The following is a 55,411-nucleotide window of genomic DNA, read 5'->3' as shown; positions in this document are numbered from 1 at the left end:
GGGCGATCACCGGCTTGAGGCCCGGGCGCACCACCTTGACCACGACCTCTTCGCCGCTCTTGAGGCGCGCAGCATGTACCTGGGCCACCGAGGCCGAAGCCAGCGGTTCGACGTCGAAACGGCTGAACACCTCGCCGACCTTGGCGCCAAGCTGCTCTTCGATCAGTTCCACAGCCTTCTTCGGGTCGAAGGGCGGCACCCGGTCCTGCAGCAGCATCAGCTCATCGGCAATGTCGGTGGGCAGCAGGTCGCGGCGGGTGGACAGCAGTTGGCCGAACTTGATGAAGATCGGCCCCAGGTCCTGCAGGGCCATGCGCAGTCGCGCGCCCCGGCTGAGCGCGGACGGCTTGCGCGGCAGCCAGCGCCAGGGCAGCAGCAGGCGCAGGCTCATCAGCCACCAGGGCAGGGGAAGGTCGAACAGCAGGTCATCGAGGCGGTAGCGGATCACGACGCGCTGGATGCGCAACAGACGGCGGACGGCGAGCAGCTTCATGCGTTATCGCTGGTATCAAGGGATCGGGCGAGGCGACGGATGCGTGCCTCGAGGCGTTCAATGTCGACCTTCAGGGCATCGAGCTCGCTGAAAGCCGCTTCGGCTTCGCGCCGGCCGACCAGGGTGCGGGATTCTTCGGCCAGGTATTCGGAGAGGTTCTGGCTGAAGCGTGACAGGCCCTGGCGGGTCCAGCGGGCGCGCAGGCGGATATGCCCGGCGACCAGTGCAGTGGCCACGGGGCCCAGCCAGCGCGACAGCTCGTACTCCCAGTCCAGCTCCAGGTCCTGGAGCACGCCGACCAGGTCGAGCAGCACAGCGCTGTCACCGTGCAGCTCGACCTGCGGGCTGTGCAGCACGGCGGTCTTGTCCTTGGCCAAGGCCAGTTGCGCCAGGCTGCCGGCCGGGGCGCGCAGGGTGCAATCGACCTCGCCCTCCCAGTGGGCGGCGAGCATCAGGCCTTCGTCGTCTGGCAGGATGAACAGCTGCAGGGCCGGTTGCAGGCAGTCGATCTCGACCACCTTGCCCTCGAGCGCGGCCAGGCGCGGCAGGGCCGTGCTGTCCATGCGCAGCACGCGGTTGAGCCCGTGCTCGACGCTGGCGAGCAGCCCGGCCAGGAGCATCAGGGCTTGATCCCCCGGTGCACGGCGACGATGCCGCTGGTCATGTTGTGGTAGGTGACGCGGTCGAAGCCGGCGTCGACCATCATGGCCTTGAGGGTTTCCTGGTCTGGGTGCATGCGGATCGATTCGGCCAGGTAGCGGTAGCTTTCCGAGTCGTTGGTGATCAGCTTGCCGGCCAGGGGCATGAAGGCGAACGAGTAGGCGTCGTAGGCCTTGGACATGAATTTGTTGGTCGGCTTGGAGAACTCCAGCACCAGCAGGCGGCCACCGGGCTTGAGCACGCGCAGCATGGAGCGGATGGCGTCTTCCTTGTGGGTGACGTTGCGCAGGCCGAAGGCGATGGTCACGCAGTCGAAGTGGTTGTCCGGGAACGGCAGCTTCTCGGCGTCGGCCTGGACGAACTCGATGTTGCCGGCCACACCACGGTCGAGCAGGCGGTCGCGGCCGACCTTGAGCATCGACTCGTTGATGTCGGCCAGCACCACCTGGCCGGTAGGGCCGACCAGGCGCGAGAACTTGGCGGCCAGGTCGCCCGTGCCGCCGGCGATATCCAGCACCCGGTTACCGCTGCGCACGCCGGACAGCTCGATGGTGAAGCGCTTCCACAACCGGTGCATGCCACCGGAAAGGACGTCGTTCATCAGGTCGTACTTGGCCGCTACGGAGTGGAACACCTCGGCGACTTTCTTCGCCTTCTGGCTCTCGGGTACGTTCTGGTAGCCGAAATGGGTGGTGGGTTCGGCGTGGTCGCCTTTGCGCTGGTCGTTCATATCGCTTCACCGGAAAAAATTACCGCCATTCTAGGGGCATCGGGCCAATTTGTCTTGGCGGGGTGCTCCGTTGGATGGGCACGGGCATAATGCGTTCATTGTGTTGATATCCAGGATTACCCGCATGACCCAGATCAGCGTTGAACGCAAGCACTCTCTCGGCCGTGAAGCCGCGCGCGCCAAGGCCGAGGCGCTGGTGGAGCGCCTGACCCGCGAATACGACCTCAAGGCCACCTGGCAGGGCGACCGCGTCGATGTGGCGCGCAGCGGCGCCAACGGCAGCGTGCATATCGGCGAGGACACCATCCGTGTGGAGCTCAAGCTCGGCATGATGCTGTCGATGATGAGCGGCACCATCAAGGGCGAGATCGAGCGGGCGCTGGACAAGGCGCTGGCCTGATCGTCGACTGCCGGCCCAAACAGGGCCGCTACGCGCCCCATCGCCGGCAAGCCGGCTCCCACCTGGCCTGCGCTGTTGGTGTAGGCAACCGCTGAACCTGTGGGAGCCGGCTTGCCGGCGATAGGGCCGGGGCAGGCAACCCAAGACAGTCGCTCCCAGCACTACAGCGTTGTGTGGAGCGGTCCTTGCTGCATCCTGCGGGGCATCTAGCCTGAGCCTTCCTTGTTGCTTAGGGTGAGCATTCTAATTTTTCGCCCTACCTTATGCTCGAGCCCGCATTCAATGGGCACATGTCCCTTCATGAGCATGAGGTGCCGAACATGGCCAACGTGAACGTTAGGAAAAAGGACGACGCCCCGGGCAGCACCCTGGGCGAGGTGCGCGGCTATGCGCGCAGGATCTGGCTGGCAGGCCTGGGTGCCTATGCCCGCGTTGGCCAGGAAGGTTCGGATTACTTCAAGGAGCTGGTCAAGGCCGGCGAAAGCATCGAGAAACGTGGCAAGAAACGCCTGGGTCAACAACTCGATGCGGCCAACCACCCGATCGACGAAGCGACCCTTGAAGCAAGCCGCGTACGCGGCAGGGTCGAAGTTCAACTGGACAAGATCGAAAAAGCTTTCGATGCACGGGTCGCTCGCGCCTTGAATCGCTTCGGCATTGCGTCTAAACATGACGTTGAGGCGTTGTCCATCAAACTCGAACAGCTGACCGAGTTGCTCGAGCGTGTCGCGCGCAAACCATAAGGAGAGCAGGATGGCTGGCAAGAAGAACACCGAGAAAGAAGGCGGCTCGTGGGTCGGCGGTATCGAAAAGTACTCGCGCAAGATCTGGCTGGCTGGCCTGGGCATCTATTCCAAGATCGACCAGGACGGCCCCAAGCTGTTCGATTCGTTGGTCAAGGACGGCGAGAAGGCTGAAAGGCAGGCGAAGAAAAGCGCAGGCTCGGCTGCCGACACCGCCAAGTCCGCGACGTCCTCGCGGGTGTCGGATGTGAAGGAGCGTGCGCTGGGCAAATGGAGCGAGCTGGAGGAAGCTTTCGACAAGCGTCTGAACAGCGCCATTTCGCGCCTGGGTGTGCCGAGCCGCAACGAGATCAAGGCCCTGCACCAGCAGGTCGATAGCCTGACCAAGCAGATCGAGAAACTGACCGGCGCTTCGGTGGCCCCGGTTTCGAAGGCGGCAGCCAGCAAGACCACCGCCAAGCCCTTGGCCAAGGCTGCGGCCAAACCGGCGACGAAGGCTGCGGCGGCTAAGCCTGCGGCCAAGGCTGCCGCGAGCAAACCGGCTGCCACCAAGCCGGCGGCAAAAACCGCTGCTGCCAAGCCTGCGGCCAAAACGACCGCAGCCAAGGCTAAGGCTACAGCCGCCAAACCCGCTGCAAAGAAACCTGCAGTGAAGAAGGCTCCGGCAAAACCTGCCGCGGCGAAGGCTGCACCGGCAGTCAATGCAGCACCGGCAGCGGCACCGGCACCGGCCAGCAACGTCCCGGCGGCACCGGCCACTCCGGCTTCCCAGGCCTGACCGCGTCGCCTATATCGCGGGACAAGCCCGCTCCCACAGGCTCAGCGCAAACCTTCAGGAGGGCGTTGCATCTGTGGGAGCGGGCTTGCCCCGCGATTGAGCCCGCGCAGGCGGTCCTACCCTTCCAGGTATTTTCCCGCCAGTTGCTCCGCCGCTTCCCGCGCCGGCCCCACCAGGTGCGGCGCCACCAGCATCATCACCTGGTACACCACTACCCCCACATCCCCCTGCCGCCCCAGCACGCGCTGATAATCCAGCGAGAACATCAACGTCAGGGTGATCTGCTCCACCAGTTGCCCCAGCGCCTGTGTCTCACTGGTCACCTGCCCGTGTGCCTTCAGGCTGGCCAGCAGGGCGGCGAGGGTACGTTTGAGGGCGTTGATCAGGCTGCGCATGTTCCGGGCCAGCTTCGGCAGCCGACCGGTCAGGTTGGAGAGGTCCTGGAACAGGAACCGGTAGTGAGCCATCTGCTCGACGATCAGGTGCAGGAACAGCCAGTAGTCCTCGGCACCCAAGCGCACCCCGATGGGGGGATCGAGCAGCGGCATGAGCCCTTCCTCGAAGCGTTCGAACAAGCCCAGTACCAACGGCTCCTTGCCGTGGAAGTGGTAGTACAGGTTGCCTGGGCTGATCCCCAGTTCGTTGGCGATTTCCAACGTCGAGACGTTCGGCTCACCCTGTTGGTTGAACAACTGCAGGGCGCATTCGAGGATCCGGTCGCGGGTCTTCATCCGCTCAACGTGTCCGTACGTAGCTGCCCGGCGCCGGGCCCAGCGCTGGGTAGGTGGCGTTGCCCAGCTCGCTGCGCGGCGCCTTCAGCCGGCCGGAGCGCTGGGCGATCCAGGCCTGCCATTGCGGCCACCAACTGCCTTCGTGGCGCGTGGCATCGTGCACCCAGGCACGTGGGTCGCTGGAAAGCGTCGGGTTCTCCAGGAAGAAGGCCTTGGGGTTGCCGGGCGGGTTGATGATGCTCTGGATATGGCCGCTGTTGGCCAGCACGAAGCGGCGATCGCCTCCGAGCAGTAGGGCCGAGCGATAGACGGCGTCCCACGGGGTGATGTGGTCGTTGCTGCCGGCGACGGTGAAACTGTCGAGGTCGACCTCGCTCAGGTCGATAGGCGTGCCGCACACTTGCAGCCCTTGTGGTTGGGTCAGCGGGTTGAGCTTGAAGAAGTCCAGCAGCTCGCCGTGGAAGGCAGCGGGCAGGCGGGTGTTGTCGGCGTTCCAGTAGAGGATGTCGAACGCCGGGGGCGTGCGGCCAAGCAGGTAGTTGTTGACCCAGTAGTTCCAGATCAGGTCGTTGGGCCGCATCCAGGCGAAGATCCGCGCCACCTCGCCGCCGTCCAGCACGCCACGCTGGTAGGAGCGCCGTTTGGAGGCCTCGATGGTCTGTTCGTCGGCGAACAGGCTGGCGGGGCTGTCGAACTGGCTGTCCAGCAGGCTCACCAGGTAGGTGGCGCTGCGCACCCGACGCAGCTGACGCTTGGCCTGCAGGTGGCCCAGCAATGCGGCCATGGTCAACCCGCCGGCACAGGCGCCCATCAGGTTCGGGTCGCGGCTGCCGGTGATGCTGCGGCAGGCCGCGAGCGCCTCCTCCAGCGCCTGGACATAGCTGGACAGGCCCCACTCGCGATGACGCGGGTCCGGGTTGCGCCAGCTGACCATGAACACCTGCAGGCCACTCTTGAGCATGTACTGGACGAAGCTGTTGGTCGGGCCCAGGTCGAAGATATAGAACTTGTTGATCTGGGGCGGGATGATCAGCAGCGGCCGAGCGTACTGTTTCTCGCTCATCGGCCGGTACTGGATAAGCTCGAGCAATTCGTTGCGAAACACCACCGCGCCGGGTGTGGTTGCCAGGTTGACGCCAACCTCGAAGGCGCGTTCATCCACCTGGCGTGGCAGGCCATCGTTGTGGCGCAGGTCGTCGACCAGGTGGGCCAGGCCGCGCACCAGGCTTTGCCCGCCGGTATTGAACAGTTCCTTGACCGCCAACGGGTTGAGCAACGAATTGCTCGGTGCCAGGGCATCGTTGAGCAAGTTGAACAGGAAGTGCACCCGGGCGCGCTCGTCGTCGTCCAGCGAGCTTTCCTCGATCCATTGGCGGGTCTGCTTCTGCCAGGCGAGGTAGGCTTGCAGGCCACGGCGGTAGAACGGGTTCTGGCTCCAGGTCGGGTCGCTGAAGCGCTTGTCGCGCGGGTGTGGCTGGTGCGGCGTATCGCCGAGCATCACCCGCCCCAGCTGGCTGCCCAGGGCCAATAGATGGTGTGCGGTGTGCAACGGGTTGCCCAGGCTCAGGCGACCGACGTTGCGCAGCGTGGAGAACAGGTCACGACCGCGCAATCCGGTGATCGCGTTCTGTACATTGATGCTCGCAGCGGGGACCGGTCTCGTCCCTTTTGCCGGTTTGTCTTTCATCCCTCACTCCGTCGTCAGCGATCATCCAGGTTCGTATCGGGGTGTCATGGGTTGTCAGCCTCCGGGGCGAGGGTGCATCACCGCGCGTTGGCGTTCCTGCTGGAGGAATTTCATGATGATCGGCGCGACCGCCTCGGCCCGGGTGATCAGGAACAGGTGCCCATCGTCGATAATGTGTAGCTGGGCATTGGGAATTCGCCAGGCCAGCAGGCGCATGTTGATCAGCGGGATCAACGGGTCGTCGTCGCCGGCCAGCACCAGGGTCGGTTGGTGGAGCTTGTGCAGCCAGTGGATGCTGGTCCAGCCCAGGCCTGCAAACAGTTGCCAGTAGTAGCCGGTCTTGCCGCTGGAGCGCACCTTGGCCGCGTGATGCAGGGCCAGGTCCGGATCGCGACGGAAACCGCCACCGTAGACCTGCGCCGCGATGCGCAGCACGTGAGAGGGCTGTACATAACGTCGGGGGCTGGCCATCGCCCACAGCACCTTGGGCTTGCCGGGCACCATGAAGGCACCGGCGGCGGTGGCGGCGAGGATCAGCTTCTTGCAGCGCTCGGGGTAGTCATGGGCGAATTGCTGGGCCAGGCCCCCGCCCCAGGAAACCCCGATGACATTGACCTGGCCGTAGTCCAGGTAGTCGAGCATGCGTGCGGTGAGCTTGGCCAGGCCGGAGAACCGATACGGACGGCTGGGCGTGGAAGAGCCCCCGACGCCGGGCACATCGAAGGCGATGACTTCGATGTCCGGGTCCAGCGCCTCGATGAGCGGGAAGATCAGCTCCATGTTGGCGCCGATGCCGTTGAAGATCAGCAGCGGCGTCAGCTCTGGCTTGCCTGGGCGGACCGCGGTGCGGATGGACTGGTTGTCCAACTCGACGGTCCTGAAGATGTACGGTTGCGCCATGCACGAAACTCTAGGTGGATAAGTCGCTCTGTCATCGTATCAAATGGCCATGGTCGCGGTGGCCTATCGTTCGTGCACATAAGTGCCCGGTGCTGACTCGCCAGCGCTATAGGTACGATTACCCAGGCGTGCGGGGGCTTTCTTCAGGTCGCCCGCGCGCTCGCCCAGCCAGGCTTGCCAGTGCAGCCACCAGGAATCGGCATGCTTGACCGCGTTGTCCTGCCAGGCCAGCGGGTCGTCCGGGCGGTCCTCGCCGGTCATGAAGCGTGCCTTGGGGTTGCCGGGCGGGTTGAGGATGCTCTGGATATGCCCGCTGTTGGACAGCACGAACTCGATCTTGCCGCCGAACAGGTGGGCCGAGCGATAGCAGGACTGCCACGGCGTGATGTGGTCGGCGGTGCCGGCGACGCTGTAGATATCGCACTGGACCTTCTTCAGGTCGATTGACGTGCCGCACACTTCCAGGGCATCGGCGCGGGTCAGGGGGTTGTTCTTGAACATCTCGATCAGGTCGCCGTGGAAGGCGGCCGGCAGGCGCGTGGTGTCGTTGTTCCAGAACAGGATGTCGAACACCGGCGGCTCGTTGCCGAGCAGGTAATTGTTGACCCAGTAGTTCCAGATCAGGTCGTTGGGGCGCATCCAGGCGAACACCTTGGCCATGTCGCTGCCCTCGAGCACACCGGCCTGGTAGGAGTGGCGCTTGGCGGCCTCGAGGGTCTGTTCGTCGACGAACAGCGCGACCTGGTTGTCCAGGGTGGTATCGAGCACGCTGACCAGCAGGGTCAGGGCATTGACCTTGTTCTCGCCCAATGCGGCGTAATGGCCGACCAGGGCGGTGCAGGTGATGCCTCCGGAGCAGGCGCCCAGCATGTTCAGGTCCGTGCTGCCGGTGATCGCCAGCACGGCGTCCACCGCTTCCTTGAGCGCGTCGATATAGGTCGACAGGCCCCATTCGCGCTGGGCCTTGGTCGGGTTGCGCCAACTGATGATGAAGGTCTGCTGGCTGGAGCGCAGGCAGAAGCGTGCCAGGCTCTTCTCCGGGCTGAGGTCGAAGACGTAGAACTTGTTGATCTGCGGCGGCACGATCAGCAGCGGGCGGGCATGCACCTGCTCGGTGATGGGGCTGTACTGGATCAATTCCAGCACATCGTTGCGATACACCACCACCCCTTCGCTGGTGGCCAGGTTCTTGCCCACCTCGAAGGCATCCATGTTCACCTGGCTCGGCATGCCGCCGTTGTTGACCATGTCCTTGGCCAGGTTGGACAGGCCGTCGAGCAGGCTCTTGCCGCCGGTTTCGAAGAAGCGCTTGACCGCTGCCGGGTTGGCCAGGGTATTGGTGGGTGCCATCGCCTCGGTCATCAGGTTGATGACGAACTGCCCGCGGCTGACGTCCTGGGGTGACAGGTCGCTGTTGCCGATCCACTCCTGCAGCTCCTTGCGCCAGGCCAGGTAGGTCTGCAGGTAGCGGCGGTACAGCGGGTTGTGGCTCCAGGCGGGGTCGCTGAAGCGGCGGTCGTCGCTGCCGGGCTGCAGGTTGGACTTGCCCAGCAGCACGTTCTTGAGCTCCAGGCCGAAATGCGCCACGTGCTTGGCGCTGTGCAATGGCTGGCGAACCGCCTGGCGCAATACGGTGCGCGCCGAACTCAGCAGGTCCTTGCGGCGAATGCCGATGACCGGGTTCAGGCCCAGGGTGTTTGCCGAGGCCTGCCGCTGCAACTCATCGTTGTTCTTACTCATCTACGACGCTCCGTTGTCCTGAGACGAGTACCGGTTGGCTGTGGCGGGTACACAGACGACTGCCCGGTACTGCTGCTCGGGTGACCAAGTGATAAGAAACAGCGGTTGCGGACCGGATGCGTGTGGCGACGAGCGGCGGGTTTTCCTGCGGTTGAAGACAGCCTGCTTTCGCTCGCGACCTCTACATGCCGGCCCGGCCCTGATCGCGCGATGAACGATGCAGGGAACTTGCCAGCTCCATTGGTTACCCGACTTTCATGTAATGCGCAAGACAGCCTGTGATTGGCAGGTGCAGGGGCATTCAAGCAGATGACTTTAGAAAATGCGCTCTAAAACCTGCAGGCCTCGCGCTAGAGCATCAGCTTGACCACGGCCTCCGACGGGTCGCGGGACTTGCCGGCCTTGTGCAGGTCATCGAGATACTCGGCCCACAGTGCCTCTTGGCGCAGGCACAGCTGCTCGAGGTATTCCCAGGTGAACAGGCCGCTGTCATGGCCGTCGTCGAAGGTCAGTTTCAGTGCGTACTGGCCGGCAGGCTCGAGGTCGACGAGGCCGACGTTGAGCTTGCCGAATTGCAGGATAGGGTTGCCGTGGCCCTGGACTTCGGCGGAAGGGGAGTGCACCCGCAGGAACTCGGCGGGCAGATGGTAGACCTCGTTTGGCCCGTAGGTGAGGGTGAGGGTCTTGGAGGCTTTGTGCAGGTTGATGGCGGTGGGGAGGCGGGCCATGGGCTGGATCTCTCGTGAGCTGATGCTGCAAGCTTCCAGAGATTCGGGCCATTGTGCAATGGGGCTGCTGCGCAGCCCAATCGCCGGCAAGCCGACTCCCACAGGTATGGCAGTGTCTCTGAAAACAGCGCAAGACAGGTGGGAGCCGGCTTGCCGGCGATTGGGCCGCGCAGCGGCCCCGTACGGGCTTACAGGATGTAGCGCGACAGGTCTTCGTTCTGCGCCAGTTCGCCCAGGTGGCTGTTCACGTACGCCGCGTCGATCTTGATCGGTGCTTCGTCGTGGGCACTGGCCAGGTCGCCGGCACTGAACGATACCTCTTCGAGCAGGCGCTCGAGCAGGGTGTGCAGGCGACGGGCACCGATGTTCTCGGTTTTCTCGTTGACCTGGTAGGCGATCTCGGCCAGGCGCTTGATGCCTTCGGCGGCGAATTCGATGTTCAGGCCTTCGGTCTTGAGCAGCTCACGGTACTGTTCGGTCAGCGAAGCATGCGGCTCCTGCAGGATGCGCTCGAAGTCTTCCGGGGTCAGGGCCTTGAGCTCGACGCGGATCGGCAGGCGGCCTTGCAGCTCGGGCACCAGGTCGCTCGGCTTGCTCAGGTGGAACGCGCCGGAGGCGATGAACAGGATGTGGTCGGTCTTGACCATGCCCAGCTTGGTATTGACGGTGCAACCCTCGATCAGCGGCAACAGGTCGCGCTGCACACCTTCGCGGGACACATCGGCACCGCCGACGTTGCCGCGCTTGGCCACCTTGTCGATCTCGTCGATGAACACGATGCCGTGCTGCTCGACCGCTTCCAGGGCCTTGGCCTTGAGTTCTTCCTCGTTGACCAGGCGGCTGGCTTCCTCGTCGCGGACCATCTTCAGCGCTTCCTTGACCTTGAGCTTGCGCGCCTTGCGCTTGCCCTTGCCCATGTTGGCGAACAGGCTCTGCAGCTGGTTGGTCATCTCTTCCATGCCGGGCGGCGCGGCGATCTCGACGCCCATGGACTCGGCCACTTCGATCTCGATTTCCTTGTCGTCCAGCTGGCCTTCGCGCAGGCGCTTGCGGAACAGTTGGCGGGTGTTGGAGTCGGTGCTCGACTGCGACGCTTCCTCAGAGAAGCTGCTGACCCGGGCCTGGGGCAACAGGGCGTCGAGGATGCGGTCCTCGGCAGCGTCTTCGGCGCGGTGGCGTACGCGGATGATTTCCTGCTCGCGCAGCATCTTCAGCGCAGCATCGGCCAGGTCGCGGATGATCGACTCGACGTCACGGCCGACATAGCCGACTTCGGTGAACTTGGTCGCTTCGACCTTGATGAACGGCGCGTTGGCCAGCTTGGCCAGGCGGCGGGCGATTTCGGTCTTGCCCACACCGGTCGGGCCGATCATCAGGATGTTCTTGGGCGTGACTTCGGCGCGTAGCTCGGCCGGCAGTTGCATGCGCCGCCAGCGGTTGCGCAGGGCGATGGCCACGGCGCGCTTGGCGTCGTCCTGGCCGATGATGTGGCGGTTGAGTTCGTGGACGATCTCGCGGGGGGTCATGGACATGGTGAATAAGGTCCTCGAGCAGAATGAGTCAGCGTGGAAAAGCCCCGTCACCGGGAAGGGGCGCCAGAACAGCTGATCACTCGGCCAGGTCCTGCTCCTCGATGGTCAGGTTGTGATTGGTGAACACGCAGATGTCACCGGCGATGTTCAGGGCGGTCTCGGCGATTTCGCGGGCCGAGAGGTCGGTCTTGTTCAGCAGGGCGCGGGCCGCGGCCTGGGCGTAGGCGCCGCCGGAGCCCATGGCGATCAGCCCGTCTTCGGGCTCGACCACGTCACCGTTGCCGGTGATGATCAGCGAGGCGTCCTTGTTGGCCACGGCGAGCATGGCTTCCAGGCGGCTCAGGGAACGGTCGGTACGCCATTCCTTGGCCAGTTCCACTGCGGCACGAATCAGGTGGCCCTGGTGTTTTTCCAGCTGGCCTTCGAAGCGCTCGAACAGGGTGAAGGCGTCGGCGGTGGCACCGGCGAAGCCGGCGATGACCTGGCCGTGGTACAGGCGGCGGACTTTCTTCGCATTGCCTTTCATCACGGTGTTGCCGAGGGAAACCTGGCCGTCGCCGCCCATGACGACTTTGCCGTGGCGGCGGACTGAAACGATGGTAGTCAAGGGGAGAGTCTCCACGCAGCGGGGCGAAAATGCCTGTTGCAGACTCATATGGGGGTGGGGGGAAGGATTTCAACCGTGGGGGATGAACGGTTGCGATGGATTTCAGGTGATGCACCACCTGCGTAGGAGCGGCCTCGTGCCGCGAAAGGGCTGCGTAGCAGCCCCGGGATCTTTGCCTGATGCATGCATTGCCGGGGCCGCTTTGCGGCCCTTTCGCGGCACAAGGGCGCTCCTACAAAGTCGCCGCTCAGGCCTCGTGGCAAACGTGCCCGTCGACCAAGGTATAACGCACCGCGCCTGGCAGGCAGTGGCCAATGAACGGGCAGTTCTCGCCACGCGAATACCATTGCTCGCCAGCCACCGTGGAGGCCTGTGGGTCGAACAGCACCAGGTCCGCCGCCGCACCGACCTTCAGCTCGCCCGCCGGCAGGCGCATGGCCTTGGCCGGGCCGCAGGTCAGGCGGGCCAGCAGGGTCGGCAGGTCGAGCAGGCCGTCCTGCACCAGGGTCATGGCCAGCGGCAGCAGCAGCTCGACGCTGCTGATGCCAGGCTCGGTGGCGCCGAACGGGGCCAGTTTGGCGTCGCGCTCGTGGGGCTGGTGATGGCTGGAGATCGCCTGGATCACCCCGGCCTTCACCGCTTCGCGCAGGCCATCGCGGTCGGCGGCGGTGCGCAGCGGAGGCTGTACGTGGTAGAGGCTGGAGAAGTCGCGCAGGGCTTCGTCCGTGAGGATCAGCTGGTACAGCGCCACGTCGGCGGTGACCGGCAGGCCCAGCTGCTGGGCCTGGGCGATCAGCCGCGCGCCACGGGCGCTGGTGATCTGAGTGAAGTGGGCACGTACGCCGGTCTGTTCGACCAGCAGCAGGTTGCGCGCCAGTGCCACGGTTTCCGCGGTTTCCGGGATGCCCGCCAGGCCGAGGAAACTGGCCATGGCACCTTCATGGGCCAGGCCGCCTTGGGCCAGGTCGCCGTCCTGGGAGTGGAACACCACCGTCAGGTCGAAGGTGGCGGCGTATTCCAGGGCGCGGACCAGGGTGCGGTTGTTGGGAATGTCCTTCAGGCCATTGCCGAACGCAACGCAGCCGGTGTCACGCAGGGCGACCAACTCGGCCAGTTGCTCGCCTTCCAGGCCCTTGGTCAGCGCGCCGACCGGGTAGACCTTGCTGTTGCCGGCTTCGCGGGCGCGATCGAGGATCAGCTCGGCCACGGCCGAGGTGTCGAGAATCGGTCGGGTCTGGGGTGGGCAGCACAGGCTGGTGACGCCGCCGGCCACTGCGGCGCGGGTCTCGCTGGCGATGTTGCCCTTGCGGCTGTAGCCCGGCTCGCGCAGGGCGACGTCGAGGTCCACCAGACCGGGTGCTGCGACCAGGCCGTCGGCCTGCAGGGTGCGGCTGGCGCTGAAGCCTGCCGGTGCAGCGCCGATGGCGACGATGCGACCGCCGTCCAGGTGCAGGTCGGTGATTTGGTCCAGGCCGCTGCTAGGGTCGATGACCCGGGCGCCAAGAATACTGATGCTCACAGGGCGTTCTCCTGGTCGAGTTGACGTTGCGCGGCCTGGCCGCTCATGGCCATGGACAGCACCGCCATGCGCACGGCGATGCCGTAGGTGACCTGGTTGAGAATCACCGAATGGGCGCCGTCGGCCACCGCCGACTCGATCTCCACGCCGCGGTTGATCGGCCCCGGGTGCATGACGATGGCGTCGGGCTTGGCCCCGGCCAGGCGTGCGGTGGTCAGGCCGAACAGGCGGTAGAACTCGCCTTCGCTGGGCAGCAGGCCGCCGGCCATGCGCTCACGTTGCAGGCGCAGCATGATCACCACGTCGACGTCCTTCAGGCCTTGGGCCAGGTCGGTATAGACCTTCACGCCATACTGCTCGATACCCACGGGAATCAAGGTCTTCGGGCCGACCACGCGGATATCCGGGCAGCCCAGCGCCTTGAGCGCGAGCATGTCGGAGCGGGCCACGCGCGAGTGCAGGATGTCACCGACGATGGCCACCGAGAGGTTCTCGAAGCTGCCCTTGTGGCGACGGATGGTCAGCATGTCGAGCATGCCCTGGGTCGGGTGCGCATGGCGGCCGTCGCCGCCGTTGATCACCGCCACGTCCGGGCAGACGTGCTCGGCGATGAAGTGCGCGGCGCCGGAGTCGGAATGGCGCACGACGAACATGTCGGCGGCCATGGCCTCCAGGTTGCGCAGGGTGTCGAACAGGGTCTCGCCCTTGCTGGTCGAGGAGGTCGACACGTTCAGGCTGATCACATCGGCCGACAGGCGCTGGGCGGCCAGTTCGAAGGTGGTGCGGGTGCGGGTCGAGTTCTCGAAGAACACGTTGCACACGGTCTTGCCGCGCAGCAACGGGACTTTTTTCACGGCCCGGGCACCGACTTCCAGGAAGGAGTCGGCGGTGTCGAGGATCTCGGTCAGCAGTTCGCGGGGCAAACCGTCGAGCGAGAGAAAGTGGCGCAGCTGGCCCTGGTCATTGAGCTGCAGCGGGCGCTTGGCGTCGAATGGCGTCATCGCGGGGGACTCTTAAAGGGCGGAAGCGGTGGCGAGGTCCTGGCGCTCGAGGGCGAGCGGTGCGGGTCCGGTCAATTTTACCCGTTCAGTGGGCGCCAGTTGCAAGGTGGCACCGAGCACGTTGGGGCGGATCGGCAGTTCGCCGGCGTCCAGGTCCAGCAGGCAGACCAGGGTGACGCTGGCCGGGCGGCCATAGTCGAACAGTTCGTTGAGTGCGGCGCGGATGGTGCGCCCGCTCATCAGCACGTCGTCCACCAGTACCAGGTGCTGGCCTTCGACCTCGAAGGGCAGTTCCGAAGGGCGCACCTGCGGATGCAGGCCGTTCTGGCTGAAGTCGTCGCGGTAGAAGGAGACGTCCAGGGTGCCCAGTGCGCTGCTGTCGCCCAGCGCCTGCTGCAAGGCCTGGGCTACCCACACACCGCCGGTGCGGATGCCGATGAAGCGTGGCTCGGTGATGGCACGGCGGGCCAGGTGGGCGCGAAGGTCGACGGCCATCTGCCGGATCAGGTCGGCGGGGTTGGGTAGGCTCATTGCGTGCTCCTCGGGAGGGGGCGCCGGGTGGGCCGGCGGCAAAGCGGATTTAAGTGTTGGCCTCCAGCCAGCCTTGCAGGAGCAGGGCGGCGGCGATGGCATCGACCGGGTTGTCGCGGTAGCTGCCGTGGCGCAGGCCACGGGCCATCTGCTCGCCCTTGGCTTCGAAGGTGGTCAGGCGTTCGTCGTGGGTGTGCACGGGCAGGTTGTAGCGGCCATGCAGGCGCCGGGCGAATTTCTCGGCGCGCTCGCTCATCTCGCTGGGCGTACCGTCCATGTTCAGTGGCAGGCCGACGACGATGGCATCGGGCTTCCATTCCTTGATGAGTCTTTCCACCTGGGCCCAGTCCGGCACGCCGTTCTGGGCCTTGAGCGTGCACAGCTCGCGGGCCTGGCCGGTGATCACCTGGCCGACGGCCACGCCGATCTGTTTGCTGCCGTAGTCGAAGCCCAGCAGCAGGCGCAATTCGGCCATCAGGCGTGGCCCGCCTGGCTGGTCAGCAGGCTGAGGTTGATGCCCAGGCTCGCGGCGGCGGCTTCCAGGCGTTGGTCGCTGGCCAGGCCGAAGATGATCTCGGGGTCGAACGGGCAGTTGAGCCAGGCGTTGTCGGCAAGCTCGGCTTCCAGCTGGCCTGCCTCCCAGCCGGCGTAGCCCAGGGTGATCAGGCTCTGTTTCGGCCCTACGCCATCGGCGATGGCGAACAGCACGTCCTGGGAGGTGGAAAGCGACAGGCCCTGCAGCTCGACGGTGGCCTGGTAGCTGCATTCGCTTGTGTGCAATACGAAACCGCGATCGGTCTGCACCGGGCCACCCTGGTAGATCGGCACCTGCAGGGTGCTGGCCGGCGGCTCTTCGTCCGGGCGCAGCTGCTCCAGGATGTCCGCCAGGTTCAGCTCCTGAGGCCGATTGACCACCAGGCCCATGGCGCCATTGGCGTTGTGCTCGACGATATAGGTGAGGGTCTGGGCAAAGTTCGGGTCGGCCATGTGCGGCATGGCGATGAGGAACTGGTGCTTGAGGTAGCTCGGGCTGAGGGTTTTCATGGGTGATAGTGTGGCGTCAGGTGGCGAGGCTGACAAGGTGCCAGTGTGTTGCTGGGCGTTGTGCAGGTCGGTGGTTTTGGGGCGCCTGATGACGCGTGCGCCACCGCACACTCAAGCCCTACGGATCAACCATCATTCAATTACTGGACAGGCGGTCACCGCGGGCAAAACGCCAGGTGCGGATGATCTCCAGCCGGTCGAACTCGGCCAGGTCGCCGGTGAACGGTGCGAACGGTGCCGACAGGCGGACGATGCGCTGGGCTGCCTGGTCGAGCACCGGCTGGCCGGAGGACTCCAGCACCAGCACCTCGTACAGCGAACCGTCGCGGTTGATCGACACCAGCATCCGCAGGCTGCCGTAGATCTGTTGGCGACGCGCCTGCTCGGGGTAGTTGAGGTTGCCGACCCGCTCGACCTTCTTGCGCCACTCTTCCTTGTACCAGGCGCCCTTGTCGCGCATGGTCGAGGCGGCGTTGAGGCGGTGGATGCGCGGGCGCTTGGCGTACAGCTGCTGTTCGTTGGAAAGCTCCGCCTCAAGGCTGGCGATCTGGCTGGACAATTGCGAGCTGTCGAAGTCCGGCACCGCCTGGGGCTTGGGCTGGGGCTTGCTTTCCTTGGGCTTGGGCTCGACCTTCTGCGGCTTGGGCGCCTTGGTAGCCACGGCGGACTTCTGCGGGGCCGGCGGGCTCTCCCGCTTGGCGGCCGGGGGCGGGGTGACCTTGTTGATCTTGCTGTCCTGGAACGGCGCGACCTCGGTGGTCTTGGGCACCGCCTTCTTCTCCAGGGTGCCGCTGCCCTGCTGGTTGTCCTGGGCCTGGAAGTCGGCCTTCTCGGGCGGTTTCTCGCTCTTGAAGGTCGCCAGGGTGATTTCCATGGTGCGGCGGATTTCGCTGGGCTTGGTGATGGTGAAGCTCACGCCCAGGATCAGCGCCAGGTGCACCAGGGCAGCCAGGAACAGGGTGAAGCCGAGCCGGTCCGCAGGGCGGACGCGGGGAGGCAGCAGGTCGGCGGGGATGTCGGCAGGCAGCGTCATCAGGTATCCAGCAACCGCAAAGCGGGGTGGCGGCTCAGTCGAAAAGGACTGGCATCATACCCCACTGTGCGAAATTGCTCCGCGTCGGCGGTCAGCGCGCCTTGAGCTGGCGATCAATGGCATCCATCAGTTGCCCGCCGATATCGGTGTTGTAGGCCGCGTCGATCTCGCGGATGCAGGTGGGGCTGGTGACATTGATCTCGGTGAGGTAGTCGCCGATCACGTCCAGGCCGACGAACAGCAGGCCTTTTTCACGCAGGGTCGGGCCCACCTGGGCGGCGATCCAGCGGTCGCGCTCGGTCAACGGGCGGGCCTCGCCACGCCCTCCGGCGGCCAGGTTGCCGCGGGTTTCGCCGCTGGCCGGGATGCGTGCCAGGCAGTAGTCGACCGGCTCGCCGTCGATCATCAGGATGCGCTTGTCGCCATCGACGATCTGCGGCAGGTACTCCTGGGCCATGATTTGCTGGGTGCCGTGCTGGGTCAGGGTCTCGAGGATCACCGACAGGTTCGGGTCGTCCTTGCGGTGGCGGAACACCGAGGCGCCGCCCATGCCGTCCAGCGGCTTGAGGATCACATCGCCACGGCTGTTGGCGAACTCGCGCAGGATGTCCACGCGGCGGCTGACCAGGGTCGGCGCCATGCACTGCGGAAACTGGGTGGCGAACAGCTTCTCGTTGCAGTCGCGCAGGCTCTGCGGCCGGTTGACCACCAGCACGCCCTCGCGCTCGGCCTGCTCCAGCAGGTAGGTGCTGTACACGAACTCCATGTCGAAGGGTGGATCCTTGCGCATCAGGATCACGTCCAGGTCGGCCAGGGCGTTGTCCTGCTCTTCGCCCAGCTCGAACCAGCGGGCCGGATCGGCGAACACCTTCAGCGGGCGCATCTGCGCGCGGGCCTGGCCTGCACCCAGGTAGAGGTCGCGCTGCTCCATGTAGAACAGGGTCCAGCCACGGGCCTGGGCCGCCAGCAGCATGGCCAGCGAGCTGTCCTTCTTGTAGGAGATGGACGCGATGGGGTCCATGACAATCCCGAGGCGAACGCTCATGGGTAATTCCTCATTGGCGGCGATTGCCGCGATGGTTCGATGAAAAGTGGCTCAGGGTGGCGCCGGGAACGCCGATGGTCAAGGGGGCGGCGGATGGAATGCCCCTGCGGACTGTGCTAAAAATGCCAGGCATAGTGCTTGATGCCGTTCACAGGAGCCAAGCATGATGTCGCTTGGGACTGCTGCGCAGTCCATCGCGGGGCAAGCCCGCTCCCACAGGGTCTGTGCCGGGCTCGGGGCTCTGTTGTCGCAGGGCCGTGTAGGAGCGGGCTTGCCCTGCGATGGGGCGCGAAGCGGCCCCGGATGTCAGCCAGAGCCGCGATGGTAGCCCAACTTATGGAACAACCCCTGAAGGTGATGGTGATCGACGATTCCCGCACGATCCGCCGCACCGCCCAGATGTTGCTCGGCGAAGCAGGCTGCGAGGTGATCACCGCCAGCGACGGCTTCGATGCCCTGGCCAAGATCGTCGACCACAAGCCCCGGATCATCTTCGTCGATGTGCTGATGCCGCGCCTGGACGGCTACCAGACCTGCGCAGTGATCAAGCAGAACAGCGCCTTCAAGGACACCCCGGTCATCCTGCTGTCCTCGCGCGACGGCCTGTTCGACAAGGCCCGTGGCCGGGTGGTCGGCTCCGACCAGTTCCTGACCAAACCGTTCAGCAAGGAAGAACTGCTCGATGCGATCAGGGCCCATGTGCCCGGGTTCGCCGCGCAGGCCCAACACGCACCCTGACCCCGCCCGCGATGGCGGTGTCTTCTTTCCTTCATGGGGAAACAGCATGGCCCGAGTTTTGATCGTCGACGACTCGCCGACAGAGATGTACAAGCTGACCGCCTGGCTGGAGAAGCATGGCCACCAGGTGCTCAAGGCAGACAATGGCGCCGATGGCGTGGCCTTGGCCCGCCAGGAAAAGCCCGACGCGGTGTTGATGGACATCGTCATGCCCGGCATGAACGGTTTCCAGGCCACCCGGCAGTTGAGCAAGGACCCCGAGACCCGTGCCATCCCAGTGATCGTGGTGACCACCAAGGACCAGGAAACCGACCGGGTCTGGGCCACGCGCCAGGGCGCGCGGGACTTCCTGACCAAGCCGGTGGAGGAAGCGGCGCTGATCGACAAGCTCAAAGAGGTCATCGGGGCTTGACCACCCGTCCGCAGGGCGCGTCGCTGACCGCCTTCGAACTGCTGCTGGACATCGACCGGCGCTGTCGTCTGCTGGTGGCCGACCAACCGCCCCAGGACACGCGCCAGCAACAGTGGAGCGGTATCGGCTTTCGTATTGCCCAGCAGTGGTTCGTGGCGCCCATGGGCGAGGTCGCCGAAGTATTGCATGAGCCGCGCAGCAGCCGGGTGCCTGGTGTCCAGCCCTGGGTCTGCGGGGTGGCCAACCTGCGTGGCCGGCTGTTGCCGGTCATGGACCTGAGCGCATTCTTCGGCCTTGGCCCGGCATTGGCGGGCAAACAGCGGCGGGTGCTGGTGCTGGACCATGAAGCGCTGTTCGCAGGCCTGTTGGTGGATGAAGTCCTGGGCCTGCAGCACTTTGCCCTGAGCAGCCTGGAGCTGTCGCCGCCGCAGCCGCTGCTGCGCGCCGCCGCGCCCTTCGTCCAGGGCCATTTCCCCCGTGAACGCAACTGGGCGATCTTCAGCCCGTTCGCCCTGGCCCAGGCGCCGGGCTTTCTCGACGTGGCGTTGTAGAGGATCCATCGACCGTGAACAAACCCGCCACACCCGTTGCCCCGGCTGTCGTGAGCCCGCGTCGGCGCAGCATCGCGCAGATCACCGTGCTGTTCCTGCTACTGATCCTGTCGATCATCCTGCTGTTCGCCAACTTCGCCTATCTCAACACCCAGGCCAACTACGACAAGCAGTACATCGGCCATGCCGGCGAGTTGCGCGTGCTTTCCCAGCGCATTGCCAAGAACGCCACCGAGGCGGCGGCCGGCAAGGCGTTGGCCTTCAAGTTGCTGTCCGATGCGCGCAATGACTTCGAGCGGCGCTGGCGCTACCTGCGCGAGGGTGATCAGGCCACTGGGCTGCCGCCGGCGCCCATGGCCGTGCGCGACGAAATGGACGCCGTGCGCCAGGACTGGGAAAACCTGCGCAAGAACACCGACACCATCCTTGCCAGCGAGCAGACTGTGCTGTCACTGCACCAGGTGGCTGCGACCCTGGCCGAGACCGTGCCGCAGTTGCAGGTCGAGTATGAAAAGGTCGTGGAGATCCTCCTGCAGAGCGGGGCGCCGGCCAGCCAGGTGGCTGTGGCCCAGCGCCAGCTGCTGCTGGCCGAGCGCATCCTCGGCTCGGTCAACACGGTGCTGGCGGGCGACGACACCTCGGCCCAGGCGGCGGACGCCTTCGGGCGCGATGCCAGCCGTTTCGGCCAGGTGCTCGAGGGCATGCTCGGCGGCAACCCGGCGATCCAGGTGACCAAGGTCGAGGACGCCGACGCCCGCGCGCGGCTGGCCGAAATCGCCGAGCTGTTCCAGTTCGTCGCAGGCTCCGTTGACGAAATCCTCGAGACCTCGCCGGAGCTGCTGCGTGTGCGCGAGGCGGCCGGCAACATCTTCAGCCTGTCGCAGACCCTACTCGACGAAGCCTCGCACCTGGCCAACGGTTTCGAGAACCTGGCCAGTGGTCGCACCCTGGCCACCATCGGCGGCTACCTGTTGGGGCTGGTGGCCCTGGCCTCGATCATCCTCATCGGCCTGGTGATGGTACGCGCCACCCACCGCCAGCTGCGCGAGACCGCCGAGAAGAACGAACGTAACCAACAGGCGATCATGCGCCTGCTCGACGAGATCGAAGAGCTGGCCGACGGCGACCTGACCGTCACCGTGTCGGTCACCGAGGACTTCACCGGGGCCATCGCCGACTCGATCAACTATTCGGTCGACCAGTTGCGCGACCTGGTGGCGACCATCAACCACAGTGCCGAGCAGGTCGCCGCGGCCGTGCAGGACACCCAGAACACCGCCCGCCAGTTGGCCAAGGCCTCCGAGCACCAGGCCGAACAGATCAGCGAGGCGTCCCTGGCGGTAGGTGACATGGTCGAGTCGATCGACCGGGTATCGGCCCACGCCTACGAATCGGCGAAAGTAGCCGAGCGCTCGGTGGCCATCGCCAACAAGGGCAACGAGGTGGTGCATAACACCATCCACGGCATGGACAATATCCGTGAGCAGATCCAGGATACCGCCAAGCGGATCAAGCGCTTGGGCGAGTCTTCCCAGGAGATCGGCGACATCGTCAGCCTGATCGACGACATCGCCGACCAGACCAACATCCTCGCCCTCAATGCGGCGATCCAGGCCTCTCTCGCCGGCGAGGCCGGGCGTGGTTTCGCCGTGGTCGCCGACGAGGTGCAGCGCCTGGCCGAGCGTTCGTCGTCTGCCACCCGGCAGATCGAGGCGCTGGTACGCACGATCCAGGCCGATACCAACGAGGCGGTGATCTCCATGGAGCAGACCACCGCCGAAGTGGTGCGAGGCGCGCGCCTGGCCCAGGACGCCGGCGTCGCCCTGGCTGAGATCGAGGGCGTGTCGCAGACGCTGGCCGACCTTATCCACAGCATCTCGGACGCCGCCCAACTGCAAACATCCTCGGCTGGGCAGATTTCCCACACCATGGCGGTGATCCAGCAGATCACCGCGCAGACCTCCGCCGGCTCCGGCGCCACCGCCGACAGCATCCGCCACCTGGCGCGCATGGCCAGCGAGATGCGCCGCTCGGTCTCCGGCTTCACCCTGCCGGCCCCCGCCGAACCACGTTGAGGAGCGAGCCATGGTGCCCACGACCGTGAGCCCCGAGCGCCACGACACCGTTGCCCTGGCCTGGGCCAAGGCAGCCATCCTCGACTGCCTGGGTCAGGCCCGCCAGACCCTGGAGCGTTTCGCCAGCGAGCCGGAAGACCCGGCGATGCTGGCCTTCTTCATCGACAACCTGCACCAGGTACACGGCTGCCTGCGCATGCTCGAGCTGCGCGGTGCGACTCACCTGGCCGAGGAACTGGAGCTGCTCGGCCGGGCCATGGCCGATGGCCAGGTCAGCCCCCGAGGCGATTGCCTCGGTGCGCTGTTCCGGGGGCTGGAGCAGTTGCCCCCGTACCTGGAGCGTCTGCGCGGGGCACGTCACGACCTGCCGTTGGTGGTGGTGCCGTTGCTGAACCAGTTGCGCGGGTGCCGAGGTGTCGAGCCGTTGCCCCAGGGCAGCCTGGTCGGCCATGCGGCGCAGCGCCTGGCAGGGGCTGCCGACCTGGCTGACCTGGACCTGTCCCTGGGCAATTGGCGCGAACAGTTGCAGGCCGGGCAAGGCCGCGACGCGTTGCGTTCGGTAGTGATGGCGCTGTGCGACGACCTGGTACGGATCAAGGAGCGGTTGGACCTGTTCGTGCGCGGCGACCGTCAGCAGCGCGAGCAACTGGAGGCCCTGCTGGCGCCGCTGCGCCAGGTCGCCGATACCCTGGCGGTATTGGCCTTCCAGCAACCGCGCCGGGTCATCATCGACCAAGTGCTGGCCTTGCAGGCCCTGGCCCAGGGCGAGCGGGCCGTGGACGACGCGGTGCTGATGGATATCGCCGGCGCCTTGCTGTACGTGGAGGCGACCCTCAACGGCATGGTCGGGCCCTTGGATGAAAGCGGCCAGGGCAACCTGCCGGGCGCCGACGTGATCGAGATCCGCCAGTTGGTGTTGAACGAGGCGCTGGCGGTGTTGCAGCAGGCCAAGGACCTGATCGGCGATTGCCTGGAGTCCGGCTGGCCACGCGAGCGCCTGCAGCCGCTGCCAGGCCTGTTGCACCAGGTGCGCGGTGCCTTGTCCATGCTCATGCTGCCGGAGGTGGCCGAGGTGTTCGGTGGTTGCGCCGGTTACGTGCAGGGCTGGCTTGCCCACCTGGAACAGGAACCGCCCGCCGAGGAGCTTGCGCACCTGGCCGAAGCGCTGAGTGCCGGCGAAATGTATCTGCAATGGCGCGTAGCCGACCCCCTGGCCGACGCCCAGCCATTCCTCGACATGGCCCGTGCCAGCCTGGCGGCGATCGGCGTGGTGTGCCTGCAGCCCCAGGCCTGCCACGAGCCAGAGGCGATCGATGACGAGCTGCGCGACGTTTTCCTCGAGGAGGCCGGCGAGCTGCTGCCGGAGATCGAACGCCACTGGTTGCGCTGGCGTGCCGACAACGCCTTGCGCGATGCGCTGGTGGAGGTACGCCGGGCGCTGCACACCCTCAAGGGCAGCGGGCGAATGGTGCATGCCGAGGCCCTGGCGGAGCTGGCCTGGGGCGCCGAGCACCTGCTCAACCGGGTATTGGAGGGGCGCATCACCCTGGCGGCGGAGGGGGTGGTGGCCTTGCAGCAGGTACTGGTGCGTTTGCCGGACCTGCTGGCCGATTTCGCGGTGGGTCACCCGACGCCGCTGGCCGAAGCCGAGGCCTTGTCCAGCCATCTGCATCAGTTGGCCATCCACAATCCACTGGTGGCGGCGGCCCATGGGCTGGACCCTCAATTGCTGGAAATCTTCCGCAACGAGGCCCAGGGCCACCTGGGCAGCCTGGAAACCTTCCTGCGCGGTGCAGACGGCGAGGGCTCGCCCGTCAGCGACAGCCTGCAGCGCGCGCTGCATACCCTCAAGGGCAGCGCCGCCATGGCGGGTGTCATGCCGATTGCCGAGCTGGCCACGGCGTTCGACCGTCTGGTTCGGGAATACAAAGGGCACGGGCTGGCATTGCAGGTAGCCGAGCTCGAATGGCTGGAGGCAGCCCGGGCTTTGTTCCACCTGGGCCTCGCCCAGCTCGACAGCACGCCCTTGGCGCCCATCCCGGACGCCGCGGCGCTGATCGAGCAGGTCGGCCAGGCGGTGGATGCGCGCCTGGCATTTCTTGAGCAGCACCCGCACCCGGCCCAACGTTCCGGGCGCGACCCGCAGCGTATCGCGGCCTTCCTGGCGCAGGGCATGGACATCTTGCTCGATGCCGAATCGCTGCTGTCGCGCTGGCAGGAGCACCCGGGCGAGCGCCAGGAGCTGGAAACCCTGCTCGATGACCTGACGGCCCTCGGGCAGGCGGCCCACCTGGCCGAGCTGTGGCAGGTGGATGAAATCTGTGAAGCGCTGCTCGATCTGTACGGTGCCGTGGAGGAGGGCAGCCTGGCCGCCAATGGGCGCTTCTTCGCCCTGGGCCAGCAGGCTCACGAAGCCTTGCTCGACATGTTCGATGAGATCGCCGCCGGGCAGCAGGTCGAGGCGCGGCTGGAATGCGTGGCGGCCCTGCGTGGCCTGTTGGACGATGCCCTGGCGCCTGACGCGATGGGCAAGGTCGGCCTCGACACGGTGACACCTTTGCCCTTCCCGGCTGTGCCGGTTGTCGAGCCTGCGGCAGACGAGGCCCAGAGCCCGGGCGACAGCGAACTGCGTGAAGTCTTCCTTGAAGAAAGCTCGGATATCGTCGAAAGCGCCGCCGCCGCCTTGGCCCGCTGGCAGGCCGACCCGCGCAACAGCATCGAGGTCGAGAACCTGCTGCGCGACCTGCACACCCTCAAGGGTGGGGCGCGGATGGTCGAGGTCGCGGCGATCGGCGACTTGGCCCACGAGTTGGAATTCCTCTACGAACTGCTCGCCGCTGGCCGCCTGCCACCGAGCCCGGCGCTGTTCGCCCTGCTGCAGAACTGCCATGACCGCCTCGCCCATATGCTCGACGCCGTGCGCCTTGGCCAACCGCTGCACGCCGCTACGGCGTTGATCGACTATATCCGCAACTTCAGCAGCGCGGCGTTGACCGACAGCGCCGCGGGCCAGGCACAGGCCGAGGTGCCCGCCGCCGAAGCACCCGCGGTCACCCCGGAGCGGGCCGCAGGCGACATGGTCAAGGTGGATGCCGAGCTGCTGGACGACCTGGGCAACCTGGCCAGCGAGCATTCGATCATCCGGGGCCGCATCGAGCAGCAAGTCAACGACGCCCAGTTCGCCCTCAACGAAATGGAAACCACCCTGGAGCGCATGCGCGACCAGTTGCTGCGCCTGGATATCGAGACCCAGGGGCGGATGTCCAGCCGTTACCAGGCCGAAGGCGATGCCTATGACGACTTCGACCCCCTGGAAATGGACCGCCATTCCCAGTTGCAGCAGTTGTCGCGGGCGCTGTTCGAGTCGGCCTCCGATCTGCTCGACCTCAAGGAGACCCTGGCCCAGCGTGCCCAGGACGCCTACAGCCTGCTGCAGCAGCAGGCGCGGGTGAACAGCCAGTTGCAGGAGGGCCTGACGGCCACCTTGATGGTGCCCTTCGAGCGCCTGGTGCCGCGCCTGCAGCGTGTGGTGCGGCAGGTGGCCAGCGAGCTGGGCAAGCAGGTGGAACTGGTGGTCGGCAATGCCGAGGGTGAGCTGGACCGCAGCGTGCTCGAACGCATGGTGGCGCCGCTCGAGCACATGCTGCGCAACGCGGTCGACCATGGCCTGGAAACCCGGGAAGTGCGCCTGGCGGCCGGCAAGCCGGAGCAGGGCACCATCCACCTGAACCTGCTTCATGAGGGGGCCGACATCGTCATCGAGATGAGCGACGACGGTGCCGGTGTGCCTTTGCAGGCAGTGCGCGCCAAGGCGATCAAGCGTGGCCTGCTGGACCCACAGGCCTACCTGAGCGACCACGAGATCCTGCAGTTCATCCTGCGCCCCGGGTTCTCCACCGCGGAGAAGATCACCCAGATTTCCGGCCGCGGGCTTGGCATGGACGTGGTCCATGAAGAGGTCAAGCAGCTGGGCGGCTCCATGAGCATCGAGTCGAGCCCGGGCAAGGGCGCACGCTTCCTGATTCGCCTGCCGTTCACCGTCTCCATGAACCGGGCGCTGATGGTGCACCTGGACGATGAACAATACGCGATACCGCTCAACACCATCGAGGGCATCGTACGCGTGCCGCCCGCGGAGCTCGAGGCCTGTTACCAGTTGAGTGCGCCGCGCTATGTCTATGCCGGGCACGAATACCACCTGCGTTACCTTGGCGAAGTGCTGCAAGGGGGCAGGCCGCGTCCCAGCCTGCTGGGCCAGAGCGTGCCGCTGCCGGTGTTGCTGGTGCACTCCCAGGAGCAATCCTTCGCCATCCAGGTAGACAGCCTGTCGCCCAGCCGTGAGATCGTGGTCAAGAGCCTGGGGCCGCAGTTCGCGGCGGTGCCGGGGCTGTCCGGCGCGACCTTGCTGGGCGATGGCCGGGTGGTGCTGATCCTCGACCTGCTCGGCCAGTTGCGTGGCCAGCAGCGACGCCTGGCGCGCCTGCCGGGTGGCTATGGCGGCCAGCGGCCGTTGCTCGGGCCGGCGCCACGCCGGCGTCTGCTGGTGATGGTGGTGGACGACTCGGTGACCGTGCGCAAGGTCACCAGCCGCCTGCTCGAGCGCCATGGCATGAACGTGCTCACGGCCAAGGACGGGGTGGATGCCATGACCCTGCTCGAGGAACATCGCCCGGACGTGCTGCTGCTGGATATCGAAATGCCGCGCATGGACGGTTTCGAGGTGGCCACCCGTATCCGGCGCGACGCGCGGCTCAAGGACCTGCCGATCATCATGATCACTTCGCGTACGGGCCAGAAACACCGCGACCGGGCGATGGCCATCGGTGTCAACGACTACCTGGGCAAGCCGTACCAGGAGTCGGTATTGCTCGCGAGCATCGCCCATTGGAGCCAGACCCATGCTTGAACATATCGCCGGCCAGCGCAGCAGCCTGACCGGCCTGCTGCTGCCCATGAGCGACCGCACCCTGGTGCTGCCCAATGTCGCCGTGGCCGAACTGATCGGCCAGCGCGCGTTCGCCTGCGAGGCCCATGAACCGGCCTGGCACCTGGGCTGGATCGACTGGCGCCAACAGCGGCTGCCGCTGATCGGTTTCGAGGCGGCCTGTGGTGGCGAAACCCTTTGCGGTGATCGGGCTCGTGTCGTGGTGCTCAACGCCCTGGGCGATACCGGGCTTCGCTACCTGGCGCTGCTGCTGCAGGACATTCCGCGATCATGCAAGCTCGACAGCCAGCTCAATTATGTGGATGTGCCGCTGGCCAGCCTGGAGCTGGCCGCGGTGCAGGTGGGCGAGCAGGTGGCCCGGGTCCCGGACCTGGCAGGGTTGGAAAGGATGGTGCGTGACGCCGATCTGCAACCTGTCGCCGGGTAGTATGCGGGTTGGGGCCGCTGCGCAGAGAACAGGTGGCTAGCGCCGCCCCTGTGGGAGCGGGCTTGTCCCGCGATGAGGGCTGCGGCGATGCGGAACCTGGCTCGCTTCAGGAGGTCTGTGTCTGCATGTACTACGGTGAACGTTTCAATGCCTGGACGCACCTGGTCGGTGCCGTGCTGGCCTGTATCGGCGCCATCTGGCTGATCGTCGTGGCCGGGCTGCAGGGCGACCCCTGGAAGATCGTCAGCTTCTCCATCTATGGCAGCACACTGCTGCTGCTCTACAGCATCTCCACCCTGTACCACAGCACCCGTGGCCGGGCGAAGGTGATCATGCGCAAGCTCGATCACTTGTCGATCTACCTGCTGATCGCCGGCAGCTATACCCCATTCTGCCTGGTCAGCCTGCGTGGCCCCTGGGGCTGGAGCCTGTTCGGCGTGGTCTGGGGGCTGGCGGTGGTCGGCATGCTCCAGGAGATCAAGCCGCGCTCGGAGGCACGGATCCTGTCGATCATCATCTATGCGGTGATGGGCTGGATCGTCCTGGTGGCGGTCAAGCCCCTGCTGCACACCCTCGGCGGTGCCGGGTTCGCCTGGCTGGCGGCGGGCGGGGCGTTCTATACCATCGGCATCCTGTTCTTCGCCTTCGACAGCCGCTTCCGCCATTGGCATGGCATCTGGCACCTGTTCGTCATCGCCGGCAGCCTGATGCACTTCGTCGTGGTGTTCTTCTACGTGCGCTAGTGTGGTGTTTTGCAAATACGACCAAAAATCGCCGCGAGTTATGGTCGTTATTTGTGAAACACCACACTAGATATCCCCCCACAGCTGCTGCGCCACCGCCAGCGCGACCACCGGTGCGGTCTCGGTGCGCAGCACGCGCGGGCCGAGGCGTGCCGACTGGAAGCCGGCCGCCTTGGCCTGCTCCACCTCGGTATCGCTCAGGCCGCCTTCCGGGCCGATCAGGAAGGCCAGGCGCGCCGGGCGTTCGTGGCGGGTCAAGGGCTCTGCGACAGGGTGCAGCACCAGCTTGAGGTCGGCGTCGGTTTGCTTGAGCCAGTCGGCAAGCGTCACCGGCGGGTGGATCACCGGCACGGTCGAGCGACCGCATTGCTCGCAGGCGCTGATCGCCACCTGACGCCAGTGGGCCAGGCGCTTGTCGGCGCGCTCATCCTTCAGGCGCACTTCGCAGCGTTCGCTGACGATCGGCGTGATGGCGCTGACGCCCAGCTCGGTGGCCTTCTGAATCGCCCAGTCCATTCGCTCGCCCCGGGACAGGCCTTGGCCAAGGTGCACCTGCAGCGGCGATTCGGCCTGGCCGGGCAGGGCCTCGTCGAGCGCCACGCGCACGGCCTTCTTGCCGACCTCCAGCAATTGGCCACGGAATTCCTGGCCGCTGCCGTCGAACAGTTGCACGGCGTCGCCAGGGGCCATGCGCAGCACGCGGCCGATGTAATGGGCCTGGGCTTCGGGCAACTCGTGTTCGCCGAGGTTCAGGGGGGCGTCGATGAAGAAGCGGGACAGTCTCATGGAGTACTCGTCAAAAAGGGTTACGCACACTGTGTAGGAGCGGCCTTGTGCCGCGAAAGGGCCGCAAAGCGGCCCCTGGCGCTCAACGCCAACGCCCCAATCGCCGGGGCTGCTACGCAGCCCTTTCGCGGCACAAGGCCGCTCCTACAGGGGGAGGTGGATGGGGTTGCAGGCTAGCCCGGATCGCGGAAATCGGGGTGGAAGTTCGTCGGCACCGCCACGCTGACACTGTCGCGGGTGGCGATGTCGATGCCTTCGCTGGCCACCTCGGCCAGAAAATCGATCTGCTCCGGGGTGATCACGTACGGCGGCAGGAAATACACCACGCTGCCCAACGGCCGAAGCAGCGCGCCGCGGGTCAGGGCGTGCTCGAAGACCTTCAGGCCGCGGCGCTCCTGCCAGGGGTAGGCGACCTTGCCGGCCTTGTCCTGGACCATTTCGATGGCCAGGGCCATGCCGGTCTGGCGGATCTCGGCGACATGGGCATGCTCGGCCAGGTGCGCGGTGGCGCTGGCCATGCGCGCCGACAGGGCTTTGTTGGCCTCGATCACGTTGTCTTGCTCGAAGATATCCAGGGTCGCCAGCGCTGCGGCACAGGCCAGCGGGTTGCCGGTATAGCTGTGCGAATGGAGGAAGGCGCGCAGGGTCGGGTAGTCGTCGTAGAAGGCCTGGTACACATCGTCGGTGGTCAGGCAGGCGGCCAGCGGCAGGTAGCCGCCGGTCAGAGCCTTGGACAGGCACAGGAAATCCGGGCGGATACCAGCCTGTTCGCAGGCGAACATCGTGCCGGTACGGCCGAAGCCCACGGCGATCTCGTCGTGGATCAGGTGCACACCGTAGCGGTCGCACGCCTGGCGCAGCAGCTTGAGGTATACCGGGTGGTACATGCGCATGCCGCCGGCTCCCTGGATCAGCGGCTCGACGATCACCGCGGCGATGCTGGCGTGGTGCTCGGCCAGGGTCTGTTCCATCAGCGCGAACATGTTGCGCGAATGCTCTTCCCAGCCCATGCCGTCGGGGCGCAGGTAGCAGTCCGGGCTCGGCACCTTGATGGTGTCGAGCAGCAGTGCCTTGTAGGTTTCGGTGAACAGCGGCACGTCGCCCACCGACATGGCGGCGATGGTCTCGCCGTGATAGCTGTTGGTCAGGGTGACGAAGCGCTTCTTGTCCCCCTGTCCCTTGTTCTGCCAGTAGTGGTAGCTCATCTTCAGCGCCACTTCGATGCAGGATGAGCCGTTGTCGGCGTAGAACACCCGGTCCAGGCCAGCCGGCGTCAGGGCGACGAGGCGCTCGGACAGCTCGATGACCGGCTGGTGGCTGAAGCCGGCCAGGATCACGTGCTCGAGCTGGTCGACCTGGTCCTTGATGCGCTGGTTGATGCGCGGGTTGGCATGGCCGAACACGTTGACCCACCAGGAACTGACGGCATCCAGGTAGCGCTTGCCTTCGAAGTCTTCCAGCCACACGCCTTCACCACGGCGGATCGGGATCAGCGGCAGTTGCTCGTGGTCTTTCATCTGGGTGCAGGGGTGCCACAGGACTTTCAGGTCGCGTTGCATCCACTGTTGGTTGAGGCCCATGGGCAGATCTCCTGGCGGGGCGTGCTTTGGCCGACAAGCCTAAGCAATGGGGCCGCGCAGGACAACCGACGCGCTGCGTGCGGCAGTGTCGAAAACTAAATTTCCTGTGCCGACGGGCACTTGATGTCACTACGCTGGCAGGGTCTGGATGCCTGACGTATTCTTAACGCATCACATCCTGGGGCGTTCTTCCCCCTCTTTTTGTCACCTCTATTTCCGGAGTTCGCCAAAATGGCTGCTGCTTGGGTGCGCCTGTGTGCGTTGGTATTGATTGGTGTGTCCAGCGCCGGCGCGTTGGCCAAGGACAAGAGTCCCACGGCGATCGTCGTGGGTGGCGGGCTGGCGGGCCTGACCGCGGCCTATGAGCTGCAGAACAAGGGCTGGCAGGTGACGGTGCTGGAAGCGAAGACCGGCATGGGCGGGCGCTCGGGCCTGGCCACCAGCGAATGGATCGGCAACGGCAAGAGCCAGCCGGTGCTCAACCAGTACCTGGACCGCTTCAAGCTTGAAACGCTGCCTGCGCCGGAGTTCGTACGTACCCCCGGCTACCTGATCGACGGCGAGTACTACAGCGCCAGCGACCTGGCGACCAAGCAGCCGGCCACCGCGGACGCGCTCAAACGCTACGAGAAGACCCTCGACGACCTGGCCCGCTCGATCGACGACCCGTTGAACCCGGCGGCCACCAGCACCTTGTTCGCCCTCGACCAGATGAACGTCTCCACCTGGCTGGACAAGCTGCAGTTGCCGGCCACCGCCCGGCAACTGGTCAACCAGCAGATCCGGACCCGTTACGACGAACCGTCGCGCTTGTCATTGCTCTACTTCGCCCAGCAGACGCGCGTCTACCGTGGGGTCAGCGACCGCGACCTGCGTGCCGCGCGCCTGCCAGGAGGCAGCCCGGTGCTGGCCCAGGCCTTCGTCAAGCAGCTCAAGACCATCAAGACTCGTTCGCCGGTGACCGCGATCATCCAGGACAAGACTGGCGTGACGGTCAAGGTCGGTAGCGTCGGCTACCAGGCCGATTACCTGGTGATGGCCGTGCCGCTGCGGGCGCTGGCGAAGATCCAGATGACCCCGGGCCTGGACGGCAAGCACCTGGCCGCGCTCAAGGGTACCAACTACGGCTGGCGCGACCAGCTGATGCTCAAGTTCAAGAAGCCAGTGTGGGAAAGCCGTGCGCGCATGTCGGGCGAAATCTTCAGTAATGCAGGGCTTGGCATGCTGTGGATCGAGCCTGCGCTCAAGGGAGGGGCCAATGTGGTGATCAACCTTTCGGGCGACAACGCCCGTCTGCTGCAGGCCTTCGGTGACAAGCAGATGGTCGACCAGGTGCTGATCCGCATGCATGCCTTCTACCCGCAGGCTCGTGGCGCCTTTACCGGATACGAGGTGCGTCGCTACAGTACCGACGCCGGAATGGGCGGTGCCTACCTGGCTTATGGTCCAGGCCAGATCAGCAAGTACTGGCGTTTGTGGGAGCGCCCGGTGCAACGCATCGCCTTTGCCGGTGAGCACACCGATGCGCTCTACCCCGGCACGCTGGAGGGTGCGCTGCGCAGTGGCCAGCGTGCCGCGAGCCAGGTGCAGGACCTGGCGGACGGCAAGTCGTTCGAGCCGGCCAAGGTTGCACCTGTCGCCGCTGCTCCGAGTGCAGTGAACGCGAAGGAAAAGGGCGGGTTCTTCTCCAACCTGTTCGGTGGTGCATCGGGCAAGGCCGACAAGGCGAATGCTGAGCCTGTGAAGCCGGCACAGGCCAAGGAAGGCAAGCCTGGCTTCTTCTCGCGAATGTTCGGTGGCGCCGATAAGGTCGATGTGCCTGCCAAGGCCGAGCCTGAGGCGGCGGCAGAGCCCAAGGCCAAGGCTGGCTGAATGTTGTCGTAGCCAGTGCGGGCCCAATCGTGAGGCAAGTCGGACCGGGCCCGCACTGGCAGCAGCGCTGTGAGCGACTATCGTTAATGTTTCCTTAATGGGAAGGTTTCACAATACATATCTAATTTTTCGATCATCCGAAGCAAGTTTTTCCGCTTTTTTTCGATACGTTATGCGCTAGTCTGTGCACAGCTTTCACGGGGAAACACACCAACATGCAACTGCGCAATTCATCCTCTCGTTATGGCCTGGTCAGCATTGTCATGCACTGGGGCGTGGCCCTGGCAGTCTTCGGGCTGTTCGGCCTGGGCCTGTGGATGGTCGGTCTCGACTACTACAGCCCGTGGCGCAAGTCCGCGCCCGACCTGCATAAAAGCATCGGCCTGGTGCTGCTGGGGGTGATGCTGTTGCGTGTGATCTGGCGCTTCGTCAGCCCGCCACCGCCGGCGCCGGCCAGCCACGGGGCATTCACCCGCCTGGCCGCCAAGCTGGGGCATGCGTTGCTCTACCTTGGCCTGTTCGGCGTGATGATCGCAGGTTACCTGATCTCCACCGCCGACGGCGTGGGCATCCCGGTATTCGGTTTGTTCGAGGTTCCGGCGCTTGTCAGCGACCTGCCTGACCAGGCTGATGTTGCCGGGGTCATCCACCTCTACCTGGCCTGGGGGCTGGTGATTTTCGCCATCCTGCATGCCTTGGCAGCACTGAAACACCATTTCATCGACCGTGACGCGACCCTGGCCCGCATGCTGGGCCGCAAAGCTTGACTCTCTACCTCAATTGCATAGGAAGGAAGTAAGGATGTTCAAAAAGACTTTTGCCGCTCTGGCGCTCGGTACCGCACTGCTCTCCGCTGGCCAGGCCATGGCCGCCGAGTACAAGATCGACAAGGAAGGCCAGCACGCGTTCGTCGACTGGAAGATCAGCCACCTGGGTTATAGCTTCATCCATGGCACCTTCAAGGACTTCGACGGTAACTTCACCTGGGACAGCGCCAAGCCGGAAGACAGCAAGATCAACGTCGAACTGAAGACTGCGAGCCTGTGGTCGAACCACGCCGAGCGTGACAAGCACATCGCCAGTGCCGACTTCCTGGATGTGAAGAAGTATCCAGAAGCCAAGTTCGTCTCCACCAGCGTGAAGAAGACCGGCGACAAGACTGCCGATGTGACCGGCGACCTGACCATGCACGGTGTGACCAAGCCAGTCACCTTCAAGGCTACCTTCAACGGTGAAGGCAAGGACCCATGGGGCGGCGAGCGCGCCGGCTTCAATGCCACCACCACGCTGAACCTGAACGACTTCGGCATCAAGGGCCCAGGCGCGACCTCCCAGACCCTGGACCTGGATATCAGTGTCGAAGGTGTGAAGCAGAAGTAATTCGAGTGGTTTGAAAGCGGGGGCTGCTGCGCAGCCCTCTCGCGGCACAAGGCCGCTCCAACAGGACCTGTGTGAGTCCTGTAGGAGCGGCCTTGTGCCGCGAAGGGCCGCGTAGCGGCCCCGATGCTTATGTGTACGGAACTTGATGAATCAGCCCCGCAGGCGCTGCTGGCAGTCGCAAGGCATGTAACGCGAGCCAGGTGGCATCACCCTCCTTGATGACCCCCCAGTCGGCAAAGAAATCCGCCAGGTTGCAGTTGGCCACCTTGCATAGCGAGGTGGTGAAGTTGACAAGGTCATTACCGTTGATAGGGTTCTCCCTGGCGAAGCGATCCCAGGCGGGCAGGTAATGGTCGCCGAATCCTTTTCTGAGCTGTTCGAAGATAGCGTGCGTATCTGGAGACTCCGGATAATGTTTTTGATCGCGTGGCTTGGCCAGCCATGCCTTCAGCCCTGGCCAACGTTTGGGAAATTCTTCGCTGTAATCGTTCGAATGGATACGCCCGACCGCGAGGGCATAGATGTTCACTGAGTTTTCGTCGAACAACGGCGCCAAGGTGTTCGTCCGGTTTTGAAAATGATGGCCGTACTCATGCAGGGTGACCCACAGCTCATGTGCACGCCCGCCCAACAATGCATTCATGTACGAGCTGCCTTGGCTACGACTGTGGGGCAGGCCAATGTAGCCCGTGGTGGCATAGGGCGAGCTACTGGATACGCTTTCTACGGCATGAATCCATAAATTGCTTCGCGTATGCCTCGGTGAAGACCCGTCCAGGCCGGCGGCAATCGCTTCGATTTTCAAGACTTCTTCATGGGACCTGACAATCTCTCCAACATCGGGGTGCGCGAATGACCGGTAGGTATCGGCGTAGGCGGAGATGACCACTCGGTCGCCGACGAGCTGGAGTTCTGTTTGGTGATCGCTTTTATCGAGCATACGATGCCAGTCGTTCGGCGGAGTCTGCCCAAGGATGTAGTAAGGAATGGGCTGGAAGGCGCCGTCGAGAATAACGCGGCAGCCGGACTTACCCGTATTGCGAATATGGATCACGCCGCCGACGAGATCGGGCCGCAGCCGGTTGTCACCGCGTTGTAAGCGAACCTCGCGCATGTTTGGGGTTTGTATCGCTCGGTTCGATTGCTCAGCCAGCCCTTGTACGCCTATCAGGACTGTCACATCTTCATCGTCCCCTTCAAGCCAGAGGGAGGCGCTTTTACCGGCAGGCAATTTATAGCCGGTGGGTTGATAGTCGGCCCACTGTAGACTCCATTGGTAAAACGCTTGGTCGTTGGCTTTGGCCGCCGTGGGGCCTATGTAGATGGACCGCGGATGGACAAAGCTATCCGTCGCTGTGACGGGATGGGAGAGCCCCGGACTGTTGACGCGCACGTGTACGGTATCAGCGGTCAGCAGGTAGCTATCTGGCAAGTCGGGATTATGAAAGCGCCCATCGTCTTCTACGTCGGCAATCCCTTTCCAGGTGCCATTGGAGAAGGCTTCGACCACACCTTGGGTTACGGATGTGCTTCCTCGGACATCATTCTTTGCACCCCGCCTGAGCGAGAGGCTGGTAATGACCGGTGTTGCGGTAGTTGTGCCGGCCGAGGACTCGGTTTTATTGAATTTTGGAGACGGTGTAAAAGTATTCATGTTGAGCCACTTATTACGTTATGGCTCTTCAGTGTTCAGGTGGGCAATAGTTTGAAAAACTGGCTGAACTAACAGTTTTGCGCAACATACGTGCAGACCACCAAAATCCATGGCGTTATTGGATGCGTACTACTGGAGGCGGTAAGAATACTGAGGCGCGTCGGTAACTAAACTTTCGCGTGGCTTGATTCGACAACAGCCGGTATTGCGCCTTTCGCTGAGCTGGCAGCGAAAGGCGCAACATACCCGGTTGTCAGCCCTTGCGAGTCAACAGCGCGGGGCGCTCACCGCGTGGTCGGCTGGGCAGGTCATCCAGCTGCTCGGGCGTCGGGTAACGGTCGAGCTTGGACTCCTTGCGGATGATCACTGGCTGGTGGGTTTCGCGCGGGTTGCGCACTGCCGGTTCCTGGCGGGAAAGGTCGTCACGACCGCCGGAACGGTTGCGACCGCCGCCATTGTTGTCACGGCGCGCACCGCCGTTGTTGCTGTTGCGGGCACGTTTCTCGCCGGAACCCTGCCCCTGGCGTTGGCCGCCGTTGCCACGCCCCTGGCCGCCGCCATTGCGCTGGCCTTGGCCCTGGGCCTGCCCTTGGCCGCCATTGCCGCCTGGGCGGCGGTTGCGGCCTTGGTTCTTGGTGTTCTGGTACGGGCTGACATAGTCGGCGCGGTTGCCGAAATTGTCGATCTCATCGTCCAGGAACTCTTCCGGGTCACGATCGGCCGGAACCGGCGGGATGCCGGCCTGGCCCTGGGAGGCCTGCTGCTGGCGCGGCTTCTTGTTGCGCGGTTTGCGCTGCTGCTGTGCCTTGTCGCCGGCCTTTTCCTTGTCGGCAGGCTTCTCGGCAGCCTGCTGCTTGGCCTTGCCTTTGTCCTTACCCTTGTCCTTGCGCCCGCCGCTGCCGTCCTTGCCGCCTTCGGCGCGCGGCTGGTTGCGCCCGCCACGGCCATTGTTCTGCGGGCGTTCGCGTACTTCAGGCTTCTCGGCCTCTACCTGGCTTGGGTCGAAGCCCATCAGGTCGCCGTCCGGAATCTTCTGTTTGGTGACCCGCTCGATGCTCTTGAGCAGTTTCTCTTCATCCGGCGCGACCATCGAGATCGCCTCGCCCGAGCGGCCGGCACGACCGGTACGGCCGATACGGTGGACGTAGTCTTCCTCCACGTTCGGCAACTCGAAGTTGACCACATGAGGCAGTTGATCGATATCCAGGCCACGTGCGGCGATATCGGTGGCCACCAGCACACGTACGGTATTGGCCTTGAAATCGGCCAAGGCCTTGGTCCGGGCATTCTGGCTCTTGTTGCCATGGATCGCGGCGGCGCTCAGGCCGTGCTTTTCCAGGTACTCGGCCAGGCGGTTGGCGCCGTGCTTGGTGCGGGTGAACACCAGCACCTGTTCCCAGGCACCCAGGGTGATCAGGTGCGCCAGCAGGGCGCGTTTATGGCTGGCCGGCAAGCGGTAGACGCGCTGCTCGATCCGCTCGACCGTGGTGTTCGGCGGCGTGACCTCGATGCGCTCGGGGTTGTGCAGCAGCTTGTCGGCAAGGTCGGTGATGTCCTTGGAGAAGGTCGCCGAGAACAGCAGGTTCTGGCGCTTGGCCGGCAGGCGCGCGAGGACCTTCTTGACGTCGTGGATGAAGCCCATGTCGAGCATGCGGTCGGCTTCGTCGAGGACCAGGATCTCGACATGGGAGAGGTCCACGCTGCCTTGGCCGGCCAGATCGAGCAAGCGACCGGGGCAGGCCACCAGCACATCGACGCCCTTGGCCATGGCCTGGACCTGTGGGTTCATGCCGACGCCACCGAAGATACAGGCGCTGACCAGGTGCAGGTCGCGGGCATAGACCTTGAAGCTGTCATGAACCTGAGCGGCCAGCTCGCGGGTGGGCGTGAGCACCAGTACGCGGGGTTGGCGTGGGCCGTGGCGCTGGGACTTGTCTGGGTGGCCGCCCGGGAACAGGCGCTCGAGAATCGGCAGGGCGAAGCCGCCGGTTTTACCAGTACCGGTCTGGGCGGCGACCATCAGGTCGCGACCTTGCAACACGGCGGGAATCGCCCGCTGTTGCACTGGGGTGGGCTGGGTATAGCCCGCTGCCTCGATAGCGCGGACAAGAGCCTCGGAGAGACCGAGGGAAGCAAAGGACATGGGCAATCCTGTTCTCGTGGGGGCTGGGCCCGATGGGATGATCTGCCTGGCGCGACGGGCATCGGCGGGATGCGATCGCGTCCGGTCCAGCTGGGCGTTCACTGCGCATCCTGGAAGCGTCGGAGAAGCACTGGGGGTGCATGGCCGACGGTCGAGATGCCTGTTGCGAGGCCGAGCGTCCGGGCGTGAGCCGGGCGGGAAGGCCCGAGTATAACAGAGCTAGCGCGCCGTGCTGCGTTCGTGCTGCTCAACGGCGTCAGGAATATTTCCCGGGTCGCTTTCATAGCGAGCACTGATCGCCGCATAGGCCGGCTCCTGCTTGAAGCGGCGCAGCTCGTCGGCGAAGACCGTGGCCAGGCGTTCGCGCCCTGGCTTGCGGGCAAGGCCCAAATATTGGGCATGGCGGCTGATCACCAGGGGCAGCTCCTCGACCTGTTGCTCCAGGCCAAGGTGCCTGCGCAGGTAGCGGCCTGCGCGGCGGTCGGTCACCAGCAGGTCGATGCGCCCGAGCATCAGCTTGCCGAAGTTCGCCTCGTGGGTCGGGGCTGATTCCCGTCGGAACAGGGGTGATGAAGTGAAGGCTGGGTTATACACGTAGCCGGGCGAGGTCCCCACGGTCAGGCCTGCGAGGTCTTCCAGGCGCTCTATTGCACGGTGCTGGGCGGTCGACTGGAACAACACGAACTCCACGTGCGAAAGGGGCTCCTCCGGGTAGACCATGAAGGGTTCGCGCGAATCGAGCTGGAAGATGTCCAACACCCCATCGGCCAGGCCTTGCTCGACCATGGCCAGGCAGCGTCTCCAAGGCAGCAGTTGCCAGTCGACATCGATACCCAGGCGCTTGAGTACTTCGTTGGTGACTTCGTAGTCGATGCCTTTGAGGTGACCATCGTGCCAATAGATGTAGGGCGCCCAGTCGTCACTGACCAGGCGCAAACGCTCTGCCTGGGCCAGCGGGCTCAGGCAGGCGAGCAGCAGGATGCAGGTCAGGCGCAGGACATTGGGCATGGCGGCAGGGTACGTGCAATGCGCGCCCAACGCCAGTAGCCGTTGCGGTCAGGCTCCGGAAGGTCCGAGCAGGTGGGCTTGCACTTCCTTGTGCCTGCTGCCCAGTGACAGGCGCAGACCGGGCTGGCGCAACAGCCGCGCCAGTTGTTCGGGGTCCTTGCGGCCATGCATGCCCTGGAAGTTCTCCAGTGCCTTGTCCCACCAGGCGGGTGCGCAGGCCCGGTCGAACTCGTTGTCGTAGGGGTAGCAGCCGTAGAGCAGTTCACGGGCAAACTGGCGCTGGTGGCTGGGCAGCGTCAGGCTCAGGGCCTTGCAACGCAGGCGATGCAGGGTAGGCGGGCGCGGCAGTTGGTCGTTGACCAGCGCCACGTCGGCCAGCGCCGCCTCGCTGAGCGGATCCTGGCCATGCTTGCACAGCCAGGCTTGGACCTTGGCGCGAAACAGGGCCTTGCGGCTCCAATAGTGATGGATGACGTCGGTGCACGCGGCCACCGCCAGGGTACGGTACGCGGCCACGGCCAGGCAGAACTCCTCGAGGGTATAGGCGTTGGGCACCTGGGGGTGGAATTCATCCATCAAGGCGATGGACTGGTCGAGAACCGAGGCGTCGATGGCATGCAGGCCGATGACCCCGGAATTGAGCAGGCCCATCCGCCCATCCGCCAGGCCACGATCCTGAAGGATGCCCTGCAGCTTGCTGTACAGCTGGCATTGCCGGTTGGCGTCGTAGCGCCCGCCGATGGCATTGCACAGCAGGCTGCCGGGGGCGATCCGCTGGAACAGCTGCAAAGGCGACTCGCGGAAGAAGGTATCGGTGTCGATCAAGGCGGCCACGGGATATTGCTGCAGGACCTGGCGCAACAGCACGTGCTTGCTGCGAAAGTGATAGCCATGGGGCTGGTTCCAGGCCGCCCGGGTGGCTTCATCCAGCAGGTGCAGCGTGACGGGCAGCTTCGCGTAAGGGGCCGGGTCGTCGGTATAGACCTGGATATCCAGTGCCTGGCCGGGCGCCTTGCGTAACTGGGCGAGGGCGCTGACGATGCTGAAACAGGCTTCCTGATGGTAGGTCGAGCGACCGAATGCCAGGTAGATGAGTTGTGGATTCGAAGCGGAAGGCGGCTGCATCGTTCGGTAACTTGTCGGGCTGCAGAAAGAAATAAGGCTTTAGCCTAATGCCAAAGCCTTAACTCTTCCTTAAGCACTTATTGCCGAAATGTGTCAGCGCGGTAGCTTGAGGTTGTTCCAGATCGCCAGGCTGGGCTCGGCCTGGTTCAGGGTGTAGAAATGCAGGCCCGGTGCGCCGCCTTGCAGCAGTTGTTCGCACATGCGGGTGATCACCTCCTCGCCGAACGCCTGGATGCTGGCAGTGTCGTCGCCGTAGGCTTCCAGCTGCTTGCGGATCCAGCGTGGAATCTCGGCGCCGCAGGCGTCGGAGAAGCGCGCCAGCTTGCTGTAGTTGGTGATCGGCATGATGCCGGGCACCACCGGGATATCCACACCCATCTTGCGGGCGCGCTCGACGAAGTAGAAGTAGCTGTCGGCGTTGAAGAAGTACTGGGTGATGGCGCTGTCAGCACCGGCCTTGACCTTGTGCACGAAGTTGGCCAGGTCGCTTTCGAAGTTGCGCGCCTGCGGGTGCATTTCCGGGTAGGCGGCCACTTCCAGGTGGAAGTGGTCACCGCTTTCCTGGCGAATGAATTCGACCAGGTCGCTGGCGTAGCGCAGCTCGCCATAGGCCATGCCCATGCCGGACGGCAGGTCACCACGCAGGGCGACGATGCGCTTGATCCCGGCGGCCTTGTACTGGTTGATCAGGGTGCGCAGTTCATCCTTGCTGTCGCCGACGCAGGACAAATGCGGCGCGGCCGGGATCTTCACCTCGCTTTCCAGCTGCAGCACCGTGTTGAGGGTGCGGTCGCGGGTCGAACCGCCGGCGCCGTAGGTGCAGGAGAAGAAGTCCGGGTTGTAGCCAGCCAGCTGGCGGGCCACGGCCATCAGCTTTTCATGGCCGGCATCGGTCTTGGTGGGGAAGAATTCGAAACTGTAGCGGCGTTCTTGTGACATCTCTTATTCCTCAGCTGCAAGCGACAAGCCGCAAGCTGCAAGTAAAAGCCAGGGCGGTGTGGGCCGGCCTGGCTTGGGCATCCATCAAGATCTACAGGCTGCGAGCGCCAGGCCGGTTGTCGCCGCCTGGCACTCGTAGCGCCGCTTAGTAGCGGTAGGTGTCCGGCTTGAACGGGCCTTCGACGGTGACGCCGATGTACTCGGCCTGCTGCGGGGTCAGCTGGGTGACCACACCACCGAAGCCGCGGACCATTTCCAGGGCCACTTCTTCGTCGAGTTTCTTCGGCAGCACTTCCACGGTCAGGCGCTCGGCCTTCTGCGCGGCTGGCAGCTCGGCGAACTTCTGCTGGAACAGGAAGATCTGCGCCAGCACTTGGTTGGCGAACGAGCCGTCCATGATGCGGCTTGGGTGGCCGGTGGCATTGCCCAGGTTCACCAGGCGGCCTTCGGCCAGCAGGATCAGGTAGTCGTCGTTCTGCGGGTCGAAGGTGCCGGCGCCGGTGCGGTGGATCTTGTGGACCTGCGGCTTGACCTCTTCCCATGCCCAGTTCTTGCGCATGAAGGCGGTGTCGATCTCGTTGTCGAAGTGGCCGATGTTGCAGACCACGGCGCGCTTCTTCAGGGCCTTGAGCATGTTGGCGTCGCAGACGTTGACGTTACCGGTGGTGGTGACGATCAGGTCGATGCGGCCGAGCAGGTCACGGTTGATGCCGTCTTCGCTGCCGGTGTTGATACCGTCCTTGAACGGCGAGACCACTTCGAAGCCGTCCATGCAGGCCTGCATGGCGCAGATCGGGTCAACTTCGGTGACCTTGACGATCATGCCTTCCTGGCGCAGGGACTGGGCCGAGCCCTTGCCCACGTCGCCATAGCCGATTACCAGCGCCTGCTTGCCCGACAGCAGGTGGTCGGTGCCGCGCTTGATGGCGTCGTTGAGGCTGTGGCGGCAGCCATACTTGTTGTCGTTCTTGCTCTTGGTGACCGAGTCGTTGACGTTGATCGCCGGGACTTTCAGCTCGCCCTTGGCCAGCATGTCTAGCAAGCGGTGTACGCCGGTGGTGGTCTCTTCGGTGATGCCGTGGATCTTTTCCAGCATCGCCGGGTATTTCTTGTGCAGGATCTCGGTCAGGTCGCCGCCATCGTCCAGCACCATGTTGGCGTCCCATGGCTGGCCATCCTTGAGGATGGTCTGCTCGATGCACCACTCGTACTCCTGCTCGGTCTCGCCCTTCCAGGCGAACACCGGAATGCCGGCGGCCGCGATGGCGGCGGCGGCCTGGTCTTGGGTGGAGAAGATGTTGCACGACGACCAGCGCACTTCGGCACCCAGGGCGACCAGGGTTTCGATCAGCACGGCGGTCTGGATGGTCATGTGGATGCAGCCCAGGATCTTCGCGCCCTTGAGCGGTTGTTCAGCCTGGTACTTGCGGCGCAGGCCCATCAGTGCGGGCATTTCCGATTCGGCGATGATGACTTCCTTGCGGCCCCAGTCGGCCAGGGAAATGTCGGCGACCTTGAAGTCGGAAAAACCTGCAGGCGTGTTTACAGCGCTCATCGAGAGCCTCCATTCGTAGTGTGCGAATGGGCGCCGTTGTGCGTTAAGCGTCCGCGGTGCGGACAACGCCCCAACCGAGCCTGACAGGTCGAACCTGCTGCAGCGCCCCTCGGCTGGGTGGCGGGATGGCCCCCGCGGCGGGTGGCCATGTGAATCGGCAGGGATTATAGCCGTGGCACCGGGCCACGCCCAAGGTTTTCTGTCGATTAATCGAGACGATAGTCGATGTTCAATGGAGCACTGCCGAAGGCTCTGCCATCATTACCGCACGTCAGCCAAGCAGGTCAGGAGTCCCGATGAATTTCCACACCCGCAAATGGGTAAAACCCGAAGACCTCAACCCCAACGGCACGCTGTTCGGCGGCAGCCTGTTGCGCTGGATCGACGAAGAGGCGGCGATCTACGCCATCGTCCAGCTGGGCAACCAGCGCGTGGTGACCAAGTACATGTCGGAGATCAACTTCGTCAGCGCCTCGCGCCAGGGCGACATCATCGAGCTGGGCATCACTGCCACCGAGTTCGGCCGCACCTCCATCTCCCTCAAGTGCGAAGTGCGCAACAAGATCACCCGCAAGAGCATCCTGACGGTGGACAAGATGGTCTTCGTCAACCTGGGCGAGGACGGCCTGCCGGCCCCGCATGGGCGAACCGAGATCAAGTACATCCAGGACCAGTTCCCCGATACCGCGGTGGAATAACGCTTGCGCGCCCCGTCTGTAGGAGCGGCCTTGTGCCGCGAAAGGGCCGCAAAGCGGCCCCAAAAACTTCAAGGCTGCGCGGTTACCCCGCGCACCACCCGCCCGATGCTCAACCCCTGCACCAGGATCGACGACAGCACCACGATATAGGTGATCGACAGCAACAGGTCGCGCTCAGGCCCACTGGGCAGCGACAGCGCCAGGGCCACCGATACGCACCCCAGATCAGCATGCTGCGCCAGCTCCGAGGCATGTCGTTTCGCAAGTATCTCCGTATCAACATTGGAAACAATGTGAATACCTACTCAAGAAGTCGCAATAACCATTTGAAGTGTATGGATTTGTGGGCTGAGAGAAAAATGCTGAAACTTTTCTGTTGTGGTTGTTCATATACATGCGCTTCCGAGCCCATGACAATGCGCTTCAGTTGTACAACCCTATGGATCGGTTTCATTTTGTAGTGGTTGTCTGGGGATTATTTGTATCAATAGCCCAAATCGTTGGGCTTGCGTTTTCATTGGTAGGGTCAAGGCAGTCAATTAACCCGTATAAGGAGCGTGTAATGTCATTGAGCGAACTCTTTTTGCGAGAGATTAGTCTGAAACCGGCGTGTCGCGCTCCAGAGGTTTTGCGAAATGTATTTCCTGTACGGCTCAATAAAAATATTTCAATCATTATAGGAGAGAATGGCTCAGGTAAGTCTACCTTGCTGGAAGCTATCGCCATTAAGTTAGGATGTAACCCAGAAGGTGGCGGCAGAAACTTTCACTTTAAAACCGAAGATACTCACTCTTCATTGCATGACGCCTTACGCCTGACGAAAGGCTATCGGAAGGAGCGGGATCTTTTCTTTTACCGGGCAGAGAGTTTCTATAATGTGACGACCGAGATTCGGAATCTCGATGCAGCGGGTAGCTTTGATCCGAAAATCAACACTTACTATGGTGGGTAGGACCTACATGAGTTATCCCATGGTGAAGCCATGGAAGCGCTTTACCAGCATCGTTTCAAAGAAAATGGTCTTTATATTCTCGATGAGCCAGAAGCTTCGCTGTCTGCGCAACGGCAACTCAATTTCATTATCCGAATTTGCGAGCTTGCCGAGGGTGGCGCCCAATTCGTCATTGCTACGCACTCGCCGATTCTCATGTTCACGCCCGGTTGTGATCTCTTCAAGCTTGAAGGTGGCGTGCTGGAGCCCACGCAGGCGAGGGATACGGAATTGTTCAACCTCTACAGAGCTGTGATCTCATCATCAGGAGCGTTTCTTGAGAAAATGTTGCACGATTGAGCGGATTCCCCCGCGATAGCAGCCCACTCCATCAGTGGGCGAAATAACGCGGGGTATCCACACGCGTGTCATTACGACTGTGCAGTAACCCCGCGCACCACCCGCCCGATGCTCAACCCCTGTACCAGGATCGACGACAGCACCACGATATAGGTGATCGACAGCAACAGGTCGCGCTCAGGCCCACCGGGCAGCGACAGGGCCAGGGCCACCGATACGCCACCGCGCAGGCCGCCCCAGGTCAGTACGCGCACGGTGCCCTTGGGCACGCTGCGCCAGCGGCGCAGCAGGACGATGGCCGGGGCCACGGTGAGCAGCCGCGACAGCAGCACCGCCACGGCCAGCACGCTGCCGGCGGCCAGGTGCAGCCAGTTGAATGGCAGCAGCAACAGCTCCAGGCCGATCAGGGCGAACAGCAGGGCATTGAGCATGTCGTCGATCAGTTCCCAGAAGCCGTCCATGTAGCGTCGGGTCATGTCGTTCATCGCGAGGTTGCGCCCCAGGTTGCCGATGATCAGGCCGGCCACCACCATGGCGATCGGCGCCGACACGTGCAGCTCGTAGCACATGGCCGACCCGCCGATGACCAGCGCCAAGGTCAGCATGACTTCGACCTGGTACTGCTCGACGCTCTTGATCATGCGGTAGGTGGCATAGCCGATCACGCCACCGAAGACGACGCCGCCGATGGCTTCGCGGGCGAACAGCACGGCCGTGTCGGCGAAGCTGGGCGCCTCGCCGAGCTGGACAATGCCGAGCAGCACGGTGAACACCACCACCGCCGTGCCGTCATTGAACAGCGACTCGCCGACGATGGTGGTCTTCAAGGGCTTGGACGCGTTGGCGGTACGTAGCGCGCCGAGCACGGCGATCGGGTCGGTGGGCGAGATCAGCGCGCCGAACAGCAGGCAGTAGATCAGTGGCACGTCCCAGCCGAACAGGGCGAAGACCCAATGCGCGAGGAAACCGATCACCACGGTGGCGATCAGCACGCCCAGGGTGGCCAGCAGGCCGATCGGCCAGCGGTAGCTGCGCAGGTCGGCGAGGTTGACATGCAGGGCGCCGGCGAACAGCAGGAACGACAACATCCAGTGCATCAACAGGTCGTTGAAGTCGATCTGGTTCATCAGGCCTTCGACGCGGGCCTCCAGGCCAGGGAAGCCGATCAGGCTCAAGCCCTGCAATATCAAGGAGAACAACAGCGCGGTGACCATCACGCCGATGGCCGGCGGCAGGCCGATGAAGCGGTAGTTGACGTAGGTGAGGAGGGTAGTCAGGCAAATAAACGCAGCAACAAGTTCAAGCATCCCAAATCCTGTAACAGTGGCTTCCAAGTCGTGGCCCGAATCGCTCGGGCAGTTGTTCGATGACTTGACGAGGGGTTCGGGACACAGGATTTGACCAGAATTGTCGGAATCGTTCTGCTTGGCTGAGGATTTGTGGTGCGGCTGGGATCGAGCGCCGCCTGGGCGGCGCTCGATCTCGAGAGCAATGAAGCTCTACCGCCCTGCACTTCGACCCCCTATATTCACAACCATAAAACGTAGTAAGGACAACAAGGCGTGTTGGCAACTTCGCTGGTGTTGGTCGCCGCCCTGCTGCACGCGACCTGGAATACCCTGATCAAATTCAGTGGCGAGCGCTTGCTGGTGATCGCCAGCATGGACCTGGTGGCCCTGGTTTTCGCCGTATTGGCAGTGGCCTTCGTCGACTTTCCACCCGGGGAGATCTGGCCTTGGTTGCTGGCTTCGGCCCTGGCCGAGCAGTTGTACCGTTTCCTGCTGATCCAGGCTTACCGGGTCGGTGACTTGGGGCTGGTCTATCCTCTGATGCGGGGCTTGTCGCCGCTGGTGGTGCTGGGGCTGACCCTGGCTTTCGCCGGCGAGGCGCTGAGCGACAAGCAGATCATCGGCATCCTGCTGATCCCCTGCGGCATGGCGTGCCTGTTGTGGCAGGGCGGCGGCGGTGACCGGCTACCCTGGTCGATGCTGCCGGTGGTGGCGCTGATCGGCCTGTGCATCGGTTGCTACACCTGGTTCGACGGCAAGGCGGTGCAGCTGTGGGGCAAGCCGATGGACTACCTGGTCTGGCTGACGTTGCTCAGCGCCTGGCCGTTCCCGTTGCTGGCCTGTGTGGCACGGCGAGCGCCGTTCGCGTTGTTCTGGCGGACGCAGTGGCGCCTGGGGCTGGCGGTAGGGTTGTGCGTATTGTTGAGCTACGCCCTGGTGCTGTGGGCCATGCACCTGGGCTCGATCGCCGAGGCGGCGGCGCTGCGTGAGCTGAGCGTGATCCTGGTGGTGCTCATGGGCATGCGCTACCTCAAAGAACCTTTTGGCGGGCCAAGACTCCTAGCTTGCGGGCTGGTCCTGGCAGGCATGCTGGTGATGAAGCTCTGACCAACGATTTGAACAAGGAGTCCTGTCCATGACCGTAGCCCTGTGGTGCATCCTGATCGCCCTCATCCTGCCGCCGCTGTGCGGGTTGACGGCCAAGCTGAGCAGTGGCCGCTTTGGCCTGCGCGACAACCATGACCCGCGTGCGTTTCTCGACACCCTCTCGGGCCTGCCACGGCGCGCCCACGCAGCGCAGCAGAACGGTTACGAGGCGTTTCCGGCATTCGCAGCGGCAGTGCTGGTGGCCGACATCGTCGGCAATGCCGAGCAGGTGACCCAGGATGTGCTGGCGGTGCTGTATATCACCAGCCGCCTGCTCTACATCATCTGCTACCTGGCTGACCTGGCGATCCTGCGTTCGCTGGTCTGGTTCGCCGGGCTGGCGATGATCGTGGCGTTGTTCGTGGTCTCGATCTGACTGGAGGGCCAATCGCCGGCAAGCCGGCTCCCACAATAAGTGCGGCGCTTGCCGGCGATTGGGCCGATGAGGTCAAGGCACTTTCGGCACGTCGGGCAGCGGTGCGCCCTTGGGCCACAGCAGCCAGATCTGCCCTTGCTGCTTCATGTTGCCCGCCAGCTCGCCGGCCTCGGGGCCGGTGCCCCAGAACAGGTCCGCGCGCACCTCGCCGGTGATCGCACCACCGGTGTCCTGTGCGCCCACTGGGCGCGCTACCGGTGTGCCATCGGGGCGGGTCGTCGATAGCCACAGCAAACTGCCCAGTGGAATCACCTTACGGTCGATGGCCACGCTGTACCCGGCCGTGAGCGGCACGTTCAGGGAGCCGCGTGGGCCTTCGTTGCTGTCCGGTCGGGTGCTGAAGAATACGTAGCTCGGATTGCTGGCCAGCAGTTCCGGCACGCGCTGTGGGTTGGCCTGGGCCCAGGCATGGATGCTGCCCATGGTCACGTCTTCTTTCTTGAGTTGGCCCTGTTCGACCAGCCAGCGCCCGATGGGGCGGTACGGGTGGCCGTTCTGGTCGGCATAGCCGACGCGCAGTTGACGACCATCTTCGAGCTGGATGCGCCCCGAGCCCTGGATCTGCAGGAACTGCAGGTCCATCGGGTCGGTCAGCCAGGCCAGTACCGGTGCCTTGGCGCCGTCGCGGTAGATCACCTCGGCGGTGTCGTAGGGCTTGAGCACCCGCCCTTCGATACGCCCGCGCAGGCGCTTGCCCTTGAGTTCCGGGTAGACGCTGGCCAGGTCGACCACGATCATGTCCTCGGGCACGCCATAGACCGGCACATGGGCGGTTTCGGTGTGCTCCAGGCTGCCTGGGTAGACCGGTTCGTAGTAACCGGTGATCAGGCCGTTGGCGTTGTTCTCGGCCGAGCGCAAGCCGTAGACCTGCAGGTTCTGTTGCAGGAAGGCGCGTACCTGGGCGGCGTCGTCCGGCATGCGCGCGGCGGCCTCGCAGGTGGTGGCCCAGATCGGATCACGCTTGAGCTTCTCGCAGCCATTGCGCCAGGCTTGGAAGCCCGCCAACAGGTCGCTGTCGCTGACGGTCGGCAGCTCTTGCCAGGTGGCCGAGGCATAGGTCGCCACGGCATGGGGTTCGGGCTTGGCGTTCTCGCCGCCATTGCAGCCGGCCAGCAGGGCCAGGGCAGGGAGCGCCCAGGCGAGGTGGCGCAGAGCAGATGTCATGGTCGAATCCTTGAGTGGGTGGCCAGGTGTGGGCTACCCATGGTTTTCGTAGGGGTATTGGTCTTTGTCGAGCAGACGAGGATACTGTTGGCCCTTTCCCTATGCCAATGTGACCGTGATGTTGAAATGTTTCACCGTTCTGCTGTTGGCCGGCCTGACCCTGGCGGCCTGCGACCGTGTCGATCCTAACTCACCCCTGGGCCAGCGCAAGGCGATCTTCAAGCAGATGCTCAAGACCAGCGAGGACATGGGCGGCATGCTGCGTGGGCGCCTGCCGTTCGACGGTGCCCGTTTCGCTGAAGGGGCCGTGAAGCTCGATGGCCTGGCTCATGCACCCTGGCAGCATTTTCCACAGGTCAAGGATGAAGGCGACAGCAGTGCGCGACCCGACGTGTGGGAGCGTCAGGCGCGTTTTCATGACTTGGCGCGGCAACTGGAGGGGGTGACGGGGGAATTGGTGGGCGCTACCCGTGAACAGCCGCTCGACGTAGCGCGGTTGAAGGCGCCGATGGACAAGGTGGAGGCGGCTTGCAAGGCGTGCCATACGGAGTTTCGTAACCACTGAGACGGTGGTGGGTTGGGGCCGCTTTGCGGCCCTTGCGCGGCGCAAGGCCGCTCCTACGGGCATATGAATCGGTGTAGATACCGTCTTGACCCTCACCCCGCAAGGGCGATTTGAGGGTCAAACGGTTTACCGGACTTCACCACGCCATACACCAGGTGCAAAAGCTTGCGCATAGCAGCGCAAACTATCTGCTTATAGGCTTTACGCCGGCTGTTCAAACGCTCTGCCAGTGCCTTCACGACCGGGTTGTGTCTGATCGAGACCGTGCCTGACATCCACAAGCCGGCGCGCAGCCTCGGCGCTCCTGTGCGAGAAATGGTCGATTGGCCAATCTTCTCCCCCGATTGATGGATCATCGGGTTCAGACCTGCAAACGCAACAATGGCTGACGGGCTTTCGTATTTCAGCGGATCACCCAGTTCTGCGAGGATCAGTGCGGCTGTGGTATCACCCAGACCATCAATCGATGTAATCAGTTTTCGCCGTTGGCGCAGATCCGGATCGTCATCGATCGTCTGCTCAATCGCCTTGCGGGTTTTCTCTATTTCTTCGGTGATATGCCCAATTACAGCTCTGATTGACTCCTGCACAGCTGTCTGCGCCACATCCAGACGGTTCTGCTCCATCTGCTGCATTTCTTTCAGGTCGTCCAGACGCCGTACTAAGGCCCGCAAGCGCCGCTGAGCTGGCGGCTCAGGCTCCCACTGACGGAGCTCATCCTGTTTTTGCTGGCCATAAGCAGCAATAACCTTGGCATCAGCCTTATCGGTTTTGACGCGTCGAAGGTCGGCCTCGGCAAACTTGGCAATTACGGCGGGATTCAGAATGCACACCCGGTAACCCTTGGCATGAAGGCAATCGGCAAGCGCCTCGTGATAAGTGCCAGTGGCCTCCATGACAACCCAGGCACGCGGTTCGGCATGTTTCTCAAGCCAGGTTGCGAACTGCTCAAAACCACTCGGATCATTGGACAGCTTGGCCTTGGTGCGAACCTTCCCATTGGGAAGTGGAGTCGCAATATCGAAGGATCGCTTGGCTACATCGACGCCAACAACAACAGACATGATCTTCTCCTTCAGACAACGAAAGTTCGATCACCCAGCACTCGGTTCAACCTTGTGAATGCGTGCTCACGCCGGGGGCGGGCACTAGATACCGTTCGAACTGTTCGAGTGGGGTTGGAGGGTCTGAGCGTTATCTACAATACGGGCTCGATGCCCTTGGAGCGGCTCCGCTTCATGACCCTCCCTCGATGATCAGTCGAGAACTTTCGCCTCTTGGAAGGCGAAAGTCGAGATACAAGGAGCGGCCTTGTGCCGCGAAAGGGCTGCGCACCAGCCCCTGACAGGATCACTTGTCGAGCTCGAGCTCGGCTTGTTTCAGCTCGGCTTCGGATTCTGCAAGCTTGCGCTCGCGCTTGGCGATCTTGTCGGCATCGCCCTTGGCCTTGGCTTCGCGGAGGTCGGCCTGGCGCTCGGCGATCTCGGCCTTGGCTTTCTCGATCTTGGCCAGGCGCTCTTGGCGCAGGCCGGCGTCGGTGCAGTGCTCGGTGTTTTCCTTCAGGGCTTTTTCCAGGCCGCGGATTTCGCCCCAGTTGTTGTGCTGCCTGGCGTATTCGAGCTGGTTCTCGATGGCGCTGCGCTTGGCCGCGCAGCTGGTCAGGCCTGGGCTGGGCTGCGCCGCTTGCAGCGAGCCTGCGGCCAAGCCGAGGGCAATCATCAGCGCCAAGGAGGAGCGTCGTTTCATGGCGGTTTCCTTTTCGAAGTAATAGCAACAGAGAATGTAGGGAATAGTGCCTACATTCCTGCTACCAGGTGAACTCCGATCGGAACTACCGCATCGTTTTCAGAAAATTCCTACAGCTGCAGCGGTGTTAGCGTTCCAGCCCGTCAACGGCTTCCTGCAGTTCTTTCTTGGCCTCGGCGAGCTTTTCCTTGCGCTTGTTGATCTTCTCGGCGTCGCCCTTCTTCATCGCCTTGTCCAAATCCTTGGTGCGCTGGTTCACTTCGTGACGGGCGTCGAGCACCTTCTGTTCGCGCTCCTTGCGCAGGCTGGCGTCGGTGCAGTGTTCGGTGACTTCGTCTAGGGCCTTTTCCAGGCCGGTCTGTTGCTCGGCGTTGCCGTTGGCGCGGGCCTGTTCGATCTGTTCGCTGATGGCCTGGCGCTTGGCCGCGCAACCGGTCAGCCCAGGTTGCTCTTCAACGGCCAGCAGGGGGCCGGCAGCCAGGCCGAGCAAGGCGGTCAGGGCAAGGGACGAAAGCAGTTTCATCGGGGACTCCATTCGATGGCAGGGCAACGGAAAAGGGAAATGCTGCCCTGATCCGAGGAATTTAGAAACCCTCGATTGCCTGGGCTCGCAATTGTTCGGCCACCCGGCCAACCGATTCATCAGTGAAAAATGCCACCAGTTGTGCTGCTCGCCCAGGGCCGATACCGGGCTCGGCACGCCATTGCTCGACGCTTCGGGCTGCCAGGCTCGCCCAGTCGGGCGCAAGTTGCAGGCTGCTGGGCGCCGGCGCGCCCAAGCCTCGGAGCCAGCGCTCGAAAGGCTGGCGCCTTGCTTGCGAGAAGGCCTTCAGCAACTGTTCCGCACGTGCCGTGCTGATGCCCGGTATACCCAGTAGGTCCTCGCGCTCCAGACCGAGCCAGGCATGCAGGTCGCTAACGACGCCATGCTCGACTAACTGCGCCCAGGTCGCGGGCCCTACACCCGGCATCTGCAGCCCCTGGCGCCCACCTAGCCAGGCCAGGCGGGCGAGGAATTGTTGCTTGCACGGTGCGTCTGGCCGCCAGCAACTGAGCGCATGATGTTGGCTGGGGTCCGGCGCCAGGACGGGCGGGCGATCAGTGCTGCGGTGCACCACGCCTTCGAACCTGGGCACGGTGAGGCCTGCCAGGGTGATCGCCACCTGGTCGCCGGGGCGGATGTCCAACGCTTGCCAGCGTGCCAGTGACCCAACGCTGACCACACTGATCCGGCGTTCATCCAGCATCACCGGGTTCAGGTGCAGCAAGGGTGTGATGCGCCCGGTTCGCCCGACCTTGAAGCGCACGTCTCGCACTTCGGCCAATGCCTGCTGGAAGGGGTACTTCCAGGCTGCGATCCAGTAGGGCGGCTTGGCGCGCCAGCGGCGGGCCGGTGGGCGGCTGTCCTGGCGCAGGATCACGCCGTCGGTGGCGAAGGGCAGGGGCGAGCGGTACCAATGCTGGCGCCAATGGGTGGCCTGCGCCATGTCGTCGATGGCGACGCTGTAGCGCTGGCTGTCGGGGAACCCGAGTTCGGCCAGCCGAGCCAGGCGTTCGTCCTGGTTGCTCGGCCCGCTTGGCCAGTCCCAGACGAACACGCCGACGCCTGCGCCTTGGGCAGCGGTCAACTGCTTCCTCGCCATCAGCCCGGCGATGGTGCTTCGGGCATTGGCGCCGCCTGCCTTGGCTTGAACGTGTTGCTCGAGGCGCCAGTACAGTTCACCTTGCAGCACCAGGTCCATTGGCTCGGGCAGGTGGCGCGGCAGGCCGGTGAGCTGTGCGATGTGCCGGCTCCAGTCGTGGCCTCGCACACCGTCGCCGCGGCTGAGCACCTGCACCAGCTGGCCGGATCGGTACACCAGGGTTGCGGCGACGCCATCCACCTTCGGTTGTATCCAGACGTTGCGCTTGCCGTCGAGCCAGCGGGCCACAGCGTGCTCGTCGTCCAGCTTGGCCACGCCTGTATGTGCGACCGGGTGGGCAACAGGGCCGCCGGCGCCAGACAACGGGGCGTGCGCTTGAGGCAGGCCGAAGCAGGCCTGGAGCTGGCGCAGGCGTTGGACGCTCTGGTCGTAGATTTCATCGGCGACCAGGGAGATGCCTTGGAGGTGGTAGTGATCGTCCCAGCGGGCGAGGGCCTCGCCCAGCTGCGCAGCCTCTTCGTTGGCGCGCTGCGCAGGCCAGTCGGGGCAGGGGGAGGCATTGGCCCAGAGGGCGAAAGAACACAACAACAGGGGCAAGAACAGCATGAAGCGCATGGCCGGCATCCGTGCGTGGCGTAGTCGAATGCTCAGCCTAGGCCGCTGCCATCGGGCGTGCCCGATCAAGGTGTCAGACGATGTTTCGTCGCTCTGTGGGTGGTGTGGCGGATGGGGCGCGTGCGTGGAGCATCGTCGGCAAGCCGGCTCCTACCTGCCCTGCGCGGTCCCAAAGACATCGCCATACCTGTGGGAGCCGGCTTGCCGGCGATTGGAGCGGAACAGGCGATGCAGGATGAAAAAAGCCCCCGCCGATCGCTCGGCGGGGGCTCGTCACAGGCAGCGCAAGCGCGACGCTTACAGGCCGGCTGCGTTGCGCAGGGTCTCGGCGCGGTCGGTGCGTTCCCAGGTGAAGGTGGTGAAGGTGTCGTCGCCGACGGTCTTCTGCTGCGGAATGCGGCCGAAGTGGCCGTAGGCAGCGGTCTCCTGGTACATCGGGTGGAGCAGGTCGAGCATGGTGGTGATGGCATACGGGCGCAAGTCGAAGCACTCGCGGACCAGTTGCACGATCTTCTCGTCGGCGATCTTGCCGGTGCCGAAGGTGTTGATCGAGATGGAGGTCGGCTGGGCCACGCCGATGGCGTAGGACACCTGGATCTCGCAACGCTCGGCCAGGCCCGCGGCAACGATGTTCTTGGCCACGTAGCGGCCGGCATAGGCTGCCGAACGGTCGACCTTGGACGGGTCCTTGCCGGAGAAGGCGCCGCCGCCGTGGCGGGCCATGCCGCCGTAGGAGTCGACGATGATCTTGCGCCCGGTCAGGCCGCAGTCGCCCACCGGGCCACCGATGATGAAGTTGCCGGTCGGGTTGATGTGGAACTGGGTGTCCTTGTGCAGCAGCTCGGCCGGCAGGGTGTGCTTGACGATCAGCTCCATGACGGCTTCACGCAGGTCCTTGTAGGACACTTCCGGGTTGTGCTGGGTGGACAGGACCACGGCGTCGATGCCGACGACCTTGCCGTTCTCGTAGCGGCAGGTGACCTGGGACTTGGCGTCCGGGCGCAGCCACGGCAGCAGGCCGGACTTGCGCGCCTCGGCCTGGCGCTCGACCAGGCGGTGGGAGAAGCAGATCGGGGCCGGCATCAGCACGTCGGTCTCGTTGCTGGCGTAGCCGAACATCAGGCCCTGGTCGCCCGCGCCCTGGTCTTCCGGCTTGGAGCGGTCGACGCCCTGAGCGATGTCCACCGACTGCTTGCCGATGATGTTCATCACGGCGCAGGTGGCGCCGTCGAAGCCAACGTCGGAGCTGTCGTAGCCGATGTCGATGATGACCTTGCGCACCAGTTCTTCCAGGTCGACCCAGGCCGAAGTGGTCACTTCGCCGGCAATGATGGCGACACCGGTCTTGACCAGGGTTTCGCAGGCCACGCGGGCGTACTTGTCCTGGGCGATGATTGCATCAAGGACCGCATCCGAAATCTGGTCGGCGATCTTGTCCGGATGCCCTTCGGACACGGACTCGGAAGTGAAAAGGGAGTATTCGCTCATCTCGACGGGTTCCTAAAATTTACCGATGGTGAGTGTCGCCAGTCGTCCGCTGGAAATGGCGGACCTGAATCTGGAAACCGTTACGCAAGCCCACATAGAGGCTGTCCCCGGGAACCAGTCCCGCTACCCGGGCCCAACGGGCCAGGTCGTCCTGCTCGAAGCCCAGCCAGAGGTCGCCGCAGGCTTCCCGCGCCCACCCCTGGTCATGGCTGCACAGCTCGGTGACCAGCAGGCTGCCGCCCGCTTTCACCCGTTTGGCCAGCAGGCGCAGGGCCAGGGCCGGGTCGCTGAAGTGGTGCAGCACCATGTTCAGCACAACGCAGTCGGCTTCCACATCCGTTGCACCCAGTGCATCGGCCAACTGCAGGTTTACGTTATCCAGGCCTTCGCGCTGGCAGACCTGGCGGGCCAGCTCGAGCATGGTCGGGCTGTTGTCCATGGCCGTGACCTGGGCGAAGCGCCGCGCCAGGTCCGGCAGGAAACCGCCATCACCCGGGCCGACTTCCAGTGCCGTGGCCCCGGCGCCGAAGCTCAGGTTGTCGAGCAGGGCCAGGAGGCTTTCACGGTATTGCGGCAGGCCGGCGATCAGGTCCTGCTGGGCGCGGAATTTTTCTTCCACGCGCAGGAAGAAGTCCTGGCTGGTAGCCGCCCGGCGCTGTTGCACCTGGGCGATCCGGGCCTGCACATCCTGCGGCAGGGCCAGCCCGTCGACTTCCTCGAGCAGTGCCGCGTGCAGGCGGCCGCCCAGGCGCAGGCTGTCGGGCAGGGCACGGCGATAGAAGATCGCGTTGCCCTCGCGGCGGGTGGCCACCAGCTCGGCCTGGGCCAGCACCTTGAGATGATGGCTCATGCCGGACTGGCCGACGTCGAAGATCTGCGCAAGCTCCAGCACCCCGAAGGAGTCGCTGGCCAGGGCGCGCAATACGTTCAGGCGCAAGGCGTCGCCACTGGCCTTGCACAGGGCTGCCAGGGTTTCGCTTTGCTGGGGGATCGGTTGCGCACGCAGGTTCATGGTGCGGCAGTCTAGACAGGCATCGTTGCCCCTGCAAGGCCAATATCAAAAAGTTTTGATATTGAATGACGGGCGGAGAGGGAGCCGGTTCGCGGGCAACCCCGCTCCCACAAGCTGGAGACTGTGCTATCGGCGCGGGTTTACCCGCGAACAGGCCGGCAGCGACATCAGGTTTGTCCCGATTTACGCCACAAACATAGGAAAAATACCCAACTGCGACCATCCGTCATTGCCCCCGGGCCCGCCTGTGGGCGAAAATGGCGGCCTTTTTTCGTTTCACCACCTTTTCAAGCCCCAGGAGACTCAGCGATGCCCAGCCGTCGTGAACGTGCCAACGCCATTCGTGCCCTCAGCATGGATGCCGTGCAAAAGGCCAACAGCGGCCACCCAGGTGCCCCCATGGGCATGGCGGATATCGCCGAAGTGCTTTGGCGCGACTACCTGAAGCACAACCCGAGCAACCCGAAATTCGCCGACCGCGAC

52 protein-coding genes, 2 pseudogenes and 1 riboswitch (2 of these 55 running past the window's edge) are annotated in these 55,411 nt (G+C 64.3%); of the genes and pseudogenes, 20 read left to right on the top strand and 34 right to left on the bottom strand.

The genetic code is table 11. The features are described from left to right. The 3 genes in view from ubiB to ubiE are tightly spaced (each overlapping or abutting the next) and all read right to left on the bottom strand, a layout consistent with a single transcriptional unit that may run on beyond the window. A protein-coding gene (ubiB, locus tag ACXHGZ_RS19640) for a ubiquinone biosynthesis regulatory protein kinase UbiB (protein WP_368828855.1) crosses the window boundary here: on the bottom strand, window positions 1-493 show its beginning. Its footprint begins 1,118 nt before the window's first position; 493 of the gene's 1,611 nt are visible here — the first part of the coding sequence; its start codon is at window positions 491-493; its stop codon lies off the left edge, out of view. Next, window positions 490-1,113 carry a ubiquinone biosynthesis accessory factor UbiJ gene (locus ACXHGZ_RS19635; protein WP_224457179.1) on the bottom strand — a complete coding sequence of 208 codons (624 nt, stop codon included), beginning with the start codon at window positions 1,111-1,113 and terminating at the stop codon, window positions 490-492. Before ACXHGZ_RS19635 ends, ubiB begins: the two co-directional genes overlap by 4 nt. Then, window positions 1,113-1,883, bottom strand: coding sequence for a bifunctional demethylmenaquinone methyltransferase/2-methoxy-6-polyprenyl-1,4-benzoquinol methylase UbiE (gene ubiE, locus ACXHGZ_RS19630; RefSeq protein WP_084853987.1), 771 nt, complete (start codon window positions 1,881-1,883; stop codon window positions 1,113-1,115). The genes ACXHGZ_RS19635 and ubiE overlap by 1 nt, the downstream gene beginning before the upstream one ends. A gap of 124 nt (window positions 1,884-2,007) precedes the next feature. On the opposite strand from ubiE, the gene ACXHGZ_RS19625 reads away from it, so the two are divergent. The 3 genes from ACXHGZ_RS19625 to ACXHGZ_RS19615 all read left to right on the top strand — a co-directional run bounded on the left by ACXHGZ_RS19625 (window position 2,008) and on the right by ACXHGZ_RS19615 (window position 3,804). Continuing rightward, window positions 2,008-2,283, top strand: coding sequence for a polyhydroxyalkanoic acid system family protein (locus tag ACXHGZ_RS19625; protein WP_480461095.1), 276 nt, complete (start codon window positions 2,008-2,010; stop codon window positions 2,281-2,283). Window positions 2,284-2,603: 320 nt separating this feature from the next. Beyond that, window positions 2,604-3,026 carry a phasin family protein gene (locus tag ACXHGZ_RS19620; RefSeq protein ID WP_480461092.1) on the top strand — a complete coding sequence of 141 codons (423 nt, stop codon included), beginning with the start codon at window positions 2,604-2,606 and terminating at the stop codon, window positions 3,024-3,026. Between the two features lie 10 nt (window positions 3,027-3,036). After that, the gene (locus ACXHGZ_RS19615) at window positions 3,037-3,804 is read left to right on the top strand and encodes a phasin family protein (RefSeq protein ID WP_480461090.1); all 768 of its coding nucleotides are present in this window, start codon (window positions 3,037-3,039) and stop codon (window positions 3,802-3,804) included. Between the two features lie 116 nt (window positions 3,805-3,920). On the opposite strand, the gene ACXHGZ_RS19610 is transcribed toward ACXHGZ_RS19615, so the two are convergent. The 14 genes from ACXHGZ_RS19610 to gshB form a co-directional block, all read right to left on the bottom strand. Beyond that, window positions 3,921-4,535, bottom strand: a complete 615-nt coding sequence (locus ACXHGZ_RS19610) for a TetR/AcrR family transcriptional regulator (RefSeq protein ID WP_084853993.1) — start codon at window positions 4,533-4,535, stop codon at window positions 3,921-3,923. 4 nt (window positions 4,536-4,539) lie between these two features. Continuing rightward, window positions 4,540-6,222 (bottom strand): class II poly(R)-hydroxyalkanoic acid synthase, encoded by a 1,683-nt coding sequence (gene phaC, locus ACXHGZ_RS19605; protein ID WP_480461088.1) that lies wholly within the window; start codon window positions 6,220-6,222, stop codon window positions 4,540-4,542. Between the two features lie 54 nt (window positions 6,223-6,276). Beyond that, a complete protein-coding gene (gene phaZ / locus ACXHGZ_RS19600) occupies window positions 6,277-7,122 on the bottom strand; it encodes a poly(3-hydroxyalkanoate) depolymerase (protein WP_480461086.1) in 846 nt (281 codons plus the stop codon). Between the two features lie 63 nt (window positions 7,123-7,185). Beyond that, the gene (phaC, locus tag ACXHGZ_RS19595) at window positions 7,186-8,862 is read right to left on the bottom strand and encodes a class II poly(R)-hydroxyalkanoic acid synthase (RefSeq protein ID WP_480461084.1); all 1,677 of its coding nucleotides are present in this window, start codon (window positions 8,860-8,862) and stop codon (window positions 7,186-7,188) included. A 350-nt stretch (window positions 8,863-9,212) separates the two neighbouring features. Then, window positions 9,213-9,590, bottom strand: a complete 378-nt coding sequence (locus ACXHGZ_RS19590; RefSeq protein ID WP_480461082.1) for a gamma-butyrobetaine hydroxylase family protein — start codon at window positions 9,588-9,590, stop codon at window positions 9,213-9,215. 188 nt (window positions 9,591-9,778) lie between these two features. Next, window positions 9,779-11,122 carry an ATP-dependent protease ATPase subunit HslU gene (hslU, locus tag ACXHGZ_RS19585; protein WP_084854003.1) on the bottom strand — a complete coding sequence of 448 codons (1,344 nt, stop codon included), beginning with the start codon at window positions 11,120-11,122 and terminating at the stop codon, window positions 9,779-9,781. Window positions 11,123-11,198: 76 nt separating this feature from the next. Further along, complete coding sequence (hslV, locus tag ACXHGZ_RS19580; protein WP_043207181.1) at window positions 11,199-11,729, bottom strand: ATP-dependent protease subunit HslV; 531 nt, start codon at window positions 11,727-11,729, stop codon at window positions 11,199-11,201. 247 nt (window positions 11,730-11,976) lie between these two features. Beyond that, window positions 11,977-13,248: a dihydroorotase gene (locus tag ACXHGZ_RS19575; RefSeq protein WP_480461081.1), complete on the bottom strand. Its 1,272-nt coding sequence runs from the start codon at window positions 13,246-13,248 to the stop codon at window positions 11,977-11,979. Continuing rightward, entirely contained in the window at window positions 13,245-14,249 is a 1,005-nt protein-coding gene (locus ACXHGZ_RS19570) for an aspartate carbamoyltransferase catalytic subunit (RefSeq protein WP_224457169.1), read from the bottom strand. The genes ACXHGZ_RS19575 and ACXHGZ_RS19570 overlap by 4 nt, the downstream gene beginning before the upstream one ends. A 12-nt stretch (window positions 14,250-14,261) precedes the next feature. Next, window positions 14,262-14,780, bottom strand: coding sequence for a bifunctional pyr operon transcriptional regulator/uracil phosphoribosyltransferase PyrR (pyrR, locus tag ACXHGZ_RS19565; protein WP_084854009.1), 519 nt, complete (start codon window positions 14,778-14,780; stop codon window positions 14,262-14,264). A 49-nt stretch (window positions 14,781-14,829) separates the two neighbouring features. Further along, window positions 14,830-15,255: a Holliday junction resolvase RuvX gene (ruvX, locus tag ACXHGZ_RS19560; RefSeq protein ID WP_480461079.1), complete on the bottom strand. Its 426-nt coding sequence runs from the start codon at window positions 15,253-15,255 to the stop codon at window positions 14,830-14,832. After that, on the bottom strand, window positions 15,255-15,824 hold the full coding sequence (locus tag ACXHGZ_RS19555; protein WP_084854298.1) for a YqgE/AlgH family protein: 570 nt from the start codon (window positions 15,822-15,824) through the stop codon (window positions 15,255-15,257). The genes ruvX and ACXHGZ_RS19555 overlap by 1 nt, the downstream gene beginning before the upstream one ends. 136 nt (window positions 15,825-15,960) lie before the next feature. Beyond that, on the bottom strand, window positions 15,961-16,857 hold the full coding sequence (locus ACXHGZ_RS19550) for an energy transducer TonB (RefSeq protein WP_480461078.1): 897 nt from the start codon (window positions 16,855-16,857) through the stop codon (window positions 15,961-15,963). 91 nt (window positions 16,858-16,948) lie between these two features. After that, window positions 16,949-17,902 carry a glutathione synthase gene (gshB, locus tag ACXHGZ_RS19545; protein WP_480461077.1) on the bottom strand — a complete coding sequence of 318 codons (954 nt, stop codon included), beginning with the start codon at window positions 17,900-17,902 and terminating at the stop codon, window positions 16,949-16,951. 336 nt (window positions 17,903-18,238) lie between these two features. Here gshB and ACXHGZ_RS19540 point away from each other — a divergent pair, with 336 nt between their 5' ends. The 7 genes from ACXHGZ_RS19540 to trhA all read left to right on the top strand — a co-directional run bounded on the left by ACXHGZ_RS19540 (window position 18,239) and on the right by trhA (window position 27,793). Continuing rightward, entirely contained in the window at window positions 18,239-18,640 is a 402-nt protein-coding gene (locus ACXHGZ_RS19540) for a response regulator (protein ID WP_084854016.1), read from the top strand. Window positions 18,641-18,686: 46 nt separating this feature from the next. Beyond that, window positions 18,687-19,052: a twitching motility response regulator PilH gene (gene pilH / locus ACXHGZ_RS19535; RefSeq protein WP_084854018.1), complete on the top strand. Its 366-nt coding sequence runs from the start codon at window positions 18,687-18,689 to the stop codon at window positions 19,050-19,052. Next, the gene (locus ACXHGZ_RS19530) at window positions 19,049-19,603 is read left to right on the top strand and encodes a chemotaxis protein CheW (RefSeq protein WP_224457166.1); all 555 of its coding nucleotides are present in this window, start codon (window positions 19,049-19,051) and stop codon (window positions 19,601-19,603) included. The genes pilH and ACXHGZ_RS19530 overlap by 4 nt, the downstream gene beginning before the upstream one ends. Before the next feature lie 50 nt (window positions 19,604-19,653). Next, complete coding sequence (locus tag ACXHGZ_RS19525) at window positions 19,654-21,678, top strand: methyl-accepting chemotaxis protein (RefSeq protein ID WP_253249299.1); 2,025 nt, start codon at window positions 19,654-19,656, stop codon at window positions 21,676-21,678. 10 nt (window positions 21,679-21,688) lie between these two features. After that, window positions 21,689-26,584, top strand: coding sequence for an Hpt domain-containing protein (locus ACXHGZ_RS19520; protein WP_480461075.1), 4,896 nt, complete (start codon window positions 21,689-21,691; stop codon window positions 26,582-26,584). Continuing rightward, window positions 26,577-27,050: a chemotaxis protein CheW gene (locus ACXHGZ_RS19515; RefSeq protein ID WP_480461073.1), complete on the top strand. Its 474-nt coding sequence runs from the start codon at window positions 26,577-26,579 to the stop codon at window positions 27,048-27,050. The genes ACXHGZ_RS19520 and ACXHGZ_RS19515 overlap by 8 nt, the downstream gene beginning before the upstream one ends. A 125-nt stretch (window positions 27,051-27,175) precedes the next feature. Next, window positions 27,176-27,793, top strand: coding sequence for a PAQR family membrane homeostasis protein TrhA (gene trhA, locus ACXHGZ_RS19510; RefSeq protein ID WP_480461072.1), 618 nt, complete (start codon window positions 27,176-27,178; stop codon window positions 27,791-27,793). 66 nt (window positions 27,794-27,859) lie between these two features. Here trhA and ACXHGZ_RS19505 read toward each other — a convergent pair whose 3' ends face one another. Beyond that, on the bottom strand, window positions 27,860-28,579 hold the full coding sequence (locus tag ACXHGZ_RS19505) for a 16S rRNA (uracil(1498)-N(3))-methyltransferase (RefSeq protein WP_480461070.1): 720 nt from the start codon (window positions 28,577-28,579) through the stop codon (window positions 27,860-27,862). Between the two features lie 173 nt (window positions 28,580-28,752). Next, window positions 28,753-30,159 (bottom strand): adenosylmethionine--8-amino-7-oxononanoate transaminase, encoded by a 1,407-nt coding sequence (locus ACXHGZ_RS19500; RefSeq protein ID WP_480461068.1) that lies wholly within the window; start codon window positions 30,157-30,159, stop codon window positions 28,753-28,755. A gap of 231 nt (window positions 30,160-30,390) precedes the next feature. Between ACXHGZ_RS19500 and ACXHGZ_RS19495 the strand changes: the two are divergent. The 3 genes and pseudogenes from ACXHGZ_RS19495 to ACXHGZ_RS19485 form a co-directional block, all read left to right on the top strand. Beyond that, window positions 30,391-32,025: pseudogene (locus ACXHGZ_RS19495) on the top strand (flavin monoamine oxidase family protein); the annotation flags it as partial. A 221-nt stretch (window positions 32,026-32,246) separates the two neighbouring features. Further along, window positions 32,247-32,798, top strand: a complete 552-nt coding sequence (locus tag ACXHGZ_RS19490) for a cytochrome b (RefSeq protein ID WP_084854029.1) — start codon at window positions 32,247-32,249, stop codon at window positions 32,796-32,798. A gap of 34 nt (window positions 32,799-32,832) precedes the next feature. Then, a complete protein-coding gene (locus tag ACXHGZ_RS19485; protein WP_224457159.1) occupies window positions 32,833-33,411 on the top strand; it encodes a YceI family protein in 579 nt (192 codons plus the stop codon). A gap of 127 nt (window positions 33,412-33,538) precedes the next feature. On the opposite strand, the gene ACXHGZ_RS19480 is transcribed toward ACXHGZ_RS19485, so the two are convergent. The 6 genes from ACXHGZ_RS19480 to ahcY all read right to left on the bottom strand — a co-directional run bounded on the left by ACXHGZ_RS19480 (window position 33,539) and on the right by ahcY (window position 41,835). Further along, the gene (locus ACXHGZ_RS19480) at window positions 33,539-35,065 is read right to left on the bottom strand and encodes a M60 family metallopeptidase (RefSeq protein ID WP_480461065.1); all 1,527 of its coding nucleotides are present in this window, start codon (window positions 35,063-35,065) and stop codon (window positions 33,539-33,541) included. 253 nt (window positions 35,066-35,318) lie between these two features. Further along, a complete protein-coding gene (rhlE2, locus tag ACXHGZ_RS19475) occupies window positions 35,319-37,208 on the bottom strand; it encodes an RNA helicase RhlE2 (RefSeq protein WP_172402931.1) in 1,890 nt (629 codons plus the stop codon). Window positions 37,209-37,427: 219 nt separating this feature from the next. After that, window positions 37,428-38,216, bottom strand: a complete 789-nt coding sequence (locus tag ACXHGZ_RS19470) for a substrate-binding periplasmic protein (protein WP_480461062.1) — start codon at window positions 38,214-38,216, stop codon at window positions 37,428-37,430. 48 nt (window positions 38,217-38,264) lie between these two features. Next, the gene (locus tag ACXHGZ_RS19465; RefSeq protein WP_480461060.1) at window positions 38,265-39,341 is read right to left on the bottom strand and encodes a hypothetical protein; all 1,077 of its coding nucleotides are present in this window, start codon (window positions 39,339-39,341) and stop codon (window positions 38,265-38,267) included. A 93-nt stretch (window positions 39,342-39,434) separates the two neighbouring features. Beyond that, the gene (gene metF, locus ACXHGZ_RS19460; protein ID WP_196145954.1) at window positions 39,435-40,280 is read right to left on the bottom strand and encodes a methylenetetrahydrofolate reductase [NAD(P)H]; all 846 of its coding nucleotides are present in this window, start codon (window positions 40,278-40,280) and stop codon (window positions 39,435-39,437) included. Window positions 40,281-40,425: 145 nt separating this feature from the next. Then, window positions 40,426-41,835: an adenosylhomocysteinase gene (gene ahcY, locus ACXHGZ_RS19455; RefSeq protein WP_480461058.1), complete on the bottom strand. Its 1,410-nt coding sequence runs from the start codon at window positions 41,833-41,835 to the stop codon at window positions 40,426-40,428. Window positions 41,836-41,856: 21 nt separating this feature from the next. Further along, a riboswitch (S-adenosyl-L-homocysteine riboswitch) is annotated at window positions 41,857-41,952 on the bottom strand. A 179-nt stretch (window positions 41,953-42,131) separates the two neighbouring features. Here ahcY and ACXHGZ_RS19450 point away from each other — a divergent pair. Continuing rightward, window positions 42,132-42,533, top strand: a complete 402-nt coding sequence (locus tag ACXHGZ_RS19450; protein WP_480461056.1) for an acyl-CoA thioesterase — start codon at window positions 42,132-42,134, stop codon at window positions 42,531-42,533. Between the two features lie 68 nt (window positions 42,534-42,601). Here the strand turns inward: ACXHGZ_RS19450 and ACXHGZ_RS19445 are convergent. Next, window positions 42,602-42,754, bottom strand: a pseudogene (locus ACXHGZ_RS19445) (cation:proton antiporter); the annotation flags it as partial. Window positions 42,755-43,095: 341 nt separating this feature from the next. Here ACXHGZ_RS19445 and ACXHGZ_RS19440 point away from each other — a divergent pair. Then, a complete protein-coding gene (locus ACXHGZ_RS19440) occupies window positions 43,096-43,485 on the top strand; it encodes an AAA family ATPase (RefSeq protein WP_480461054.1) in 390 nt (129 codons plus the stop codon). A gap of 30 nt (window positions 43,486-43,515) precedes the next feature. Continuing rightward, window positions 43,516-43,824, top strand: coding sequence for an AAA family ATPase (locus ACXHGZ_RS19435; protein WP_480461052.1), 309 nt, complete (start codon window positions 43,516-43,518; stop codon window positions 43,822-43,824). 71 nt (window positions 43,825-43,895) lie between these two features. On the opposite strand, the gene ACXHGZ_RS19430 is transcribed toward ACXHGZ_RS19435, so the two are convergent. Beyond that, on the bottom strand, window positions 43,896-45,131 hold the full coding sequence (locus tag ACXHGZ_RS19430; RefSeq protein ID WP_480461050.1) for a cation:proton antiporter: 1,236 nt from the start codon (window positions 45,129-45,131) through the stop codon (window positions 43,896-43,898). 255 nt (window positions 45,132-45,386) lie between these two features. Here ACXHGZ_RS19430 and ACXHGZ_RS19425 point away from each other — a divergent pair, with 255 nt between their 5' ends. Both ACXHGZ_RS19425 and ACXHGZ_RS19420 read left to right on the top strand, forming a co-directional pair. After that, window positions 45,387-46,220 carry an EamA family transporter gene (locus ACXHGZ_RS19425; protein WP_196145950.1) on the top strand — a complete coding sequence of 278 codons (834 nt, stop codon included), beginning with the start codon at window positions 45,387-45,389 and terminating at the stop codon, window positions 46,218-46,220. 28 nt (window positions 46,221-46,248) lie between these two features. After that, window positions 46,249-46,635: an MAPEG family protein gene (locus ACXHGZ_RS19420; RefSeq protein WP_084854046.1), complete on the top strand. Its 387-nt coding sequence runs from the start codon at window positions 46,249-46,251 to the stop codon at window positions 46,633-46,635. A gap of 72 nt (window positions 46,636-46,707) precedes the next feature. On the opposite strand, the gene mltA is transcribed toward ACXHGZ_RS19420, so the two are convergent. Next, on the bottom strand, window positions 46,708-47,859 hold the full coding sequence (gene mltA, locus ACXHGZ_RS19415; RefSeq protein ID WP_084854047.1) for a murein transglycosylase A: 1,152 nt from the start codon (window positions 47,857-47,859) through the stop codon (window positions 46,708-46,710). Between the two features lie 118 nt (window positions 47,860-47,977). On the opposite strand from mltA, the gene ACXHGZ_RS19410 reads away from it, so the two are divergent. Next, window positions 47,978-48,424, top strand: coding sequence for a c-type cytochrome (locus ACXHGZ_RS19410; RefSeq protein WP_084854049.1), 447 nt, complete (start codon window positions 47,978-47,980; stop codon window positions 48,422-48,424). Between the two features lie 92 nt (window positions 48,425-48,516). Here ACXHGZ_RS19410 and ACXHGZ_RS19405 read toward each other — a convergent pair whose 3' ends face one another. The 6 genes from ACXHGZ_RS19405 to ACXHGZ_RS19380 all read right to left on the bottom strand — a co-directional run bounded on the left by ACXHGZ_RS19405 (window position 48,517) and on the right by ACXHGZ_RS19380 (window position 54,928). Beyond that, window positions 48,517-49,488 carry an IS110 family RNA-guided transposase gene (locus ACXHGZ_RS19405; RefSeq protein ID WP_480460242.1) on the bottom strand — a complete coding sequence of 324 codons (972 nt, stop codon included), beginning with the start codon at window positions 49,486-49,488 and terminating at the stop codon, window positions 48,517-48,519. A 286-nt stretch (window positions 49,489-49,774) separates the two neighbouring features. Next, the gene (locus tag ACXHGZ_RS19400) at window positions 49,775-50,170 is read right to left on the bottom strand and encodes a DUF1090 domain-containing protein (protein ID WP_480461047.1); all 396 of its coding nucleotides are present in this window, start codon (window positions 50,168-50,170) and stop codon (window positions 49,775-49,777) included. A 127-nt stretch (window positions 50,171-50,297) separates the two neighbouring features. Beyond that, on the bottom strand, window positions 50,298-50,693 hold the full coding sequence (locus ACXHGZ_RS19395; protein WP_480461046.1) for a DUF1090 domain-containing protein: 396 nt from the start codon (window positions 50,691-50,693) through the stop codon (window positions 50,298-50,300). Between the two features lie 61 nt (window positions 50,694-50,754). Beyond that, window positions 50,755-52,428, bottom strand: a complete 1,674-nt coding sequence (gene ligB, locus ACXHGZ_RS19390; RefSeq protein ID WP_480461044.1) for an NAD-dependent DNA ligase LigB — start codon at window positions 52,426-52,428, stop codon at window positions 50,755-50,757. A 297-nt stretch (window positions 52,429-52,725) separates the two neighbouring features. Further along, window positions 52,726-53,916: a methionine adenosyltransferase gene (gene metK / locus ACXHGZ_RS19385; protein ID WP_196145943.1), complete on the bottom strand. Its 1,191-nt coding sequence runs from the start codon at window positions 53,914-53,916 to the stop codon at window positions 52,726-52,728. Between the two features lie 19 nt (window positions 53,917-53,935). Further along, the gene (locus tag ACXHGZ_RS19380) at window positions 53,936-54,928 is read right to left on the bottom strand and encodes an ArsR/SmtB family transcription factor (RefSeq protein ID WP_480461042.1); all 993 of its coding nucleotides are present in this window, start codon (window positions 54,926-54,928) and stop codon (window positions 53,936-53,938) included. 309 nt (window positions 54,929-55,237) lie between these two features. Here ACXHGZ_RS19380 and tkt point away from each other — a divergent pair, with 309 nt between their 5' ends. Next, window positions 55,238-55,411: the 5' portion of a transketolase gene (gene tkt / locus ACXHGZ_RS19375; protein WP_084854060.1), read on the top strand. 1,824 nt of this gene lie beyond the right edge of the window; 174 of the gene's 1,998 nt are visible here — the first part of the coding sequence; its start codon is at window positions 55,238-55,240; its stop codon lies beyond the right edge, outside the window.

This window comes from Pseudomonas shiyinii (genome assembly GCF_056725765.1).
The sequence above is the reverse complement of the archived record's forward strand: the minus strand, read 5'-3'. Positions and strand labels throughout refer to the sequence as shown.

Bases quoted from the DNA above. Each gene is read 5' to 3' on its own strand.
- ACXHGZ_RS19635 (WP_224457179.1), bottom strand. From the start codon at position 1,113: ATGCTCCTGGCCGGGCTGCTCGCCAGCGTCGAGCACGGGCTCAACCGC.
- ubiE (WP_084853987.1), bottom strand. From the start codon at position 1,883: ATGAACGACCAGCGCAAAGGCGACCACGCCGAACCCACCACCCATTTC.
- ACXHGZ_RS19625 (WP_480461095.1), top strand. From the start codon at position 2,008: ATGACCCAGATCAGCGTTGAACGCAAGCACTCTCTCGGCCGTGAAGCC.
- ACXHGZ_RS19620 (WP_480461092.1), top strand. From the start codon at position 2,604: ATGGCCAACGTGAACGTTAGGAAAAAGGACGACGCCCCGGGCAGCACC.
- ACXHGZ_RS19615 (WP_480461090.1), top strand. From the start codon at position 3,037: ATGGCTGGCAAGAAGAACACCGAGAAAGAAGGCGGCTCGTGGGTCGGC.
- ACXHGZ_RS19610 (WP_084853993.1), bottom strand. From the start codon at position 4,535: ATGAAGACCCGCGACCGGATCCTCGAATGCGCCCTGCAGTTGTTCAAC.
- phaC (WP_480461088.1), bottom strand. From the start codon at position 6,222: ATGAAAGACAAACCGGCAAAAGGGACGAGACCGGTCCCCGCTGCGAGC.
- phaZ (WP_480461086.1), bottom strand. From the start codon at position 7,122: ATGGCGCAACCGTACATCTTCAGGACCGTCGAGTTGGACAACCAGTCC.
- phaC (WP_480461084.1), bottom strand. From the start codon at position 8,862: ATGAGTAAGAACAACGATGAGTTGCAGCGGCAGGCCTCGGCAAACACC.
- ACXHGZ_RS19590 (WP_480461082.1), bottom strand. From the start codon at position 9,590: ATGGCCCGCCTCCCCACCGCCATCAACCTGCACAAAGCCTCCAAGACC.
- hslU (WP_084854003.1), bottom strand. From the start codon at position 11,122: ATGTCCATGACCCCCCGCGAGATCGTCCACGAACTCAACCGCCACATC.
- ACXHGZ_RS19570 (WP_224457169.1), bottom strand. From the start codon at position 14,249: ATGACGCCATTCGACGCCAAGCGCCCGCTGCAGCTCAATGACCAGGGC.
- pyrR (WP_084854009.1), bottom strand. From the start codon at position 14,780: ATGAGCCTACCCAACCCCGCCGACCTGATCCGGCAGATGGCCGTCGAC.
- ruvX (WP_480461079.1), bottom strand. From the start codon at position 15,255: ATGGCCGAATTGCGCCTGCTGCTGGGCTTCGACTACGGCAGCAAACAG.
- ACXHGZ_RS19555 (WP_084854298.1), bottom strand. From the start codon at position 15,824: ATGAAAACCCTCAGCCCGAGCTACCTCAAGCACCAGTTCCTCATCGCC.
- ACXHGZ_RS19550 (WP_480461078.1), bottom strand. From the start codon at position 16,857: ATGACGCTGCCTGCCGACATCCCCGCCGACCTGCTGCCTCCCCGCGTC.
- gshB (WP_480461077.1), bottom strand. From the start codon at position 17,902: ATGAGCGTTCGCCTCGGGATTGTCATGGACCCCATCGCGTCCATCTCC.
- ACXHGZ_RS19540 (WP_084854016.1), top strand. From the start codon at position 18,239: ATGGAACAACCCCTGAAGGTGATGGTGATCGACGATTCCCGCACGATC.
- pilH (WP_084854018.1), top strand. From the start codon at position 18,687: ATGGCCCGAGTTTTGATCGTCGACGACTCGCCGACAGAGATGTACAAG.
- ACXHGZ_RS19520 (WP_480461075.1), top strand. From the start codon at position 21,689: ATGGTGCCCACGACCGTGAGCCCCGAGCGCCACGACACCGTTGCCCTG.
- ACXHGZ_RS19515 (WP_480461073.1), top strand. From the start codon at position 26,577: ATGCTTGAACATATCGCCGGCCAGCGCAGCAGCCTGACCGGCCTGCTG.
- trhA (WP_480461072.1), top strand. From the start codon at position 27,176: ATGTACTACGGTGAACGTTTCAATGCCTGGACGCACCTGGTCGGTGCC.
- ACXHGZ_RS19505 (WP_480461070.1), bottom strand. From the start codon at position 28,579: ATGAGACTGTCCCGCTTCTTCATCGACGCCCCCCTGAACCTCGGCGAA.
- ACXHGZ_RS19500 (WP_480461068.1), bottom strand. From the start codon at position 30,159: ATGGGCCTCAACCAACAGTGGATGCAACGCGACCTGAAAGTCCTGTGG.
- ACXHGZ_RS19490 (WP_084854029.1), top strand. From the start codon at position 32,247: ATGCAACTGCGCAATTCATCCTCTCGTTATGGCCTGGTCAGCATTGTC.
- ACXHGZ_RS19485 (WP_224457159.1), top strand. From the start codon at position 32,833: ATGTTCAAAAAGACTTTTGCCGCTCTGGCGCTCGGTACCGCACTGCTC.
- ACXHGZ_RS19480 (WP_480461065.1), bottom strand. From the start codon at position 35,065: ATGAATACTTTTACACCGTCTCCAAAATTCAATAAAACCGAGTCCTCG.
- rhlE2 (WP_172402931.1), bottom strand. From the start codon at position 37,208: ATGTCCTTTGCTTCCCTCGGTCTCTCCGAGGCTCTTGTCCGCGCTATC.
- ACXHGZ_RS19470 (WP_480461062.1), bottom strand. From the start codon at position 38,216: ATGCCCAATGTCCTGCGCCTGACCTGCATCCTGCTGCTCGCCTGCCTG.
- ACXHGZ_RS19465 (WP_480461060.1), bottom strand. From the start codon at position 39,341: ATGCAGCCGCCTTCCGCTTCGAATCCACAACTCATCTACCTGGCATTC.
- metF (WP_196145954.1), bottom strand. From the start codon at position 40,280: ATGTCACAAGAACGCCGCTACAGTTTCGAATTCTTCCCCACCAAGACC.
- ahcY (WP_480461058.1), bottom strand. From the start codon at position 41,835: ATGAGCGCTGTAAACACGCCTGCAGGTTTTTCCGACTTCAAGGTCGCC.
- ACXHGZ_RS19450 (WP_480461056.1), top strand. From the start codon at position 42,132: ATGAATTTCCACACCCGCAAATGGGTAAAACCCGAAGACCTCAACCCC.
- ACXHGZ_RS19440 (WP_480461054.1), top strand. From the start codon at position 43,096: ATGTCATTGAGCGAACTCTTTTTGCGAGAGATTAGTCTGAAACCGGCG.
- ACXHGZ_RS19435 (WP_480461052.1), top strand. From the start codon at position 43,516: ATGGAAGCGCTTTACCAGCATCGTTTCAAAGAAAATGGTCTTTATATT.
- ACXHGZ_RS19430 (WP_480461050.1), bottom strand. From the start codon at position 45,131: ATGCTTGAACTTGTTGCTGCGTTTATTTGCCTGACTACCCTCCTCACC.
- ACXHGZ_RS19420 (WP_084854046.1), top strand. From the start codon at position 46,249: ATGACCGTAGCCCTGTGGTGCATCCTGATCGCCCTCATCCTGCCGCCG.
- mltA (WP_084854047.1), bottom strand. From the start codon at position 47,859: ATGACATCTGCTCTGCGCCACCTCGCCTGGGCGCTCCCTGCCCTGGCC.
- ACXHGZ_RS19410 (WP_084854049.1), top strand. From the start codon at position 47,978: ATGTTGAAATGTTTCACCGTTCTGCTGTTGGCCGGCCTGACCCTGGCG.
- ACXHGZ_RS19405 (WP_480460242.1), bottom strand. From the start codon at position 49,488: ATGTCTGTTGTTGTTGGCGTCGATGTAGCCAAGCGATCCTTCGATATT.
- ACXHGZ_RS19400 (WP_480461047.1), bottom strand. From the start codon at position 50,170: ATGAAACGACGCTCCTCCTTGGCGCTGATGATTGCCCTCGGCTTGGCC.
- ACXHGZ_RS19395 (WP_480461046.1), bottom strand. From the start codon at position 50,693: ATGAAACTGCTTTCGTCCCTTGCCCTGACCGCCTTGCTCGGCCTGGCT.
- ligB (WP_480461044.1), bottom strand. From the start codon at position 52,428: ATGCGCTTCATGCTGTTCTTGCCCCTGTTGTTGTGTTCTTTCGCCCTC.
- metK (WP_196145943.1), bottom strand. From the start codon at position 53,916: ATGAGCGAATACTCCCTTTTCACTTCCGAGTCCGTGTCCGAAGGGCAT.
- ACXHGZ_RS19380 (WP_480461042.1), bottom strand. From the start codon at position 54,928: ATGAACCTGCGTGCGCAACCGATCCCCCAGCAAAGCGAAACCCTGGCA.